Consider the following 57,671-nt stretch of genomic DNA (forward strand, 5'->3'; position numbering starts at 1 on the left):
GAGATGTCCCTACCTCCTTTCGACCAACGTTGAACTCGCCATCGCCGCCCATCAAAATGCTCACGTCGGCACCCGACAACTTCCACCAAATGACAAATCCACACAGAATCAGAATGATATATTTCATGAGGGGCGAACAAGGACAAACACCTGGACGCAATAAGCAAAAAGTGAGCGCGGATCAATGCAAAAGTTTTCTTCTTTCGGCCATACACCCTCGGCGTTGTTCAAAAAATCACCGATGATGATAGGGCGGAAACCCACCTCCGATATGACTCAACCCAACCCGTATGGCATGGAGGCCCCCTTCCTCAGGATTCCGAACCGCCGCGTTTACGGACTTTTCGAGAAGGACTTTTTTCCACCTTAGCGTTGACGGTCTTTGCTTTGGCCCCCGGCTTTTTCACCGTCGGCCTCTTCTTTTTCGGCTGCAAAAAATTCTGCACCTGCTCCGCCGCGTCCCATCCCTCGGGTGCCTTGCGCGATTTGCTTTTCCACGGCATTCCCTTGGCAACCCAGGCCTCGCGGGCCTGCTCATCGGTCAGACCTCGGTCATCGTCGTCCACCCCAAACTGAAACCCGCAGCACGGACATATCTCATAAGATCCCCCGCCCGAAGCAGCCCGCGGTGGCTCCTTCAAATTCGCAAATCCACAGACAGGGCATTGAGGCATAATTGTTGGAAAAATTGGATTGAAAAAAGAGTGGGCGATCTATCGGGATGCTCGCCGGGTTAGACGAACTGGCTTGCCGGGTTGCCTTTCAAAATAGTCGCGACTGCCAGGTTTGAAATAAGTGCGGGCTTTGCCATCCCGTCGATACGCTGCAAAGGCCCGGGTCTTCGGATCGAACACCCGCACCGTGCCATCGGCATCGTCCAGCTTCGCAGGAAAACCTTCATCAATCGCCCGCTGCAAAAACAGCCACGCCTGCTGCGCATACTCCTCCGCACTGCGCGACTGGAAATCGGGACCATGCCTTTCATAGTGGTCTTCCAAAGAATCCAGACTCCCCCAAATCGCCCGCAACGGTGGCACCTTGAGCGCAGGCGATTGAGTCGGCTTCGGCTTTGACTCTTCGATTGCCGGACCAGGAGGACCGCGAGGCGGTGCATCGTTTTCAATCATTGGCTGCGACGGCGCTCCGGCCCCCAAAGTCGCAAACTGACCCTCCTTCAACACCCGCCGGGCCGTTCCCACATTAAAATAATAGACCGTCGCCGGCTTCAATCCCTCCAGCTTCACTTCGTGATGGGTGGTCACACCGCCACCCGCCGCTGTCTGAGTCTGCAACTGATCCTTAGACACCCCAAACCTCACGCGGGAACCGCTCTCCCCGCTGGTCTTCCAACGGACCACCGCACCTTTTTCCGAAACTTCGACATGCGGACCATCCACCACCTCAACCGCCAAGGCCACCCCCATCAGCGGAAGCATCCAAATCCAAATCATGGCAAGCAGATGGAAAAACAGTCGCTGCATCGAACGACCATACCCAAGCCATTTGCGGTGACAAGCAATGATCTTTCAATTTCCTCTTGCACGAATCCCAACACCGCGCATACTCACCTTCCCGTTTTCGGGAATGGCTCAGTAGCTCAGTCGGTAGAGCAGAGGATTGAAAATCCTCGTGTCGGCGGTTCGATTCCGTCCTGAGCCACATCAATTTTAGAATGTGGCTTCCCTGTCAGGCATCGTGCCGACAGGTTTTTTTGTGCCCCCATGCACAACGCTGAGAAAAATTCGGACTGGTCATTGCCACACCATCGTAACTCAGTTAGATGTTTACCATTCCAGCCTGATCGCTCACCATGGCCCGCACGTTAAATCTCACTCTCAAAATCTGGCGTCAATCCAGCACCAACGCCAAAGGCACTTTCCAAGACATCAACGCCAGTGCCATTCCTGAAACGGCGTCGTTCCTTGAGATGCTCGACATCGTCAATGAGCGCATCATCAGCAACGGTGGTGATCCGATCGCCTTCGACCACGACTGTCGCGAAGGCATCTGCGGGACGTGCTCACTCGTCATTAACGGCAATCCGCACGGACCCGAGCGCTCCACCACCACCTGCCAGTTGCACATGCGCAAGTTCAACGATGGCGACACCATCTGGATCGAACCCTTCCGCGCCAAAGCTTTTCCTGTCATCAAAGACCTCGCCGTCGACCGCAGTGCTTTTGATCGCATCGTGCAAGCCGGTGGCTTCATCAGCGTGCGCACCGGCACTGCCCAGGACGCCAACTCCCTCCCTATTTCTAAAGAAGCCGCCGACTCCGCCATGGACGCCGCTGAGTGCATCGCCTGCGGAGCGTGCGTCGCCGCCTGTCCGAACTCCAGCGCCATGCTGTTCACCTCAGCGAAGGTCGGCCAGCTAAACACGCTTCCTCAAGGCCAGCCCGAAAAACATCGTCGCACCGCCGCCATGGTGCAGACCATGGACGAATCCGGCTTCGGCAATTGCAGCAATCATTACGAATGCGAAGGTGCCTGCCCAAAAGACATCAGCGTGAAGTGGATCGCCAAAATGAACCGCGACTACACCCTCGCCACCGCCCATCACTCCATCACCGCCCCGATTGCCAAAGCTGGTGGCGAAGGTTAATCAGAAGTGATGCCGATGATACATCGGCCTTCATGGAGAACCGGAGAGCCGATGGGTCATCGGCATAAAATCAGCTTCATCGTGAAAGCGGCATTCCCGATCACCCCTCCCGAATCCCCGGAAACACCGGATGCTCGATCTGCACCCCCTTCAAATCCGCAGGCACCAATCGGCCCTCGTCAAAATTGCATGGCGATAACAATACCGTATAAACATCGCCAGGCTTAAACTCCGGAGTGCCATCGAGTGGTTGCGTAAACGCCAGCACCCGCCTCCCATTCGGCAACTCCGCATGGTAGGTGCGTTCGCTCAATACCTCGGTAATCACCACTGGCGCTTGAATTCGGATATCACTCATGGTTTGTCTCGTTGGTCAGGTTGCGCTTCATTGTCAGTTTTCACCGAAGTTGTATCCGTCCGCTCCTCCGCTTCATTCCATTTGATCTTGGCGCTGGCAACAATGGTTTCGACCGTCAACAAATCCAGTGCCCTCTGCAACACCTCATCCCGCAATGGCGGTTCGTCACTGGGGAGCTTCTTGCCGCTGCTCTTCTGCACATAATCGTCCAGTTCCGGATTCCCGCCATGCACCAAAGCCGCTTCATTGTATCGCGGTCTCACCTGATCCATCACAAATGGTTTCATGCTCTTGCCACGGCTTTTTTCGATGATCCGCTCCACCTCCCCGCGATGCATCTTCAACTCAAAATTCGGCACCAACCCTTTCTTGAAGATTGACCCATCGCTCGGCAGCAACATCTCGGCACTCGCATAACGCAAATTCATCTTCTCATCCAATGGCAGTTCCGTATACCTCACGGTCGATCCCTGCGTCTTCTCACCGATCAATAACACCCGTCCGTGCTCATGCAGCGCCGCCGCCAACGTCTCTGCCGCATTGCCCGTAGCACGGTCCATCAAGATCACCACCTCCCCCTCCCAGAGAGGGGCTCCTCTCGACACAAAAAGCTCTGCCTCTCCTTCCCCCAACTGACGCAGCTTAAACATCACCTCCCCCTCCGGCACAAAGCACTGCAACATCAGCGCCGCCTCTTCAAACAATCCCACGCCACCAGCCCGCAAATCCACAATCAACCGCGTGGCGGATTTGCCCACCACGTCCTTCAAAGCCGCCGCAAACATCTCCCCTTCCCCCTCACCAAAACTTTCCGGCCTTAAATAAGCCACCCCCGGCGCGAGAAATTCCGCATGCACCCCACTCTTCACCTTTTCCTCGACCTCATCCACCGACACCAGATCCGCTCCAAAATCCAAACGTTCCAACAACCCCTGCAACGCCGCACGATTCAGCTCTTCAAAGGTGAGATCCTCGCGACGAATGTAATCGCGGCGCAATAACTGAAAAGCCGACTGCACCGCATTTTGCGAAAGCCCATCCACCGGATTCCCCTCCTCCGCCTGCAACCGATTTGCAGACGTCAAACCCATCATCAACAACCAAATCCGGCAGCAAATCCCATTCAGCCTCGTCATGATCGCCATCATACCCCTCCCCAAGACTCGCGCCACGAGAACTTGCCAATTGCACAACATCGCTTATTTCTCCCCCATGCGTCGAATTCTGTCACTTTCACTTCTGTTCGCCACCGTCTCCCTTTTCAACTCCTGCGCCACCACCGAATACGGCTCCTCCCGGGAACCTGATGCCCCTGCCGTTTACATCCCACGCGATCTTGACGAAACCGAACGCCGCCTGGTGTATGACGTCGAACGCGTCCTCACCCGCGCCGGCTATCGCATCTCCAGTGGCCGCTCGGCCGAATACGAACTCGACTTCCGCATCGAATCCGGTCCGATCAACACCGACACCAACCTCCGACTCCTTCACGAAGGCCGCGAGATCGTCAGCGCCTACGCCCGCAGTTCCGGCATTCTTGCCCGCGAGCAAACCGTTCGCGACTCCTTCGACAAATGCCTCTACGAATTCGAGGCCCAGGTGCCCCGTCCCACCATCAGCCGATACGATTCCGGCCCAGGTCCCGGCCCCTTGCTAGACGACCGCTCCAGCTACTTCCGCGAGTCCGATCGTGGCCTTCACCGCCAGTCTTACGATCGTGGTCCAAGCGGCGGTTACGGCTACTAAATGACTCCCATCAATGATCGCCTACCAAGTCACCCTCAACGGCGAGGTTGTATCGACAGCCGGGCTGACTGAGGGGGTGGTTTCTGGCATCGCGAACTGGGTGTTTTTACCGAGCGGGAAAGCATCCGATCCGACTGACAACTGGCACGCTTCATTTTCCCTGGGCGGACTGGATCACAGAACGGACGAACATCTTCAATTGTTTCGAACCAACCTGAAGCTGGGGGACGAAATTACATTAAAACTTGTTGAGGTTGAACAAGTTGACAGCCCATCTGAGCCACTGTTCACCAAATCAAAAGAAAAAATAAAGCGAATCCTGGACGAAGAATTTAAAGTTGAGCAAGCAGCTCAACCCCAGTTCCCCGGCACAACGAAATAGGGGAGCACACGCATCTTGCGTGTCGTTCTCGGCATCTTGCCGGGAACCCGGACGCGAAGCGCCTTACGGCAATCCCAACAGTCGCTTCAATTCTGCCAGCAGGAACGTCGTATTGTCGAACGGTTGATAGCCCACATCCTGCCAGCGCACCTTTCCGTGGCCATCGAGCAAGAACGTTCCATGCAGCGGCGACTGCTCAAAATCATCATGGCATCCCCATGCCTTGAACGCCTCCAGCTTGGCATCAGCCAGCAACTTCACACGCGGCTCATTCTCCGACCCAATCAGCTTCGCGGTCCGGCCCAAATCCGCCGGTGATTCGTTGCCAATGGCCACCATCTCCACCCCTGCTTCCTTGAACTTCGCCGCCGTTTCATGGAATGCCTTCAATTGCGACACGCAATGTGAACACTCCCCGCTCAAATAGAAAAACACCAGCACCGGCTTGCCGGCAAAATCCTCCGCCACCTCACGCACCACCCCGTCCGCATCCGCCGCCTTCAGTTCTTTGGCAGCCACCGGACTCCAGTGCAGCGGACCCAATGAATCCAATGCCGGACGATCCGCTCCCTCCTTGCTGACCTCCACCGACTTGCGCCATCCTCCTTCGATCCCTAACTCCACCGATGCTTCATCCAGCTTCTTGCTGAACGGCAAATCCGTATCCATCGCCGCACCAAGCTCACCCACCTTATCAAAAACCTTCAAAGCCTCCTCACGCTTTCCATACCCAAGCAAAATCTCCACCCTCAGCGCCTGACCGGCCGCATCCGTGGGCAGCTTGTTCGCCATTTCGATCGCCTTCTCCTGATTGCCTAAACGCTGATGATATCGCGCCAAGCGGTCATTCGGCACCCCCTTCAACGCTTCCAACAACTTGACGATCTGCTCCTTGGGCTTTTTCGCCATCATCATCTCCAACACCCGCAACTCCGCCATCGCCTGATCCTCCAACGATGGCTCAGCCTCCTTTTTCTCGGTCGCTGGCTTGTCCTTTTTCTCCTTCTCCGTTTCTTTTTTCTCCGCCACTTTTTTCGGTGCCGATTTTTTCAGCGATCCCGCCTTCGCCACCGTCTTGGCCAATCTCGCCTGATCTCCACTAAAAAATGCCGCAACACCCATCGCCCTCAATCTCGCAAACTCATGACTCCGATTCGCCGTGACATCCAGCAACGATGACCCGTCCAGCTCCAGCACCTTTTCCCAAAGCTCAAACTTCAACAACGTCTCCAGCAACCGCGTCCGACCATACGACGCCGCCGAGTTTTTCTTCTCCAAAGTATTCCCATTCGGGTGCTGCGGCATGCTCAACAGATTCTTCGCCAGCTCCACACTTTCCTCCGCGCGACCAAGATCATTCCAAACCCGGATCAGCCACTCCGCATTGTGCGCATAGTTGTGAATCTGATCCGTCAACACCCTCGACCGCGCCACATAAGCATGATCCACCCTCAGCGCCGCCTCCTGCGCCCATGCCGAATCCCGAGCACGACTCGTCTTGCTGTAGGTATGCGCCGGCATGTGCCACATGTGCGCAATTCCCGGAGCACTCTGACCACACAACGCCGCCGAATTCAGCGCCCGCTTCGCTTTGCCCGTGTCCCACAAATGAATCCGGTAATGATGCGCCGGATGCATCGGCTCCTTTTCCAAGATCCCTTTCAAAATCCCATCCACCGCTTCCCGACTCACCATCGGCACTCCACCATCCTTTGCTTTCCAGATCGCCCAAGCCAAAAACGCCCGAGCCTCCAGATCCTCCGGATGCTCCTGCACCACCGACTCCAAATCCTCAATGAAGCCCAGATGCCGATCCTTCGCCTCCCGCTTGGCACTGTCATAAAACCGGTTCAGCGCATCGATCCACATCACCTCCCGCGCCGAGGCCTTCCTTTTGAGTTTCATCGCCTCCGCAATGAACCCCTTAGCCCGCTTTTCATTGTTCACATTCGCCATCGCACATCCCCAAAAAGCCATCGCACACTCCGGGTCCAGCATGGCCACCTGCCGGAACGAACGCTCTGCCTCATAATACCAAAACCCATGCAACTGCCCCACGCCCTGATTGAAAAACCGTTGGGCCTCCGCGTTCTTCGTGCTGATCGGGAAATTCACCTTGCCCATCCCTTCCATCAACACCGCCCGCTGTCGTGGCCCCTCGTTGAACACCTCCCCATGCGAAGAATGCCCCGGCAACACCTCCTCACCGTGAAGAGGAAACGAAAAGCCCAAACACAACATCATCCATCCAACGCGCATTCGATGATAACGCTCACACTCATTCAAACATGTCAAGATTCATCCTTTAGCCCTTCGCCTTTATCCTTTCTCCCTTGCTCCCCCCCGACCCCCTGTGCTAAACGTAACGGTTCGCGTCGTCACGGCGCGTGTTTTGATCCGCTTATTATCTCATGCCTGGTGCCGCCGAAGTAGAATCTTTCCTCAGTCTGTTTGATGCCCCCACCATCACCGCCGCAAGGCAGTTGGTTGAAACTCGCAGGACCCGTATCCTGAAGCACGGAGCCGAAAACTTCCTCGCCGAAATCTCCTTCGAGGACGAAATCATCCAGGCCACCTTCAAAAAACACAAACAAATCTGGTCCGGCAACACCGACGCCACCGGTGCCCAACACAAAATCGCCCTCTGTGCCGCCATGCTCGAGGCCGAAATGACCCACGGCCAGTTTGGCGGCACCGAACCCCAGCTCAGCCTCACCGAGATCGTCGAAGACAAACTCTCCCGCAAACTTGCCGCCACCGAAGAGCAATACCTCGCCAAGGTCGAAAAACGACACGAACGCTACCAGGCTCTCGGCGAAATCCACGATCACGACCTCGTCCGACTCAACTCCCGCTGGCCCATCCAAAGTTACGAACCCCTCAAACTTTGGCCAAAACCCCCCAAAGACGTTCTCGAATTCTGGAACTACCTTGCCGCCGCCCTCGTCGACCGCAAACTCACCTACCCCGCCTTCCTCGAAAGCGTCACCGACCTCGCCGGCACCAACGCCAAACTCGACGCCTGGAAACAAGCCGAAGACCTTCCCCGCTGGGCCGAACTCATCCGCGAATTCAGCCAGCGCGAAAACCCCACCCTCACCGAGGCCGAACTACGCCTCATCATCACCCCCGCCGAAGCGCGCTTCCAGCTCCACGACCTCGAACAGGACAAATGGCGCACCCTGGTTGAAGACGAGCTCGACCAGTTCCTCGCCCAAGACCGCCTCAACGCCCTCCGCCTGCCCCTTCCTTCGCGCATCCTCATCGAATCCGCCGCCCGCTGGATTCCGCGTCAACTTCAGCCCATCATCCGACTCGAAGAACACGACGCCGCCCACTGGCTCGCCTCGCTCCTCACCCAACCCGAACTCAGCCACCACCTCGTCAGCCTCAACGAAACCCCCTTCCGCCAGTCACCCAGCCCGCTGAACTGGACCGCCGAAGAGGTCCCTGCCGAAGGCCCACGCGCCGCCACCATCATCCTCCATCTGCGCGATGGTGAAGGCAACGAACCCCAAAAGCCCCTTCGTTACCTCCCCGCCGCCCAGCCTCTTTACCTCGCCTCCGACACCCTCTATCGCGGTCCCGCCAACTTTGAAGAAGGCACCCAGGCGCAAACCTCCATCGAAATCCCCCTCCAGGCCCTCGCCAGCGAAGAAGGCATCCAGTTCCTTAATAAACTCGGCATCGACCTCCCGCCCAACCTCGCCCAAAAAGTCACCCGCGAGACTTTCAACGTCCGACTCATCGCCAAATGCCTCCCCAAGGCTGAACAGGGCTCCACCGAACACGCCAGCATCAGCGTCGAGGCCACCAGCTCCAACGGCCTCCTCACCCAGCGCCTGCGCGGCCGCCGCTGGGAAATGCAGGAACAACTCCGCGCTCCCGACGACACCATTCCCTGCTACGACCGCAATACCCTCGACATTGCCATTCCGCTCGTCGAAGGCATCAAGGGCACTTACGACCTCGAACTCGACGCCTTCCGCGTCCGCGTCACCAAAACCTTCCCCCAACAATTCGAAACCTGGGCCCGCTCCCTCCCTGAAACCGTCACCCTGCAAACTGACGACCGGCTTCAGTCGATCCTCGAAGACCCGCTCACTGCCAAAGTCCGCCTCGAAGTCAACGAAACCGGCATGGACTGGTTCGACCTCCGCCTCGTTTTTGACATCGAAGGCCTCGAACTCAAACCCGCCGAAATCCGCCGCCTTATCGCCGCCCGCGGTGGTTACGTCCGTCTCGCCGACGGCACCTGGCGCTCCGTCAAACTCGAACTCAGCGAAGAACAACAAGACGCCTTTGCCGCCCTTGGCATCGACCTCAACGACCTCTCCGACGAAGCCCACCCCATTCACGCCCGTCAACTCGCCCTGCAGCAACGCAGGGAACTCCTCCCGCCCGAACTCTGGGACACCGTCCGCGAACGCCTCAACTCCCTCGACCTTCAGACCAAACCCGACGTTCCCGCCGAACTCAACGCCACCCTCCGTCCCTATCAGGTCGAAGGTTTCCAGTTTCTCGTCTACCTCGCCATCAACCGCTTCGGCGGGGTTCTTGCCGACGACATGGGTCTCGGCAAAACCATGCAGTCCATCACCTGGATGCTCTGGTTGCGCAATCACGCCATTGCCGAAGGCCGTCCCCTCAGTCCGATTCTCGTCGTCTGCCCCAAATCGGTCCTCGACGTCTGGGCCATCGAAATTGCCAAAGCTGCCCCCAGCCTACGCGTCCAGGTCTTGCGCGAAAAAGACACCCTCAACATTGAGGAAACCAAGGCCAACATCGACGTCCTCGTCCTCAATTACGCGCAACTCCGCGCCTGCATTGAAGACCTCTCCAAGGTCCCCTGGCTCGCCGCCATCCTGGACGAAGGCCAGCAAATCAAGAATCCCGACTCCAAAGTCGCCAAAGCCGCCCGCCTCCTCCAAGCCCAGAACCGCCTCGTCCTCACCGGCACGCCCCTTGAGAACCGCCTCCTCGATCTCTGGTCGCTCATGACCTTCGCCACCCCTGGTGCCCTCGGTGACCGCGCCTACTTCCAGAAGCACTTCGACCGACGCAAAGACGACCGCGCCGCCGAGCGACTCAGCGCCCGACTCCGCCCCTTCATCCTGCGCCGCACCAAGTCCCAGGTTGCCCGCGACCTCCCCCCACGCTCCGAAGAATCCATGCTCTGCGAACTCAGCGGCATCCAGGAACAACTTTATCGCGAGCAGTTGGCCAACGCGCAGCACATGATCCTCACCGCCACCGGTGCCGATGCCCTCAGCAAACGCCGCTTCGCGATTCTCCAGGCGATCACCCGACTCCGTCAAATCTGCTGTCACCCCGCCCTTGTTCAGCCCGACGCCATCAACGAAGAAAGCGCCAAGCTCAACGCCCTCATGGAACTCCTCGACCAGCTGCACGACGAAGGCCACAAGGTCCTCGTCTTCTCGCAGTTCGTCACCATGCTCAAAATCATCCGAGACAAACTCATCGAACTCGACCGCCCCCACCACTGGCTCACCGGAGCCACCCAAAACCGCGCCGAGGTCGTCGAAAGCTTCCAGAACACCCCCGACCCCAGCGTCTTCCTCCTCTCCCTCAAAGCCGGTGGCAGCGGCCTCAACCTCACCGCCGCCAGCTACGTCGTTCTCTACGACCCCTGGTGGAACCCCGCCGTCGAAAACCAAGCCATCGACCGCGCCCACCGCATCGGCCAGACCCAACCCGTCATGGCCTACCGTCTCCTGGCGAAAAACACCATCGAAGAAAAAATCCAGCGCCTCCAGCAGCAGAAACAATTCATGTCCCAAGACGTCCTCGGCAGCGAAAGCTTCTCCCGCTCCCTTGATCGCGCCGACCTCGAATACCTCTTCGGCATCGGCGATCCACCCGACGACGCTCACACTGCGGATTGATTCCTCTAAAAGTAGAAGGTTCGTTCCGAGCCATGCATAAGTAATTGACTATTTTAATGGTCAATTTATCATGCACTATGACCGTGCTCGAATCTACCGAGCGGCAAATCGCCGTTTCACAATTCAAAGCCCACTGCACCGAAGAACTCCGGTCGGTTGAAGAGGATGGCATCACACTCATCATCACCCGTCACGGCAAAGCCATCGCCCAGATCTCCCCGCCATCGTCAAAGAATATCCCCACCATCGCTGAATGGATTGGTTCAGGCAAAAAATTCACCCTGGCCTCGGACGAGATGGTGAACTCATTCGATTCCCCCACTTGGAAACCTCACGACTGGGAGCAAAAACCCGCCCAAACTCTTGATCCGATGGACAACTGATCCCATGCAGGCCATCAACTATCTTCTCGATACCAACGCATGGTTCCGGCTATTTGACCGCCCCGAACAAATTGCTCCCAGCACCATTTCCCTCTTAAGAACCGAAAACGTTCTCGCCCTCTCCAGCATCAGCCTCATAGAGGTTGCCCAAAAAAACGCCTCCAAACGAGGTCCTCTGTTCACGCTGCCAATTGACCGATGGTTCCTTGCGGCGCTGCCATCTCAACGAATCAAAATTTTCGACATCACCCCCGAAATCGCAGCCAAGACCTACGACCTCGGCCCAGATTTCCACGGCGACCCAGCCGACCGCATCATCGCCGCTACCGCCATCATCCACAATCTCGTTCTTGTCACCTCAGACGAGTTGCTGCTATCCAACCCCCTTATTCAAACCCTGGCCACGAATTCTTCAGGTTGAACAATAATCTCGCCACCCCCAATGGGTGGCTCGGTGAACTGCGCAATCAACCCATCCACTCAAGGCACCCTAGGAAACTTGGAAAAATCCGGTTTCCTTTTTTCTACAAACGCGTTCTTCCCTTCCTTTGCTTCTTCGCTCATGTAATAAAGCAAGGTCGCATTGCCTGCCAGATCCAGCAGTCCCATCTGACCATCGCAGTCCGCGTTCAAAGCCGACTTCAAACAACGCAGGGCCAGCGGGCTGTGTTGCAGAATCTCCCTCGCCCACTTCAAGGTCTCCTCTTCCAGCTGCGCCAGCGGCACCACCGTGTTCACCAAACCCATGTCGAGCGCCTGCTGCGCATCATATTGACGACACAAATACCAAATCTCCCGCGCTTTCTTCTGTCCCACGATCCGCGCCAGATAGCTGCTGCCCAATCCGCCGTCAAACGAACCCACCTTCGGACCCGTTTGACCAAAGCGCGCGTTGTCTGCCGCAATGGTCAGATCACACACCACATGCAAGACATGACCGCCACCAATGGCATAACCCGCCACCATTGCGATGACCGGCTTCGGAATTCCACGAATCTTCTTCTGCAAATCCAACACGTTCAATCGCGGCACTCCATCGCCACCCACATAACCCGCATGTCCCCTTACCTTCTGGTCGCCACCAGAACAAAACGCATCCGGACCTTCGCCCGTCAGGATCACCACTCCGACCTCTGGATCTTCATGGGCAATGTCAAAAGCCTGCAACATCTCCTGCACCGTCAGCGGCCGGAATGCATTGCGCACCTCAGGCCGGTTGATGGTGATCTTGGCCACACCATCGCTGGTCTTTTCCAGCTTGATGTCAGTGAAGTCTTTGACGGTGGTCCACATAGGAGAAAGGGATAAGTGAAAAGAGAAAAGTAATAAGTGCCTGATCAAACTTGCCGCCTTGATCACGCAACCGCCTGCTCCATGATCCGGTTCACGCGATTGATCATGGCCTGCGTGTCATCCAGCAAACCGGCTGACATCAATGCATTGTCGAGCAACTGCTCGGCCACCAACTCGGCCAGCTCCACATTGCTGTCCTTCAAACCAAACAGTTTCAGCGCGATGGCATGCGACGGATTGATTTCGAGGATCACCGAAGGACCACCAAAATCCTCGTTCTTCAGCGCCTTCATCATCTGGCGCATCTGCGGCGTCATCTCGCCATCCGGCACCACTGCCATCGAAGGACTGCTCACCAGGCGTTTGCCCGCACGCACTTCCTGCACACGCGTGCCGAGCTTCTCCTTCACCCATGCGCAAAGGGTCTCGGTGTCTTCTTTGCTCAAGGTCTGGCCATCCGGGTTGTTGTCGCCCAGATCCACTTCGCTCGAATTGACGGCTTGCAATGGTTTGTCGCTGAACTTGCCCAGGGCACTCACGACATAGTCATCGATGCTCTCGAATAGATACAGAACCTCAAATCCTTTGCTCTTGAAAGCCTCAAGATAGGGACCGCTTTCAATCGCTGCACGACTCGGAGCAATCTGATAATAGATCGCCTTCTGCTCTTCCTTCATGCGCGACACGTAAGTGCCCAGGCTCACCACCTCGCCCGGCTCGGTCAACGATGACTCGAAACGCAGCAGCTTGGCGATGGTCTCCTTGTTCTCGAAATCCGTCGCCACGCCTTCCTTGATGAAACGTGAAAAATCCTTGTAAAACTCCGCATACTTCTTCGCATCGCCATCCGCCTCGCGCTCGAGAAACTTGATCACGCGGCCCTGCACCACACTGGCCAGTTTGCGAAACAATGAGCTGTCCTGCATTGATTCACGCGAGATGTTCAATGGCAGATCTTCGCTGTCGACCACACCGCGAATGAAGCGCATCCACTCCGGCAGGAATTTCTTTGGTTTCGCATCGATCAACACCCGACGGCAATACAAGGAAATTGCCGGTTCCATCTGACCCATGCCGAACTGCTCCGGATTGTGGGATGGCGCAAACAACAACGCATTGATGCTCAACGGCGCATCCGCATTGAAGTGGAACGTGTATTTCGGATCATCAAACGCGTGGGCGGCAAACTTGTAGAACTCCTTGTATTGCTCCTCGGTCACCTCGCTCTTGTTCTTCAGCCACAACGCTTCAATCGTGTTGATGCGCTCCCCGTTCAGCAAAATCGGGAAGGTCACAAAGTTCGAATACTTCGCGAGGATCTGCTTGATGCGCTCAGGTTTGGCAAACTCCACCGCATCGTCCTTCAACTGCAAAACCATTTTGCAGCCTCGGTTCTGGCCTTCCACTTCCTCAATGGTGTATCCGGTCGCGCCATCGCTGGTCCACACCAAGTGTTCGCCATCCTTGCGCCATGAGTGCGTGTAAACCTTCACCTCACTCGCCACCATGAAGGCGGAATAAAATCCCACACCAAACTGGCCGATCAGATTGTGCGCCCCGTCCTTGCCGGACTCCTTGAGCGCGTTCACAAATGCCTTTGAACCGGAATGGGCGATGGTGCCAAGATTCTCCACCAACTCCGCGCGCGTCATGCCGATGCCATGATCGGCAATGGTCAGCGTCTTCGCGGTTTCATCCGTGGTGATGCGGATCTCCAAAGGCAGAGCCTCATCGAAAATGTCCTTCTCGGTCAGTTGCAGAAGGCGCATTTTTTCCAGCGCATCAGAGGCGTTGCTCACCAGCTCACGCGCGAAAATTTCGCTGTCTGTGTAAAGCGAATGAATGACGATGTCGAGAAGTTGCCGGACTTCGGCCTGGAACTCATGGGTGGGAACTGCGGTGCTCATAGATGGTCAATAGAGAAAATGGTAAGAAGAATCCGAAAAGTCGGGCCATGACCATAATCAAGAACCGGCCACGATCAACCCCCTGTTGAATCAACGTGGGTCGAACCCGCCTTTCCAATTTACGGAATGGCGTGTCGATCAAGACGCTCTGTCTGACTCGAAAAGTGATTGCGGAATTTTTATGCCGACATATTCAGTGAAAATGATTTTTCGACGTCTGCGAGAGGAACTTCGTGCTCACGCGAGCAAAAAAATGGCAAAACTCCGATCCATTGAATCGAGGTTGGAAAAAATCGAGGCCAGACAAAAGCAGATCGTTGAGCAGCAAAAACGCCTAGGCGACATCCCTTTGTCGGTTTATCTGGGCGATGGCGTCGTCCTCACACGACTGCACTCAGGCCATCGAATCTATCTTTCCGCCAACGATGCGACCATCGCTGCCTCATTGATCACCCATGGTCGATGGGAACACTGGATTGAAACCGAGATCCGATCGAGGGTGAAGCCGGGCATGAAGGTTCTCGATGTCGGGGCCAATCACGGATACTACACGCTCATCATGGGTTCCATGGTGGGTCCTGAAGGGCACGTGTTCGCCTTTGAGGCAAACCGCGATCTTTCGCGGTTGTTGTCGAAATCCCTCTGTGCCAACGGATTGCAACAATCGGTCACCCTCTGTGAACAAGCTGCGTTCTCTCACGCCACCGAGCTTTACCTACATTTCGATGCCGAGTATTCCGGCGCGGGCTCGGTCTCGGAGGCTGGAACCTCCACCTCAGTCGCTGTTCCAGCCGTGCCGGTGGACGACGTGATTCCCGATGATGTCGAGCTCTCGTTCGTGAAAATTGATGCGGAAGGAAGCGAATACCATGTGCTTCAAGGCATGCGCAAAGTGCTTGCCCGCTCAACGCAATTGACCATGATCATCGAATTTTATGCCCCATGGGTCGCCCCCCACATGGATCCCTTGGCTTACCTGCAAAAATTCACCGCCGATGGCTTTACGATCCGATGCCTGTGGGAATCGGGACCAACCGGAACTTTGAGCGCCGAGCAAGTCCTCCAACAAACCGGAAAAGACGGCGTCAGCTATCTGTTGTTGGAACGATGATAGGTTCCTCACCCCGCACCCTTGACCGCGCACGGTTCCGAGATCTTCGAAATCCACCCAAAAATGGACATAAAAAAACCCGCGTCATGCGGGTGGAAAACCACGGTGGTGGAGCATAGCGGATTCGAACCGCTGACCTCTTCAATGCCATTGAAGCGCTCTACCAACTGAGCTAATACCCCGTTTCCCCGTAGAAAAGTGGAAGAACAGATTAGCGAGAGCACGCTGTCTGACAAGTGAATTCTTCAATTTTACTTCAAATGTGCGAAACATGGCGCGCACTGCTCGGAAGCATCGGGGCACAAAAAAACGATGCCGGGCTCCGGCATCGTTTTTAGTGAAACGGGATCAAGTGATCCCATCAAGGAGCAGGGCTCGCGGCAGCTTCAGCCTTCGCGCGGCGGGCTTCACGATCCTTCTTCATGCTTTCAATGCTGGCATTGGCTTTTTTGATCTGATCCTGGGTAAGCTTGCCGGCAACTTCCGCAAGAGCACCTTTGGCGACTTCGTTTTTCGGATCAACGTCAGCAGCCTGACTGAAGAAGATATAAGCGCGCTCGTAGTCGGGCTTGGGCTCTTCTCCTTTGGCGACCATCACACCGCGGAAATAAAGATTACCAAGGCGAAGAAGGGCTTCCTGACGCACACCATCAGCAGCGTTCGGCGCGTCCGCAGCTTGCATATAAGAATCAGCGGCGGTGTAAAACGGCGTGGCTTTGTCTCCTGCCATGTTGACGCCTGCTTCAGTGAGCTTGGCGTAATTCAGATGACCTTCAGGCAGGCCGGCTTGTGCGGCACGTGAAAACCATCCGGCGGCGGCGATGGGATCTTTGAGGGTGCCTGCGCCGTTGAGGTAATAAAGTCCGACTTTCTGCATGGCGAGCGGAACTCCGGCCTGGGCGGCTTGCTGGAAGCTGGTGAAGGCCTTGGTCATGTCGCGGTCAACGGTGCGGCCCTGCTCGTAGAACATGCCCACATTAAAGCTGGCGATGGGAAGATTGTTCTGGGCGGCGGCGCGGTAGAGATTGAGGGCGGTGGCCGCGTTGGCGGGGAGGTCGATTTTTTCGTCTTTGGGATCGAGATCGACACCATTGTTGAACATGTTGGCCAAAACAAATTGGGCGAGAGAGTCATTGCCCTGGGCGGCCTTGGTGTAGTTTTCGACAGCCTTCTGGAAGTCTTTGGTAACACCACCGAGTCCGTCCTGATACACACCAGCCATCTTGCGCAGACCCACAGGATTGTTCTTCTCGGCCAAGGATTGAAACTTGGCGACAGCGGCTTTGGCGTCAGCAGGAATCTCTTTGGCTCCAATTTTTCCACCTTGGAACAGCAGGGTGCCCAGGGTGTCGAGTCCACTGGCACTGCCGAGTTCGGCCGATTTGTTGAGCCACTCCCAGGCTTTCTCGCCATCAAGGCTTTCTTTGCCACCCTGACCACCATAGAACTGGCTCAGGTCGAATGCGGCGTCAGCGTCTTTTTCAGCGGCGGCAGTCTCAAGAAGTTTTTTGGCAGCTGCGGGATCGATTTTCTCACCGCCCATGCCGCGGAGGAGGACCTGGGCCATGTTGCGGCGGGCGCTGTTTTCGCCAGCTTCTGCAGCTTTCTTGATCATGTCCACCCCCTCGGTCTGGGTCGCTTGATCGCGACTGGAGGTTGCGAGCAGGGTGCCGTAGTTGTTCATGGCCTGAAGCTGGCCTTGTTTGGCGGCAAGCTCGAAATATCTGACGGATTGCTCGACGGCACCTTCCTGGTTGCTCTGGCGGCTGAGTAGGCCCATGGCGTATTGAGCGTCCTTGTCGCCCTTCTCCGCCAACTCGCGGATGGCGGTGTAGGCGGCGTTCAGTTCCGTCTGAACCGCTTCGGCTTTTTGGGTGTCAGCGATGTCGGCCAGGGCTTTTTCCAATTTCTCCACTTGGGCAACCATGTCGGGGCTGGGGTTTTTCCATTCGGAGGTATTCAGGCCGAGTGCGGCGGCCATGGCGACTAATTTTACGGAGATGAGGCTGTGAAGCATGGTTGGTTTTGGCTAGTTGAAATCGAACGTATAGACCACGACTTGCGTGGAAATGCTCATTATTGTCAAAAGCAATGTAAGGAATCAAGATGTTCCGTGATTTTGTCGGAAAAAATGCCGCCAGTCTTGTTTGGCATTGCTTTGGGTGGCGATTTATGGGGAACTGGACGGGTATGTTGACGAATGTGGACGCAACTTTGATGCAGGGCCGGGTGCATGGTCTGGCGTTGCGGCATCGTTTGATGCACAACTGGCGGGAGGGTCGTTTGATGCTGACCACAATCGTGTTGTTCATGCTGCTCTACATGGTAGTAGCCTTCGCGCTGGTGAACAAAGGCATGATCTTTGTGCATCGGTTGCCATTGATTGGTCCGGTGTTGACGGAGCGGATTCTGTTTCTGCTGTTCTTCTTTTTCTTTGTGATGCTGATTCTGTCGAATGCGGCGATTACCGGCATCGGATTGTTCCGGCGGCAGGAGACCGGATGGATGCTCAGCCTGCCGGTTCCGCATGCGAGTGTGGTGATGTGGAAAACGGTGGAGGGAATGCTGTTGTCGAGCTGGGGGTTGCTCCTGCTGAGTGCGCCAATCCTGGCAGGGTTCGGGGAGGCATTTGATGCTGGTCCGGCGTTCTATGTGGTGAGCGTGCCTGCGATTTTGTGTTTGATTGCAGTGGCTTCCAACGTGAGCACCTGGCTGCTGCTTCTGGTGATCCGGTTTTACCGACCCTGGTGGTTGAAGGTGGCGGTGGTGGTATTGGTGGTTTTGGTGGGGATGATCGTTTTCCAAATGCGCGATGCCCGCTCCACACGTCTCGTTTCCGGAGACGTGGCAGCCAATGCGAATCAGATCCTTCGCCACACCCAAATCTGTGCTCACCCCCTGCTACCGAGTTCATGGGTAGCGGAGACGGTGATCGCCGCAGGAAGATCGCTGACGGGAAAGGTCGTTTTCTACAACCTGATCCTCCTGAGCTATGCCTCCGCTGCATGGGTGCTCACTTCGTGGCTGGCAGGGAAATTGTTTTATCCAACGTGGAACCGTTCATTGCGGCGGGCGGAGCAAAAGCGTAAACGCAATGATGATCATGCCGGCCATCGATCATCCGGATGGCTGGATTGGGTGGGCGATCGTCTGGGCTGGGACAGGGCAACGCGGGCGCTGTTGGCCAAAGACGGCTACACGTTCATCCGCGAGCCGATGCAGTGGGGACAGTGTGCGCTGATTTTCGGTCTGCTGCTTCTCTACACCTCGAATCTCCGGCATCTGGGATACAACTACCGCGATTCGCTGTGGAGCGCGGTGATCAGCTATTTGAATCTCACGGTGTGCTGTCTGGCGATGTCGACGCTTACCACGCGGTTTGTATTCCCGCAATTCAGCCTGGAGGGACAACGCTTGTGGATTTTGGGACTGGCACCGTTCTCACTGAAAAAGGTGCTCAATCAAAAACTGGTGACGAATCTGGTCGCCTCCACTCCATTGACGGTGCTGCTGGTGGCGGTGTCGAGCTACAGTCTGGATCTCCCGATGCATCGGGCGCTGTTTTTCATCGCGCTGATCATGATGCTGACGGTCGGTCTGAATGTGTTGTCACTGTCCTTGGGGGTTCTGCTGCCCAATTTCAAGGAAACCAATTCCGCAAAGATCGTGTCCGGATTCGGCGGGACGCTGTGTCTGGTGCTGAGCTTCTTTTACATTGTGCTGGGAGTGACCATGGCGATCTACCCAACGTATCGGGAGCGAACTGGCGAGTCGCGCAAGACTCCAACCATGGAGCAGTTCTACGAATGGGAGTTCACCGCGATCGGAATGGTGGCAGCTCTCACCGTTGTAGTGGCTGGGATTCCCTACTTTTTTGCGCTACAGCGAACAAAAAGACTGGCAAAGTTAGGTAATCTGTAATATCTAGAAGGGTCAACAAAGATCCCTAGTATGGCACGAACCTCTCGAGAATTGTTTGCTGAAGATAATGTTCCGGTTCTCAGGTTTGAGGATTCTGACGATTTTCAGGCCGTGCGCGGATCATCGAATGGTCATGGAAGGGTCGATCCAATGCACGCGATGACTTCTGAAGATGACCCCTTTACCGAACTGAAGCACAAGCAGGAATCGCTGTTGCGTATCCGTCAAGAGTTGGAGAAAACTCAACGCGAAACGGAAGAGCTGGAACTGCGCAAGAACAAGGAGGAGCGTTTCTCCAATGGTCGGCGAGAAGTTTGTGAGCGACTGGCGCGTTCGTTGGCCAAGCTTGACCGTGAACTTTACAATTCTCAGAAGGCAATTGAAGAAATCTCAACGGCACGCGATTCGTTCCAGAGACATCTCGATGCGCTGCGCGACATTCATCCCGAGTCCTGGCATCGCGGTGCTTTGGAGGAGGAACTGGATCGCTCCATTGGAGCGGTGGAGGACGCGGAAGATGACTACTCAAAAGCCATTCGACGTCTGGCCACGGTGATGCCGATGCGTGAAGAAGGCGGTGCTTTTGCGGCGCTCGCCAGCGGCATGCTGCCTGCGGATTTCAAGGGCTGGATGCTGTTGGGATTCGCCTTCACTCTGCCGGTGATGCTCGCCGCGATTGGCGTGGTGATGTGGATCAAATATTTGCCTTAAGGAACACAAACCTGCCTACCCTGCTGCCATGTCTGCCAACAAACGCATTCGCAAACCATCCACAGCAAAAACCGCCAAGGATTTGCTGGCATTGGACATGCCTTCGACCGTGAGGAAACCCAAGGTTTTGAAGGACAAGGCAGAGCTGTTGAAAGATGAGGTGCACCGGCTGGAAGTGGCCATCGCCGCAACTTCGAAGGTTTTTTCGGAGCAGCGTCGGCGCCGCAATGATGATGAGCTGCCACCACCCGAGCGATCCGCCCCAAAACGTCGCGGTGAACAGCGTCTGACGCTCGCCCAAGCCAGTGAAAAACGCCGGGTGTTTTACATGCAAGTGCTGGAGTTCACCGTCACCGCACTGTTGTTTGTCGGCGCGTGCGCGTGGCTTTACCAGTGGTGGTTGAGCCGCTCGGCGAACTAGGGCTCGCTAGGTGCTGACGGACAACCGGGTTGTGTAACCAAGCAATTGTCCATGTCCCAACGGGACGACTCCTCTAAGTCCGGCACAAGGTGCCGGGATGTGATGAATCGTCCCAACGGATCGGAGAATTTGCCACGCACCATCAATCCCCGCATCAGCGGGTGACGGGTCGTTGATGAAGTCGTGAAACGGCACCTTCATGACTGGTGGTGAGACTGGAGCTGTCGTCCACACTGATCTGCAGATCGCGCACCAAGCCATTGTTGAGACGGTAGGTCCAGCCATTCACGGTGAGTTGTTGACCGCTCGCCCAGGCGTTTTCAACGACCGTCGTTTTACAGACATTGACGACCTGTTCAATGACATTCAACTCGCAAAGTCGGTCGACGCGATCCTTGTCATCTTCGATTTCGTTGAGGTGCTCCTGGTGCTTATCCGCAACAGACTGCACATGGCGCAACCAGTTGTCGATGAGTCCGAGTTTTCTTCTTTCCAGTGCCGCCTGAACGCCACCGCAACCATAGTGACCAACAACAAGAATATGCTTTACCTTGAGGACTTCGACGGCGTATTGAAGCACGCTAAGGCAGTTAAGATCGGTCTGGACCACTACGTTGGCAACGTTGCGATGCACAAACAATTCGCCGGGCATGAGACCCACGATCTCGTTTGCGGGCACGCGACTATCGGCACACCCAATCCAAAGGTATTCAGGTTCCTGCTGCGAGACCAGACGGCTAAAAAATTCGGGATCTTCCTGGCGGCGAGCCTCAGACCAGGCACGGTTTTGATCAATGAGAGGTTGGAGAGGACGATTGGTCATGGATGAGATCCATAGCACAGCCGCTGTCGGAGGAAAGTGGATAGATTCTGGCACCATCCCACTTGCGCCATGGCCCAATGCAGGCAGGTTTTGTCATGCCGCCTGACACCTCGCTCACTTTGCTGGCAGAAGATTTGTGGATCATCCACCACCCGCTGCACATTCTCGGGGCCAACTTTGGTCGCAACACCACCATCATCCGACTCAGCGATGCCCTGCTCATCCATTCAAGCGCACCGTTTTCAGAAGAAAACGTTCATGCCATCAATGCGCTTGGCACCGCGACATGGGCCATCGAAGCGACCCTGTTGCATGACACTTTCACCGACCGATTCTCCGCGAACTGGCCGACAATTCCCCTCTTTGCTCCTCAACAATTTAAGGTGGCCAATGCCATCAAGAACTACCCACTTTCCCCGCCCCCTGCTGACTGGAAGGATCACATTGATGTCTTAAAAATCGATGGGGTCCCTCAGTCCGAGGAGTATGCCATTTTTCATCGGGCTTCACGCACCTTGATCATGGCTGACATCGTCTTCAACCTCAGCCCTGGTTCGAATTTCTGGACGAAGCTTATCTTGCGCAGTCTCTCCGGCTTGAGACCAGAGCCAGATGTCAGCCGTCTGTTCCGAATGATCATCAAAGACCGCGCGGCGTTTTCGCGATCCATTGAACGTTTGATGGCGTGGGACTTCGACCGTGTCATCGTCGGTCACGGCAGAGTCATCGAAACCAATGGCAAACAAATCCTCGCAGGCATCTGGCGGAAACACGGCTTCATGCCCTGACCTAAAAAAACAGCCGACTCTCGTTCGACACGAGAGCCGGCTGTTTGAATTTTCAGATCTCGAAGATCAGAGTTTGGTGTATCCCACGCTCTCGCAAGGCATGTCCCAAAGACGCTTCAATTCATCGTCGAGTTTCATGATGCTGATCGACACGCCAGCCATCTCCTGACAGGTCACGATGCTGTCGACAATCGTGTGATGAATTTTCAGTCCGCGCGCCTCAAGAATCGGCTTGGCGGACTTCAACAGGATGAGCAATTCCATCATGTGGGTGCTGCCAAGGCTGTTCACGAACAACACAATTTCATCTCCGGCATTCAACTCCATGTCATCGCCGAAGATCAGGTCGAGCATCTTCGGAGCGAGTTCGTTCGCGGTGCACATCGGGATCAGCGCGATCCCCTTTTCGCCGTGGATGCCCATGCCAAGACCGATGACGTCATCAGCAAGATCGAAGGTGGGTTGTCCAGTCGCTGGAATGCTGCCTGGTTTGGTAGAAACTCCCACAGAACGGGTGTGATCGACCGCCTTTTGCGTGATGCGCACCAGCTCATCCAGCGTGTCTACCGTGGCCGCTGCCGCACCGGCAATCTTCACGATGGGCACCAGACCAGCAACGCCACGGCGTTTGTCTTTTTCAGAAGTCGGAGCAGAGGCCACATCGTCATTGATGATCACCGTGCGAACTTCAATGCCTTCTTCCTCGGCAAGCTCAGCGCCGATGTCGAAATTCATCACGTCACCCGCGTAGTTGCCATAAAGATAAAGCACGCCTTTGCCACGATTCACCGCCTGGGTGGCTTCGAGCACGATGTCTGGAGGAGGAGCCGCAAAGATGTCACCAACCGCCGCGCCATCGCCCATGTTTTTGCCCACCAAGCCGTGATAAATGGGCTCATGACCGGCACCGCCACCAATCAACAACGCGGGAGCATCCGGCCTCAGATCATTCATCACGATGCTGCGTTTGCCGACTTTACGGGCTTTGCCATCATAGGCGAGCACCAAACCTTCAAAGAGTTCATCGGCACAAGTGAGAGGATCGTTGATGATTTTTTTGGCGCTGTTGCTCATGAGGAAGTGGTTGGATTGGCAGAGGTTACGTTTTGGACGACCCCCTTTCTAGCGAGCACAACCCCGCTTGTCAAAGCGACAAACGCGCAGAAAGCGCCTGAATGGCCGAATCCAGTGGTTTAAACCCGGAACAATGCGCCCAATTTTTTGCCCAAAATGAGGCCCGCTCCCAGCAACGTTACCCCCAGGAAGAGCATGGCCCAAACCCCCAACGCGGCAGCAAGAAATGGTCCCGTTCCCAGCGCGCCCACCAGAGAATAGATCGCTTTCGTGATCGGATAATGCGTGGCCTGTTGCGCCAGGATCATCGAATCCGAGACCTCAAGCATGGCAAATGAAAACGCCAAAAGGCCACCGGCGATCAGGTTGGGCAAAATCAATGGCAAAGTCACTTTCCACAGCGCTTTCAAAGGTGGACAACCCAAATTTTGCGCCGCTTCCTCCAGCGTTGGACTCACCTGCTGGAATCCCGCACTCGCCGATCGCACCACATACGGCAGGCGCCGAACCGCGTAGGCCACGATCAACAACAACACCGGATCTTCGCCGATCATCAACCAGTGAAAAGGCTGCCCTTCCCGAGCCATGGCCAAATACCCAAACGCCAGCACCAGACCCGGCACCGCCAGCGGCAGCATTGCCATCGCATCCAGCAACTGCCTCCCCCAGATCTTCGTCCGCACATTCACATAAGCCACCCCGATGCCCAGAACCAAATCCAGCAAGGTCGCAAATGACGCATACTTCAGGCTGTTGGAAATCGCCGTGAGGGTCAGCTCATGACTCAACGCGCCGGAGTAATGAGCCAGCGTCAGCCCTTCAGGGAAAACGGTTTGATACCAATCGGTCGAAACCGACAACATCAACACCCCGATATGCGGAATCACCGCCGCTCCGATGCACAACACAAAACTCATCGTGCAAAGCCAGGCCCCCAGCGGCTTCGGCCGGATCATCTCGCGACCCATCGTTGCCCGTCCACCGCCACTCGCATTGCCCCGCTCAAACATCAGTTTGCTGGTGGCATACATCAGCGTCGTCAAGGTCAGCAACACCACCACCAGCGCATACGGAAACGGGTTTCCGCTCAGGTCCTTGATCGCATTAAAAATCTGCACACTGGTCACCATCTGGTAATCAAACACCAGCGGCACGCCCAATTCCGTGAAACCCCAGATGAACACAATCGTGCCCCCTGCAAAAACTCCGGGCATGATCAGCGGCAACGTCACCTTCCAAAACCGTCGCCAAGGGGGACACCCCAGATTCGCTGCCGCATCTTCCAGCGCCGGATCAAGATTCGACAACGCCGCCGTCACATTCAAATACAGGATCGGATACAAATGCAGCACGTTCATGATGATGATGCCCACCATCTGCCCCTGCCCCAGCCAGTCCACCGGATGCTCCGGGTCCATCAACCCAATCTGCATCAAAAAACTGTTGATCGAACCCGCCTGACCCAGCATCGCCCGCACCCCGATTGCGCCCACAAACGGCGGAAGGATCATCGGCACCAGGATCAGCGAATTCAGCAACGGCTTGCCCGGAAACTCATAACGCGTGAACACCAGCGCCAATGGCACCGCCACAATAAGGCATCCGAGGGTCGTGAACGATCCCATGATCAGCGAATTCCACAACCCTTCGCGATAAACCGGATTGCGAAAAACCTCCCACACATACTCCAGCGTAAAGCCACCCTTCGTCGACACAAAAGCGACCTCCAGCGTGCTCCAGATCGGCATCAGAAAGAAGCACGCAAAAAACAGCGTCATCGCTCCGAAAACCGACCATGTGAAAGAACGAGACATCGATTATTTCCCCTCCTTCGCCAGTTGATAAGCCAGCTCATAATGCCGCCGAAAACGCTGAGTCATCTCCCGAGTCAAACGCATCTCCAGCTCCTTGTCCTTCTTGCCAAGATCCGCCGCCAGTCGCTTGGTCGCCTCATAGTTCACCAGACTCACATCCTCAAAAGCCGCCACCGCACGAGGAGGAAAATCCGCCGCGATGATGGCCTTCCACGCCCGCTGTTGATCCGCATGAACGTGAATGCACATCACCTTCACCAGAAATCTCACCGCCCCAAACAATGACCCCGTCCACTCTGGCCGGTAAGTGAAAAGCTTCGCCTGCTCAAACGGCAACAAACCGGCATCGGTCATCAAAGCCTGATTCTCCGCCGTGTAAAAATCGCGTCGCACCGGCAGACGTCGCAACGCTGCCTCCTGCGGTCCGCCCGCCGTCCCTGGCTGGTAGTTCCATAACTTCTGCCCTTCCGGCGTCAGCACAAACTCCATGAACGCCATCGCCAGTTCAGGATCGGGAGCGCCACGCAACATCGCCACCGGGTCCACCCCGATGCTCGATCCACCCACCGGGGCCACAAAATGAATCCGTGTGCTGCCATCCGCCTTCCTCACCTGTTCCTCAAAACTGCGACCATAAAAATCGATGCACATGCCCGCCGCTGAATCACCCTGACAAACCTCCAACGGAATCTTGGTGGCCGAATCCGTAAAATACCGCGCATTGGCACTCACCCTTTGAATCAATCGCAATCCCCTCTCCCACCCCTGTTCCAAAGCCGCCTTCAATCGTGTCTCTTCCGTGCTGAACGTCGCCGGATCTTTCGTCAACTCCTCCAGCCGCAACTGCATTTGCTGCTGAATCAATTGCTCCAATGACTTCGTCACCGTGCCGCTTTTGTTCGGATCCGACAGCGCCACCTGCCCGATCAATCGCGGATCCGCCAGATCCGCCCATTGCGTTGGAGCCTTCTCGACCCCCAACCGCTTCAATACATCCGAGTTGTAACAAATCCCCAAACTCGAAAGACAGGTTCCCACCCACCTCATTTCCTGGTCGTAAAATGGCTCACCACTCACACTTGGAGGGATCACTTCATCCGTGAACCAGTCCGGATGCTTTTCTCTCAACGGCTTCAACCCAAATTTTCCCGACGGATCAGCCGCCACCAAAATTCCCGCCGAAGCTTGCTGCTCGAAATCAAAAGAACCGCCCCCGAAAAACAGATCAATGCCAATCCCCACGTTCGATTCCATAAATGCCCGCCGCGCCACGCCTGCCGCCGACTCATCCGTCGATTTCAGTTTTGAATTCGCATAGGCCAGCCCCACTTCATGCGACCAATCCTTCTTCAGCGTCCGCGTCCAATAATGCTGAAACGCCCCGCCATATTCCGACCTCAACAGCATCGCCAATTCCGCCGTTCCACCCGTCCGCCAGTCGATATAAACCACCTGACCCGTTTTTTCACGCCAGTAGCGCGTGAATGCCAAGGCAAATTCCTGGCGGATTTTTTCGTGATGCGGCGTCAATATCACCAAACGCCGGTCATACGAAGCAGGTGCCGTGCTTTCTTTCGGCTTGAGCAACCACGGTGCCGCCAGCACCACCAGCATCGCCACCAACACCCACACCTCCCGCCGCCAGCCCTTGCGGACAGGCACCAACTCAGCAGGCGGGGCATCGGGAGCAGCAGCATCCATACACAATTGAACAAGCGACGTCTCCAGAGAAGCGGATTCCATTCCAAACGCAACCAAACACTCGTGACAAGCGTCTCCATTCTTCCCCGGCGAACGCATTTTTCATCTCCCACCTTGCCATGGCCCCACACCCGTTCCATAATGCCGACCCTCGATTTTCCGAATGAGCGATCCAATCAGGCATGAATGCGGCATAGCGGTCGTGCGGCTTCTAAAGCCGCTGGGCTACTACCATCACAAATACGGCAGCGCCCTTTGGGGACTGGACAAGCTTCACGCGCTCATGATCAAGCAGCGCAACCGCGGTCAGGACGGCATGGGCGTCGGCTGTGTGAAGCTCAACATGCAGCCCGGCCAGCCCTACATGTTCCGGCTGCGCTCCAGCAAAAGCAATTCCATGGAAGAAGTCTTCGGCGAAATCGAAGACGACTACAAAACCACCGCGAAACAGATCAATCGCGAGCGCAAAATCACCGCCCGCGAGCGCGGCACCGACTACGTCAAATTCGAGAACGATTCAGAAGCCATCAAAAACCACTTCGACTACGGCGGTGAAGTGCTGGTTGGCCACCTTCGCTATGGCACCTCCGGCAGCTTCGGCAAAGCCTCCTGCCACCCCTACCTGCGCCGCAGCAACTGGCCGACGCGCAGCCTCATCGTCCTCGGCAACTTCAACATGACCAACACCCGCGAACTCAACGACATCATGCGTCGTCGCGGCCAGCATCCGGTTGTCGATACCGACACCCAGACCGTTCTCGAAGAAATCGGCTTCCATCTCGACGAAGCCCACACCAGTCTCTACCACGACCTCCGCGGCAAGATGGACGGCATCGAAATTCCCGCCGAAATCAGCCGCCAGCTTGATGTCACCCAGGTCATCAGTGAATCCGCCGCCCACTGGGACGGTGGTTACGCCATCGCCGGCACCATCGGCAACGGCGACGCCTTCGTGATGCGCGATCCCAATGCGATTCGCCCCTGCTTCTACGTTCAGACCGACGAATACATCGCCTTTGCCAGCGAACGTGCCGCCCTTCGCTCCGTGTTCGAACTCGAAGAAACCGACACCCACGAACTCCCCGCCGCCCACGTCGCGGTGATCAAAAGTGACGGACGATTCTCCATCAATTCGTTCGCTGAACCTCGTCTCCCCACCCCCTGCTCCTTCGAGCGCATCTACTTCTCACGCGGCAACGACGCCTCCATTTATCACGATCGCAAAGCCCTCGGTGAAGCCCTCGTTCCCCAGCTTCTCGAAGCCGTTGGCAACGACCTCGCCAACACCGTCCTCAGCTTCGTCCCCAACACCGCCGAAACCGCCTACTACGGCCTTATGGACGGCCTGCGCAAACAGCGTCGCGCAGAAGTCAAAGCGGCCCTGCTTGAAATGATCCAACGCGGCGAGTTCGACGAATCCAAGATTGACGATCTCATTCTGCAAAACTGGCCGCGCTCCGAAAAAATTGCCCACAAGGACATCAAGAGTCGCACTTTCATCTCCCAGGAAAGCGGTCGCGACCAGCTCGTCTCCAGCGTTTACGACATCACCTACGGCGTCGTCAAACCCGACGACCATTTGGTGATCGTTGACGACTCCATCGTGCGTGGCACCACTCTTAAACAAAGCATCCTGCGCATCCTCGCCCGCACCAACCCACGCAGCATCGTGGTCGTTTCCACCGCCCCGCAGATCCGCTACCCGGACTGCTACGGCATCGACATGAGCGAACTCGGCAAATTTATTGCCTTCCAGGCTGCCATCGCCCTGCTCAAGGAAACCGGACACCGCGACGTTATCGAACACACCTACCAAAACTGCATTGAGGAGCTCAAAAAGCCCGCTCACGAACAAAGAAACGTCGTTCAAGACATCTACGCTCCGTTCACCGACGAAGAAATCTCCGCCAAAATCGCCGAACTCGTCCGCCCGCAAAGCTCCGCCTGGAAAGGCGATCTGCGCGTCATCTATCAAACCGTTGAAAACCTCCACACCGCCTTGAACAGCAACGCAGGCGACTGGTATTTCAGCGGCAACTTCCCCACCCCCGGCGGCTATCCCGTCGTCAACGGAGCGTTCATCCGCTACCACGAAAAACGCCCCGGCCGCGCCTACGACACCTTGTTTTAAACTAACCCCGAGTGTTCAGGTTCAGGTTTCAGTGTTCAGGAATGAATCAGTGACCCCAGAGCCTCCGACCTGAAAAACTGAAACCTGAAAACCGAAAACTTTAGAATGAAAATCCTCGTTACCGGCAAAGGCGGACGCGAACACGCCATCCTCACCGCGCTGCGCGAAAGCGCTCCTGATGCCCACCTTTACGTTTGGCCCGGCAGCGACGCCATGCAAAGTCTCGCCACCCGCGTTGAAGCCACCGGACTCGTCGATCTCGTCGCCTTCATGCAACGCGAACAAATCGATCTCTGCGTCGCCGGAGAAGAATCCTGGCTCGTCAAGGATCGCGGCCTCGCCAACATCTGCGCCGAAGTCGGCATCCCCTGCTGGGGCCCGCTTAAAGAGTCCGCGCAGCTCGAAGCCAGCAAAACCTTCGCCAAAAACTTTCTCCAGCGTCACCACATCCCCACCGCGAACTGCACCGTCGCCCAGACTCATCGCGACGCCGTCCGTGCCCTTGGCACCTATCCCATCGTCCTCAAATTCGACGGACTCGCCGCCGGCAAGGGCGTCGCCGTCTGTCAGGACGAAGCCAGCGCCCTTGAGTTCATCGACGAAGTTTTCACCAAACAAACCTTCGGCACCGGCGACTTGATCATCGAACAATGCCTCACCGGCCCTGAGATCTCCATTTTCGCCTCCGTCTGCGGCGACAAATACCACATCCTCATGCCCGCGCGTGACTACAAGCGCATCGGTGACAACGATGAAGGCCCCAACACCGGCGGCATGGGAGCGGTAGCCTCGCGTGACATCATCAGCGACGAACTCCTCGCTCAAATCGAGCAGACCATTGTCCAACCCACCGTCGCCGGTCTCCAGCAAGACGGCCTCGTTTACCACGGCTTCCTCTATTTCGGCCTCATGCTCACTCCCAGCGGACCACAGGTCATCGAATACAATTGCCGATTTGGCGATCCCGAAGCCGAAGCCGTTCTGCCAATGATCCAGGGCGACTTTGCCCACTATCTCCTCTGCGCGGCCAAGGGAGACCTCAAGCGCAACCTCATTCATTTCCGCGACGGCTGGAGCACCTGCCTCATCCTCGCCAGCGACGGTTATCCGGCAACCTCACGCAACGGCGACCTCATCAGCGGACTCGATCAGATCACTCAATCACGCGTCTATCATTGCGGCACCCGTAAAAACGCCGATGGCCAATACCAAACCAATGGGGGACGCGTCCTCGCCATCGTCGCGCAGGGTGATACCCGCGAAGCCGCCCGCGAAGCCGCCTACGCTGACCTCAAAAAAGTCAGTTTCCCCGGCCAGCAAAGCCGCACCGACATCGCCAAACTTCATTTTGAGTAACACCGATTTTCGGCCTGTGCGCAAGCCGGACATCCCAAGCACGGGCAACCCCCGTGCTTTTTCGTGCCTCAACCCCACTCAACACTTGCAACCAAATCACTCTCCCGCCAAACTCCCTGCGTAATGCCGGACCCCGCGCCGCTCTTCGATCACCAGGCCATCACCCAGCGCATCGAGCGCCTTGCCAACCTCATTCGCGAGAATCATCCCGACGGAAATCTCGCCCTCGTCGGCATTCACAGTCGCGGCGTGCCGCTCGCCGAACGCCTCTACGCACTCCTCAAACCGCACTTCCCCGACCTTGAACTCGGCCGTGTCGACATCTCCCTCTATCGCGACGACCTCGGCAATCTCGCTACCATCCCGAAACTCATCGGCTCCGACATCCCCTTCGACCTCGACGACAAAAACGTCATCCTCTGCGACGAAGTGACCTACACCGGTCGAACCACCCGGGCCGCCATTGAAGAACTGCTAGACTACGGACGTCCCGCCAAGGTCGAGATCGCCGCCTTCATCGATCGCGATGGCCGCGAGTTCCCCATCCACGCCGCCTACATTGGCGAGCATCTCGACATCCTTCCGCATCAACGCGTCCAGGTTCGCTTCACCGAAGTCGACGGCGAAGACGCCGTTTACATTCAGGATCACGACATCCGCCGCCCATCATGACACCCCGCAAAGACCTGCTCGACATCCAGAGCCTTACCGATGAGGAGATTGAATTCGTCCTCAGCAATGCCGTCCCTTTTAAAAATCTCTTCAAACGCTCCGTCAAAAAAGTCCCCACCCTGCGTGGTCGCACCGTATTGACCCTCTTCTACGAGCCAAGCACCCGCACGCTGTCCTCATTCGAAGTTGCCGCCAGCCGCCTCTCCGCCGACGTGATTAACTTCTCCGTCAGCACCTCTTCGGTGGTCAAAGGCGAATCCGTCCTCGACACGATCTCGACCTTGGAAGCCATGCGCACCGACTACGTAGTGGTCCGCCACAGCACCTCGGGCATCCCCAATCTCATCGCTAAAAACACCACCGCTTCCGTCATCAACGCGGGCGATGGCTTCCACGCCCACCCCACCCAGGCGCTGCTCGACGCCTTCACCCTTCGCGAGGTCTTCGGCGACAATCTCAGCAACAAACGCATCGCGTTCGTCGGCGACATCCAGCACTCGCGTGTTGCCCGCTCCACCAACCTTCTCTGCCGTCGGCTTGGCATGAAGACGGCCATGCTCGCCCCCAGTTCGCTCATCCCGCGCAATCATCCTCCCGAGGTCGACATCTTCAATGACTGGACCAGTCTCCACGCCTGGAACCCCGATGTTATCTACCTCCTGCGCGTCCAATCCGAACGTCAAAACGTCCCCTTCTTTCCCAGCCTTGGCGAATACCACAAAATCTACGGCCTCACCGACGAGCGACTCAAACCCATCCGCGACCGCGGCCTCTACGTCATGCATCCCGGCCCGGTCAACCGTGGCGTCGAACTCACCGACAACGTCATGAGCTACGAACGCAGCCTCATCAACCAGCAGGTCGAAAACGGCATCGCCGTGCGCATGAGCGTGCTTCACTGGCTTCGTCCAGGCTCACTGGAGTAGCTTTTCCTCCCGTTTCTACCCCGTCGAAACCATTTGCGCCCCGCCCACCCCGGTGGTAGCGAACTCACCCGCATTTCTCCTCTCACGCACCGCATGAAATCCCATCAGCTCGTTTCCTCCATCAGCCCTGAACTCAAACAGGACATCATTCTTTACGTTCAAACGGAAACCAAAGAGGCCTTCCGCACCGCCCTCTTCCAAATTGGAGCCCAGCGCAAATTGCGTCCCCAATATTTTCAAAACAAAAGCCGCGCCGAACAGGGAGCCTGGCTCACCAAACAGCTCGAACTGAAAACCTTCGACAGCGTGGCCGAGCAGATTCTGCAACTCTGGCTCCTCAAAGCAAAGGTGCCCATGCTCACCGCCTTCCTCGACGCCGCCGACATCAAGCATGATGGACAAGGCCAGGTCGACGACCTCCCCGATGAACTCACCACGGAGCAGATCAGCAAAGGTGTCGATGCCATGCTTGTGGATAACAAAGGCGAAGAAGTCGCCCTTTACCTGCACCTCTTCCAAAGCCAGCGCCCTGACGGATGGCCCACCATCACCGAAGCGCTCGAGTCCCGTCCAGAACTCAAACTGGGCGCGGCATAATTGTCCTCAAGAGATCTCTGGATTTTAAAGGACCGGTGGCATCAACCACCGGTTTTTTTGTGGGTTGAATCCGATCAATTGGCGGTCGATTTGCCGAAAAATTTACCGAACAACCAGACCACGAACATCAGCACCGCTGCCATCCAAAGCAAATTGAGAAAGAAACCGGTCACGGCAAACACCACCTTGGCAACCAACCAGATGACCAGCAATATGACGGCGATTCCAGGCAAAGAATTTTTCATATACAGATAGAAACGGCCCGATATCCCTTATCGCGCCTCTTCAAATCCACCAATCCGAAGTGCATTGATGGCTTGACGCCTTTTCCATCGGTCTGTTAAAACTTGAGGACGCCATCGAAAAGGAAACGGCATTCCTCTCACCGGCCCTAATTCTCCCGACGCCACCAATACGCCTTCCCACCTTAACACGCCATGTTTGCAAACACCCCAGCAGCCAGATCGTCCATCCGTCAACTCGCAGCGCTGCTGATGGCCGGCGTTCTCTCCCTTTCATCGACGTCTTTTTCTGCCGAATTTTTTTGGGACGCTAACACAGGTGCCGCTGGCAACCAGAATGGCAGTGGCCTTTGGAACAACGATCCCGCCAGCCTGAATTGGACCCCGTCAGTGGCAGGAACCAACGGAGCCTGGATCAACGCCTCCGACAGCATCGCCAACCTCTCTGCTTCAGCCGGCTACACCAATCCCGCCATCGGCGGCACCATCACCCTCGGCGAAAACATTTTTCTCAACCAACTCATCTTCGGCAGCCAGGCCGGAGCCTACCAGATCACCCCCGCCTCCGGAACCCAACAACTCCAGTTCGATGGCATCGCACCCGCCATCCATAGCGACTCCACCCAGCCCCTCACCATCTCCACCGGCATCACCAGCACCGGCCCCTTAAAAAAAACCGGCAGCGGTCGCATCATCCTCAACTCCCCCACCTCCCTCGCCGACCTCAATATTCAAAACGGTGCCGTCCAACTCAACACCTCCGGCACCCTTCCTTCCACCACCAACCTCACCCTCGGCACCCCCACCACCGCAGGCACCCTCGATGTCCGTGCCGACCAATCCCTCGCCAGCCTCACCTTCCAAAGCCGCTCCAACGCCACCACCAACCTCGTCAACATCGCCGCCGACACCACCCTCACCGTCAACGGCGCCCTCACCAACGGCATCCTCGACGGCACCAGCGCCAGCAACACCACGAACACCACCGTCAGCGGCGCCGGACACCTCATCGTCAACACCCCCACCGCCAACCTCACCGTATCCAGCGGCAACGATACCGGCACCAGCACCCAATTGCTCAATCTCGCCAACCTCGAACAATTCACCAGCACCACCAACAACATCTACGTGGGTCGCGCCACCACCAACACCTCCGCCTTTGCCTCCACCGGCCGCCCCCAGTCTACCCTCGTCCTTGCACGCAACAACGAACTCACCGCCAACAACCTCCTCCTCGGCATCAACACCCAGGTCACCTCCAGCAGCTTTCTCGACCTCGGCACCACCAACACCCTCAACATCAACACCATCGTCGCCGGTGGTGGACGCTCCATCGGCACCATGCGTTTCACCGCAGGCACCATCAACCCCACCCTCACCCTTCGCGGCCAAACCGGTGGCACCTCCCGCACCAACATCTTCGTCGCCGACTCACGCAACGCCTCAAGCCTCTCCACCACCGGCGGCTCCAGCACCTCCGAAGGCCACCTCAACTTCACCGGCGGCACCGTCGATCTCCTCATTGACAACCTCAACCTCGCCCTCGGCGGCACCGACAACGGCGGCTTCAACGGCGGGGCCTACGGCAAAGCCATCGGCACTTTCACCTTCGGCGGCACCGACAGCAGCGTCGACATCAATCACCTCAACCTCGGCATCGCCGTTTCCACCAACCTCGTCGCCGCCAACAGCCCCGACCCCGTCACCACCACCGAAGCCACCTTCACCATGAATGGCGGCTTTCTCGTCGTCAACAACAGCATGACCCTCGGCATCAGCCAGGACCCCGACTCCGGCAACCAGCAAGCCATCACCTCCACCTTCAACCTCAATGCCGGCGTCGCCTCCATCAACTCCGACATCATCCTCGGCTCCCACCAAAGCAGCGGCACCGGTCCCATCACCGCCACCCTCAACCTCAACGGTGGCCAACTCTCAATCAACGGCGACATCGTCCGTGGCGACACCAACACCATCGGCACCGTCAACCTCAACGGCACCCACCTCAACCTCAACAACCACGCCATCGGCGACGCCATCAACCCTGTCACCCTCAACCTCCAAAGCGGCCTCCTCTCCAACCTCAGCGAACTCAATGGCGGAGCAGACCTCGTCAAAACCGGCCCGGGCACCCTCATCCTCAGTGGCACCAACACCCACACCGGCAATACCGTCATCGAAAATGGACGCCTCCTCGTCGACACCACCACCGCCCTGCAAAACACCGCCGGCATCGACGTCCGCAGCGGCGGCACCTTCGACTTCAACGACCGCCTCGGCGGCACCCTCACCCTCTCCGCCCTCACCCTTGCCGACGGCTCCGCCATCGGTGCCCAACTCGGCAGCGCCACCGGCTCCATCCAAACCGCAGCCGTCGTGCAAACCGCCACCAACGCCCAGATCGCCGTCAACATCCACCACAACGGACCCACCCCACCCCCCGCCAGCTCCGTCATCCTCGACGCTGCCGGCGGCCTCACCGCCAATGGTGCCACTTACTCCCTCGGCATTGTCTACAACAACACCGACTTCACCGTCGCCATCGTCGCCTCCCCCACCCAGATCACCGCCAACACCACCGCCGCAGGCCCCCTCACCGCCGCCTACTGGAAAGGTGGATTCACCCCCGCCAACAACGTCTGGTCAGCCTCCAACGGCTCCACCCTCAGCAACTGGTCCGCCACCATCGACGGGGCCACCGACACCGGCCTCGTCCCCGGAGCGATGACCGACGTCTACTTCTCCGCCACCACCTCCACCCTTCCCGCCACCACCGTCCTCGGTGCCGACATGACCTTCAAAACTCTCAACATCAGCACCGCCACTCCCCTCACCCTCGACGACGCTGAAAACTCCCTCACCCTCACCGGCGACCCCGCCATCACCGTCGCCAACACCTCCGGTGCCGTCACCCTCAACACCAACCTCTTCCTCACCTCTGCCGTCCCCACCCTCCACGTCGATAACACTGCAGGACTCACCCTCACCGGCCTCTTCTTCGCCGACAGCGCCACCACCATCACCAAAACCGGCACCGGCACCCTCTTCCTCACCCCTACTTTCACCGACCACAGCGCCAAATTTAACATTACCGGCGGCACCCTCGCCATCAACTCCGCCACTGCCCTTGGAGTTGCACCCGTCGCCTTCACCGCCGACCAGCTGCGCCTCGACAACGGCACCCTCCGCGCCCTCGCCTCCTTCCGTATCGACGACCCCACCCGCGGCATCACCCTCGGCTCCCAAGGCGGCACCTTCCAGGTCGACGCCGGCTCCACCCTCGGGATCGACACCACCATCACCAGCACCGGCACCCTCATCAAAACCGGCCTCGGCACCCTGGAAATCACCGAAACCGTCACCAGCACCGGCGGCACCACCCTCCGCGCAGGCACCCTTTCCCTCATCGGCGCGAACAACACCCTCCCCAGCAACCGCGCCATCACCTTTGATGCGGCCACCGCCACCCTCAATCTCAACAACACCAGTCAAACCGTTTCTTCCCTCACCTTCAACACCCACACCGGTATCGGAGCCATGAATCTCGCGATCACCGGCAACGGCGGAACCCTTATCAACAACAACAACAGCACCGCGACCCAATTCTTCACTGCCGATCAAGCCAAACCGCTCAACGTCGACATGAACGGCCTTTCCACTTACACCCACAACGGCTCCAGCCAGATCTTCAGCATCGGCCTCAATGCCGGCCCGGCAGCCCATTTCGCCAACGGCACCACTGCTGTCAGCACCGTCCGCCTCGCCCAGACCAACACCATCACCGCCTCCTCCATCCGTTTGGGGGACAACGTCGGCAGTTCTGGCGGCGGCCTCTCCACCCTCCTGCTCGGCCAGACGAACACCCTCAACGCCAACTCCTTCATGATCTCCAACTCACGCTCCAGCGGCGTCATCCGTTTTGCCGACAACCTCATCGACCCCACCGTCACCATCCGCGCCACCAACGGCACCAGCGCCGTTAGCAGTTGGACCATGGGCACGCTCAACAACTTTGAAAACTCCACCTGGACCTCCACCGCCAACTTCACTGGCGGCACCCTCAATGCGCTCATCACCACCCTTGCCCTCGGAAGCGTCAATGACCGGCAAGGAACCCTCAATGCCACCTTCACCATGGACCGGGGTCTCATGACCGTGACCAGCCTCAACATGGGATTCACCTCCGGCACTGACACCCGGAACCCCGGCATTCGCGCCGTCAATTCGGTCTTCAACCTCATCGGCGACGGCACACTAAACATCGCCACCCTCACCATGGCGCGCAACACTGCAAACGTCGCCAACGCCAGCTCAAACCCTGACGCCACCGCCACCTTCAATGTCTCCGCCGGCACCGCCAACATTGGCAGCGGCGGCATCCTGATCGGCCGCGCCGACACCACCGGCTACGACTCCATTGCCACGCTCAACCTCACCGGAGGCACCGTCAACGTCAGCGGCAACATCGTCAAAGAAAACACCGGCGTTGGCAACGTCAACTCGACCATCCGCCTGCAAGGTGCCACCCTCAACCTCAATGGCAACAACATCGGCGACGCCAGCCGCCCCATCGACAACCTTATTTTCATCAACGGCACCCTGCAAAACATCGCCCAGATCAACGGCGGCGGGGCGATCAGCAAAACCGGTGGCACCGACGACACCCTCATCCTCGCAGGCACCAACACCTTCACCGGAGCCACCAACGTCAACGGTGGTCGTTACCTCGTTCACGGCACCCACAGCGGAGGCGGAAGCTACACCATCGCCTCTGGAGCCACTCTTGGCGGTGATGGCTCCGTCAGCCTGGCCACCGGTCAATCCATCCAGTTCCTCGCCAACGCCACCCTCATTGCGGGCGATGGCAGCGGCCCCGCCAGTCACCTCAGTCTCACCACCAGCCTCAGCGGCTCGAGTTTATTTGACGATGCCAGCCTCGTGCAACTGCGAATCCTTGCCGATCCCGGCAGCGGCGGGACCGACCACAGCCTCGACCTCACCACCGCCGACACCCTCAACTTCAACGGCAACGTCAATCTCAACCTGGCCGACCTTCAGGTCCTTGATCCCCTCGGCCTCGCGCTTGGTTTCGTCGAAGGAGACACCTGGCGACTCTTCGACTGGGATGATGTCGCCACTGCAGGTTTCGGCACCGCAAATAACGTCTTTGGCGACTTCTTCCTGCCCACCCTCAACTCCGGATTCATCTGGGACACCAGCCAGCTCTACACCGATGGAACCATCACCGTTGCCGTCCCCGAACCCGGTCGCGCCTTGCTGTTGTTCATTGGCCTGACACTTCCGCTCCTCATCCGCCGCCGCCATCGTGCGCAAGACTGAGCCGGTCAAAAACTCGAAGGCGACATCCCTTTTAATTTGGGATGCGTCACTTCCACCAGCCGCCAGTCTCCCGGCTTCCAGCCCTCCTTTTGCCAGGTGAAGGTCCACGGCTCCTGCAAGTTGTTCACTTTGCTCATCACCATCTGGCTCAGTCCCGCCCCATTGCCCTCGATTCGTGCATCTCCCGTCACCGTGGCCGACAACCCATTTTCATCCTCAGTCACCACCACCTCCGTCGTTGTCCACTGCAAATCCAGCACCAAAAACCCCCGCAACAACTCTCTGGCAATCTCAATCGCATCCTCCGCATTGTTGCCCCACTCATCTTCATACTCGTTCGAAAGCATTCCTCCCACCTCGGCCCAATAACGCCCTCCCGCCAGATCAAAAAGTTCGTCATGACTCCGCCTCACCTGAGTCTCCGCCGACTGAAAAAACGGCATCGCCAGCCACCCGGCGATGGCCAGCACCAACACCGGCAATAATCTCAAAATGATGCGCATACAGCCTCTTCTCTACCTGACCTGACGCCCCATTGTCAAACCTCAACCTCAATGCGACCCTCTTCACGGCACCTCACGGACCAGCGCTCCACCTGAAGGCACATACCGCCGTGGTTGACTCCCCTTCAATTTGGCATCCATGAATTCCATCATCTCAACAAAGGCGCGATGGGTTTCGGTCACCTTCTTGCCTCCACGAGGAGCAACGTAACAATCCGTCAAAATTGCATGCGCATTCAACGGCAATTTGTCCCTGCCATAATAATTTTCCGCCTTCAATGTTCCATCCAAGACCCGACCGGGGAAACACTGGATCAAGGTATTCAGCCGCTCCGCTGGTGAAACGTTGTCATGCTCAAACCGAAACGCCAAAATCTGAAAATCCGGCTCCCTCTCCATCCGTGACCTCACCAGCTTTACCTCGGCCTTCGACATGCCGATGTCCGCCTTCACCTCATCCCCCAACGGCAGGCGCAACAACGAAGGCTGGCACACCACCGGAGCTGCAATCTCAGGAACCAATCCTGCCAGCATCACCGGAAACACACCCGTCACACAAAGCCCGACACATCCAATCCTCTCGCCCGGGTGTTGTTTGACAATGACCTCCCGGCAGAGGCCGGACAACCAGTCAACAATACGCCGGCTTGGCACGGAAGATAGATCCAGCCTGAACCCCTTCGACAGGGGCAGCACGATCGCATTTTTGACAAACACTGCACGGGACCCACTGCTCTGCTGTGAATCCCACAAATCCGGCACATACACATCATAACCTTTTGCCGCCATTCGCCTCGCCAGTTCCAACACGCTCACTGAAAGCGACGGCATTTCGTGCAACAACAACACCGCCCCTTTCCCCGGTTGTTTTGCACGTGTCACCAGGCAATCATGGCGAATACCGGCGTATTCGAAACTGAACGACTCGAACCGACGGATTTCTTCGGCTTTCTCCTCCTTCGTTTCGATCGGATTGCAACACTTCAAATCCGTGTGGGCACAAGAAACGATCCCCATCAGAGACACGCCCAACCAAACGATGCTCAACCATTTCATCATCGCTTTTGGAAGTAAAGTTGTGGCAGCGAAGTCCGCGAGCTCATTTCCTCAACGTCCACCCCCATGGTTTCCGCGCCCATCGCTCTCTCCCCTGCCCGGGGGGCTCTCCGCTGCGTCGGCGGTGCAAGGGCAAGATGCAACATCGCCGTCGCAAAACCGGCGAACTCTTCGGTCCAGATTCCTCCATGACTTTTCACCATGCTCGCCGGCATTTGGGTGATCCAAAAAGGAGTCCGGTTGTAAGTGTCCTTTTCATCCCCGGCCCTCATCAAATAATCCTTGTTGATCCCCCTGATCAAAATGCTGCCGTCCGACCTGACGTTGCTGCGATAATGCTGGTTGCTGGAAATCGCCATGACCCTGTCGTCCACGCTTGGGTAACCTGGATACCGGCGCACATACTCCGCTCTCGCCGTCCCTCCCGACGTTTCATTACTCTCCACCACCGAATGACTGAACAATCCCTCATTGTGCCCTGCGGTATGCCGGTGCGTGTAGTTCTGCGACTTGGTATAACCATCGCGTTTGTAATCGCTGCGGTAGTGTCCCGCGACGCCCGTGTTGCTGAATCGCATGATGTATCGTCCCACCACAATTCCTGTCGGAAACCAGAAACTGGTCGCCGAGTCCTTCTCCGAAGTGGCAGAAACGATCAACGGAAACCGATGATTCGATTCTCGACCATCCGCCTTCAACGCGAAACCCTTGTCCTTTTCGAGCGTTCTCAGCATGTCCACAAACTGCTTTGAAATGATCGACGTTTGCGCACTGTTCACCAACAGAATCAGATCCGCAGGGGGCACCACTTTTTCGCTTGATCCCGCACTCGCCACCCTCACCAGATTGCTGGCCATCGCCTTGTTGATCGCATTCTCCATCACAATGGCACCAAAGGAATGGCCGACAAAAATCACCCGGGAACTCGCAGGCCGGTGCTTCCTGGCTGAACCCGATAGATCATACAACGCATGAGTAATCCCCACCCCTTTGCCCACCCGCTCTGCCCGCGCCATGCCATGGTAAAAGTCCACCTTCATAGGTAATCCTGCCCAGGCCGGCAACTCCAATCCCACGGTCTTGCCGCGCCACCCCACATAGACTCCCATCACCTCCACCCCGGCCTTGCGATGCGCCGGATCTTCCCGCATCGCTTTGATGGTTTTCGTGAAATTCTTCAAATTGCCATTCTCCTCATTGTAGGGGCTGGCGTTGTTCTCCCATCCATGGGCAAAAACAATGAGATGGAAAATCTTGGCTCGCTTTGCCGCCTGCTCCACCGTTGCAGACACCATCCGCAGCTGTTCCAAACTGCACAATTCGCCATGATCATCCACTTCGACGAATCCCATGTAAGGACGACCATCCTCAGGATCTTTCCAGACGGCGGCATCCGTCTTTGACGTCTCTCCCATCTTCAAAGCCTCCGCCTCCAGCGTGGTTCTGAACGGCTTCGTGGACGTATAAACTGGCGAAGGCCCGGCACAGCTGCCAAAAACCATCACCGACATGACCGACCCAACCCATGGCCACAGTTTTAAAAAGTTTTTCGTTTTCATACAAGTCATCCAATCATCAAAACTTCAAACCCACTCCCACCTTCACCAGATCGCGCTTCACATAGTCCGGCGCATTTTCTCCATACTCATAACTCGCACTCACCGACATCGGCAGATACTTCCCCTTGTAAACCACCGACGCCTCGTGAAACACATGGTTGTCTCCCCCGTCGAAAAACGTCCGACCAATCAACTTGTAGACAAAATCCACTTTGCCAGGCAGCTTCAGTGGCTCACGAAACGACAGGGCCACTTCGATCCCATACCGCACCGCCCCTTCCGTGAAGTTGCTCAACACGTCCGAGAACTCCTCTGATTCACCCAACTCCAGCCCCACATCGGGTTTGACCGAAAGATAAGTAGACGGCAGCTCTTGTTCGACCGCCTCCTGAAACCCTGGAGCCGTCAGCTCGCCTGCCGCATATCTTCTGCGCGCCTCACGAATGTTCGCGTTGGTCTTCATCACCTCCTCGTTGTAGATGAACTTGCCATCCTCAATGTAAGTTCTGCCACCGATCCACAAGGTCCGGATTTTTTGGTCACTGCCGCCGCTGAACCACACCGGCAGTCCGATGGCCGGATTCCAATGCAGATCCAGCGTATAACGATCCAGGTCCCGCACCGCGTCCTCTTCATAAGTCACCCCCACCTTCACCAACTGGCTCGAATTCATCACCCTTCCAATGGTCGCAGGAAACGCCACAAACTCCCCGAGCAATTTGAATTTCCGACTGTCAATCTGATCCTCGTCCCCATCGAACCGATCCCAAGATGCCCCTGCCACCACGTGGAATCCAATGCCATCATTCGTGTTGGCCCTGAACAGCGGACCACCAATCCCCGGAAAATAAAACTCCGTGATCACCGCCGATTTGGTCATCCATGATTCTGATCCCGAATCATTCTGCCATTCGAACGTCGCAGGTCTCGCATTTCCCGGTTCACTTTCCAGATCGCTCTGAAGTCGCAAAATCATCACGAACTTTTCCTCCGTATTCGGGGTGCTGCTGAGTGCGGGGCCGTCGCTACCTCCAAGTGCCGGAAACACCAATCCGAATGGTGAATAGAGCGTTTCAGGAAAGGGCGCAGACAGCTCCCTCGCCTTCACTTCATTTTTCTGGCTCAACGGGAGTTCCTTGTCTCCAAACAACACCAATCCACGGCCCTCAAGATAAGCCCCATCCCACCAAGTCCCCATGTCACGAGTGGAAACTGCCGCCTCCTGTGACGTTCCAACATTCGCCACTGATAATATTAAACTCGCAATCAATAAGCTCCAATTACCGCAAACTTTAATCGCAAACATTAATTAGAAATAAGAAATACCCTTAAAATAATCAATAGAAAAGTTACAGCCCCGTCACAAAAAAACTGAAAACCCATGAACAAAACTTTACATCACACTGGCAGCAACATTTTCATCGCCACCTCCAACCATGGTGTTGGTGCATGTCGATCTGCACAAATCACCCGTGCATGCGCCGCCTTTTCCCTCAACGCCAGCTCAATCCGGCTGCGTGCGATATCAGGATGATTGCAGTCCTCGCTCAAATGCCCCAACACCACCTGATACAGTCCCGAATGCGCAATGTGCTCCACCAGTTCCGCCGCCTGATCATTGGACAAATGACCATGCTTGCCACTGATGCGCTGCTTGGTCGGCCAGGGGCGACGCGTGTCCTCATCCAGCAAAATCGCGTCATAATTCGCTTCCATGAACAGGGTATGCACACCGCCCAATCGATCACGGATCAGATTGGGCACATATCCCACGTCACTCAGCACTCCCAGGCGAGACTCATGATCACAAATCAAAAATCCCACCGGGTCCACCGCATCGTGCGGCACCGGAAAACACTCAATGCGCAGGTCTTTGAATTCAAACACCGAGCCCGTCTGCATCAGCCGCCAAGTAGGACTGCTTTTCACAAAATGATCCCGTAACGCCGCCTGCGTGTAGCTGGTGCTGAAAAGCGGTGCCTTGCTCACCCGGCAGAACACCTCCAGCCCCTGGGTATGATCCCCATGCTCATGCGTCAGCAAGATGCCATCCAGATCATTCACCGTCAGCCCCACCATCTCCAGACGCTGGCAAATCCGCCGAGAACTCAGGCCCGCATCGATCAAAAGACACGCATTCTCGCTGCGCAGCACGGCACAATTGCCCGAACTGCCACTGCCAAGAACCGTCAATGAAATCATCCCCGACCATAGGTGAAATGAGGTGGGAGAAAAGCAAAAAGCGAAATTCCCCCGCCTCTCAACCTTTCAGCACTTCCACCTTTCACCTCTCCCTCATTCATGCTAGTCTCCCTCCATGGCAGGCCTGCTGCGGCGACTCATGGTGATGGCACTGATCGCGGGAATTCTGGGCATCGGTTTCTACGTGCGCAGTGAATCATTCTCGCGCAAGTGGTGCGCCTTGGTGGTGGAACAGTGCGAAAAACGCAACCTCTTCCTCGCCCTCGACAACCTCACCCTCGACCCCATTGAAGGCGTTGTCGCCCATGGCCTCCGCGTCTACCACGATCAACAACGGCGTGTTCTGCTCGGTGAAGTCGACCGGCTCAATCTCGATCTCGATTATGGCAAAATGATCCGCCATGAGCTCTTCCTCGAAGGCATCGATCTCCACAACGCTGATGTCCGCTTTCCCGTCGACTCCGAAGATCCCCAGTCCGAAATCATCAGCATCAGCGACATGAACGCCGGCATGGTGCTCGTCGGCGACCGCATCGAAATGCGCACCGCAGAAGGCACCCTCTTTGGCCTGCGCATCCACATCACCGGCTCCATTCTCAAACCCCGCCCCCCCAAAGTCGAGGAAACCGAGGAACAAAAAGAAGACCGCCGCCGCAAACGTCTCGAGGCCATCCGTTCCAGGCGCGACCTCATCGTCAAAATCGCCAAAGGCCTGCGCCACTTCGAATCCGCCCAAGCTCCGCGCTTGGAAATCGAAATCAACGGCGACCTCGAAGCCTTGGAAGAAATGACGGCCACCATGCGGCTCAGCGCCAACGGCATGCGCCATCGCGACTACGTTTGCGAAGAACTCTCCGCCACCGCCACCTACGCCAGCGAAACGCTCGACATCTCCCGCCTCCACGTTCGCGATCATCTCGGCGAAATGGAAGCCTCCGCCACCTGGCGGCTCGGAACCGAACACGTCGATCTGCACCTGCAATCCAGCGCCGACCTCCCCGGTTTTGCATCCGCCCTCTTGCAAAACGACATGTTGCGCGAAGTGGTGTTTTACGAAACCCCTGATGTCGTCGCCGAAGGCCGGTTGCTGCTTGGCAGCGCCATCCCCCAGAACGCCTTCCTCCCTTTCGAAGGGGTCGCCTCCGTCCGCGCCGGCCGCCTCGCCACCCGGGGTGAACTCCTCGAAGGCCTCAGCATGAACGTCGGCCTGTCGACCGAAGGATGCTACATCCGCGACGGCATCCTCTCTCACAAAAGCGGCAGCACCACCTTCCAGGCCATGTGGCGTCACGGCGAAGGCGTCCGCTATCGTGCCGTGGTGCAGATGGACCCACGCGTGCTCATCCCGTTCGCACGAGATCACCAGTCGCGGGAAACGCTCCAGCGCTTTGAGCTCAATGAACAATCGCGCTTCTACCTCGAAATTGAAGGCGAAGGCGACGAGCTCAATCTGCAAACCTGCCGCAGCACCGGCCACTACGACCTGCGAAATTTTGTCTACCGCGGCGTCGAAGTCGAACACCTCACCGGCGAACTCGAAGCCGCCGGACGCGTTCACACCTTCCGCAACCTGAAGCTTCAACGCGAAGAAGGTGAAGCCAGCGCTGACCTCGTTCGCCACGACATGGATCAGAAGAAGGTCAGCTTCGAAGGCATCAAAGGCAGCGTTCACGTCGCCGAGGTCGTCAGTTGTTTCGCACCAAAAATCGCCACCATCATCGACCGCTACCGCATCGCCAAACCACCGCAAGTGACCATGGAAGGCGACATCTTCTATCGCAGCCCCGGCACCGACCTGACGGTGGAGTTTCGCTCTCCCGGCGGCTCCGGCGTCTATCCTTTTCAAGACAAGGGTTATGTCATCAACGACCCCGTCGGCGTCCTGAAATTCAACGACGGTTTGCTCAACTTCAACGTCACCGGCAATTACAACAACGGCCCCATGAGCTGCATCGGCAAGACCACCCTCAGAGTTGACGACAAAGCCTTCAACTTTGATTTCAAAGCCGCCTCCTTTCCCTACGAGGTGTTCGGCAAACCAGCACCCTTCAAAAACGTCAAAGCCACCGTCGCCAGTAAAGATGGTCGTCTCGATTACAACGTCAACTCCTCCTTATTTGGCGGTATTTTCACCGCCAAAGGAGAGGCCAGCGACCGTAAAAAACCCATGACCTACAACGGTGAAGTTGCCATCAGCGCCATCCTGTTCAAAGAGTTCGCGCGTGTCTATTCCCCCACCAATGACACCGCTGGAGATTTCACCGGACACATGAAATTCTCCGGCACACTCGGCGACTGGAAATCGCTTCGAGGAGAAGGAGCCCTCACCATTCTTAACAGCAACCTCTACGCGGTTCCCATCCTTGGCCCCCTCACCCCCCTCATCGCCGCCGTTCTTCCAAAACAGATGAAGAACTACAACGAAGCCAAGGAAGCCGACTGCACCTTCACCGTCGCCAACGGCTTCGCCACCACCGACAACATCGAAGCCGTGACCGGCGTCTTCAAACTCGTCTCCAAAGGCTCCGTCGACTTTCTTGAAAATCGCATCCAGTTCGAAGCCCAGGCCCGCCTTCGCGGACTTCCCGGCATTGTCTTTTTCCCGGTCAGCGAAATCCTCGAGTATGTCGGCGAAGGCTCCGTCGGAGATCCGATGTGGCGTCCGCGCTACTTCAGCAACACCCAGGAAAAAGAAGAGTTCCGTCAGCCCAACGAGGCCCCCATGACCCTCGCCGATCAAACCGAGACGACCGCCAAAGAGGAAGAGCCGCAAATCAAGTCCGCCCAGCCCGCCAGCCGTCAACCCGCCACCACCATGCGGCGAACTTCCAAGCCCAAAGTCACCGAGAAAAAAGCACCTCAACCCGCCAGCTCGCGCCCCGGTTCGGGAAGCTCCCGATTTAATAAACCCGGCAGCCCCTTCCGCATAGGAAAATAAACAGGCACGCTCAGTTCCCAAAAGCCTCCACCGCCGACTTTTGGAACGTTGTCCGCATCTCGCTCCCGTCAGAATTCGGCAAACCCGCCCTCTGAATCAACAATACCATCGCCAGCCCGCGCACCGGATCGATCCACGACTGGGTGCCATACGCCCCGCCGTGTCCAAAGCTGCCCTTGCTCAGCATCGCAGTCACTCCCTGCGGCTCATTGACGATATGAAACCCCAACCCCATGTGCATCCCCGGGGTAAAACTCACCTTCATGTCGCCCAGTTGATTCGTTGTCATCAACTCCAACGTCTCCGTCTTCACATACATTTTCCCATCCAAAGCACCACCGTTGAGCAACATCTGATAAAGCTTTGCCAGGTCACCCGCCGTTGAAAACAATCCTCCCGCCGGTGCCGGCATGCGATCCCGATCCGTCGGTTTGCGATCATTCAAAAAGCGGATCGTCGTCGGCTTCAACTCCCCACTCTTCTCATCCCTCAAATAAGAAACCGCCAGCCGCGCCGCCTGTGCCTCATCCAACCAAAATGTCGTGTCCTTCATCTCCAGCGGCCCAAACAAGCGCTCCTGCATAAAGTCCTCAAACGCCATGCCGCTCGTGACCTCCACCAATCGACCCAGCGTATTGATGCCCGGATTGTTGTAGCTCCACTTGCTGCCCGGCTCAAACTGCAACGGCTTCGCTGCATACACCTTTACCGCCTCGGCAAGCGTTGGCTTCGGATCGATGTTGCCCACCAACCCGCTCGTGTGTGTCAACAAATCCTTCACCGTGATCGCCCGTCCACCAGCCTGACCTTTGAACTCCGGCAGGTATTTTTCCACCCGATCATCCAACGACAGCTTGCCTTCCTCCACCATCATCATCACCGCCAGCGCCGTCATGGGTTTCGTCATCGAAGCAATCCAAAACAACGCGTCCGGTTCCATCACTCTCCCCGTCGACAGATCCGCCTTGCCCATCGCGTCCATCGCCAACGCTCCATCTTTGCCCACCACCAGCGTCACCGCGCCCGAAATCGTGCCATCGTTCACATAAGGCTGCATCGCTTGGCGAATGACGTCATTCCCTTTCACAGGCACCTCACCAAACATCAAAACCGGCATCACAGCCGAGACCAGCAAAGGCAAAAAAACAAAGCGCGAAATCATGCGCCATCTTGTCCGTCCCAACCGTTGGCTGTCAATCTTCCGTTCAAGAAACCAGTGGCAAATTTGGACTCACATCCGTCTCCAATGCCGACCGCAATCCCGCCCTCCAGCGATGCACCGCCGCGAATCCAATCATCGCCGCATTGTCCGTGCTGTAACGTGGTTGCGTCAGCTTGATCTCCACACTTTGCTGCCCACCGCGCTCCACCAATCGCTCGCGCAACCTCCGATTGCAACTCACCCCGCCACTCACGCTGATCAACAAAACCCCACACAACTTCGCCGCCCGCAGCGCCTTCTCCACCAACACCTCGATCACCGCCTCCTGGAACGAGGCACACACATCCTTCAAGGTCTGCGCATCCTTTAAATCAATCTTCGGCAAATGATAAAGCACCGCTGTTTTTAAACCGCTAAAACTAAACTCCAGGTTCCCCGCCTCCATCATGCTGCGCGGAAATTCAAATGCCTTCTTATCCCCCCCAACCGCCAGCTTGTCGATCTCTGGTCCCCCAGGATACGGCAAACCCAGCATCTTGCCCACCTTGTCAAAAGCCTCCCCGGCCGCATCATCTCGCGTGCGCCCCAACAGCTGATAATCGCCCACCGCTTTTACGTGCAGCAACATCGTGTGCCCCCCGCTCACGATCAACGCCACATGAGGCGGAATCGCCATGCCCAAGTCTTCATCACTCCCGCCATAGCCCATGAACGGCGACAACAGATGCCCCTCAAGATGATTGATCGCCAAGTAGGGCTTGTCCTCTGCCAACGCCAGCGCCTTCGCCATCGTGCTGCCGATCAACAACGAACTCACCAAGCCTGGACCACTCGTCGCCGCAAACGCCGACACCTCCCCCAGCTTGACCCCTGCCGATTCCAGCGCCTGTTCGCACAATTCACGCATGTGCATGATGTGATTCCGCGATGCCAGCTCCGGCACCACTCCGCCATAAACCCGGTGCGCCTCAATTTGCGTCACCACCTCACTGCTCAACACCCGCCCGTTCAGATCCACGACCGAAGCCGCCGTTTCATCACAAGACGTCTCCAACGCCAATAAACATTCCTTCATCATTTCTATCTCGCCCCACCTCAAGGTTGTTTTTTCGACTCTTCAACCGGCGCTTTGACCTCTTCTTTTGGCGGATTTTTGAACTGATCGTAAATCATCAACCCCTTCAACACATCGGCTGCACGCTCCAGTTGTTGATCCCCCAACTTCGCCAAGTCCAATGCCCGCGCCTCCCCCTCCGAACTGTCCGTCCTCCAACGCATCACCTTCACCTCCTCATCATGCGTCAGCGAACACACGATGTTCGGAACCACGCCGTTCTCATGAATCGTGCGATGACTCGGCGTGTAATACTTCGCCGTGGTCACCCGCATCGCCGCCCCATTCGGCATCGGCAACACCGTCTGCACCGAACCTTTTCCAAAACTCGTCGTGCCCACAATGATCGCCCGTTTCAAATCTTGCAAAGCCCCGGCCACCAGTTCCGAGCCACTCGCGCTGCCATGATTGATCAACACCGACACCGGATATTGACGCGCCTTTTTCCCTTCCCGTGATGGTGTCCGATACGGCGGCGGATTCTGCGAAGCCACCCGACCCTCCGTCGTCACCACCACCGTGTTGTCCGGCAAAAACTCTCCGCAAACCGCCACCGCCGAATCGATCAACCCGCCCGGATTGTTGCGCAGATCCAGCACAAAAGCCTGCATCCCCTGTTTCTCCAACTCATCCAGCGCCTTCGACAAATCAATCGCCGTGTTTTGTGTAAACTCGGTGATCCGCGCATACCCAATCTTCCACGTCCCGGCCATCCGCTCATGCAACAACATCGCATCCTGCACCGTGCTGTGCTGCATCGCCACCCGCACCAGATTGAAGTCCAAAAACTGCTTCGTGCCGGGACGCCTAACCGTCAGCCGCACCGCCTCGCCCGACTTCCCCTTCAAATGCTGCACCGCCTCCATCGTGCTCATGCTTTCCACCAACACATCACCAATACGGATAATCTCATCATTGGGCATCACCCCCGCCTTCGCCGCCGGACCATCCTCCTGCACTGTCACCACCGTCAGCGACCGGTCCCTCAACGCAATCGTGATCCCCACCCCCTCGCTCGTGTCCCGCTGCTCGCGCTGCATGTCCTCAAACAAACTCCGCCCCATGTATTGGCAATGCGGATCAAGCTTGCTCAACATCCCCTCCAAAGCCCCCTCCACCAATTGCTCATACGTCACCTTGCCCGGGTCCACATAATTTTGACGCACAATCTCCATCGCCTGCGTCAACAACTCCAATTGCTTGAACGCCGAATCCTCCTGCGGTTTCGCCCCCTCCGTCTGATCCTGATCCTGACCATCAACCATCGCCGTCAGCGACATGACAACAAGGGCAACGACAACACGTGAATGAAGGGTATAAAAGCGCATGCGAACAATCCGGTCCGCCTGATGCTATCACAAAGGCGACGCGCAGAAAGCAGAAAGGCAAAACTCCTCGTTCCCAGTAGAGGATTGGATTTGGCATTGCCATCGCCCAATTTTTCATTTGTATTGCCCTATGGCCGACATTCCTCCACCGCTTACCGCGATCGGACCCTCTGAATCCGAGAAGAACACCAAAAAAATTCTTCTTGGCTGTGGTGGTTGTGCGTCCCTCGCCCTCCTAGGCATCGGAATCTTCGTTTTCGGCATCATCATGATCGTGTCCACGGCCATGAAATCCACCGATGCCTACAAACAAGCCTACCAGATCGCTGTCTCCTCCCCGGATATCCAAAGGGCCCTCGGCACCCCCATCAAAGACGGATTTCTACCCACCGGTTCCATCAAAACCAACAACGGCGTCGGAAATGCCGACTTCAACATCAAAATCTCAGGTCCCAACGGCGAGGGAACCGTCCAGGTCAGCGCCCACAAACCCGCCGGAGGCCAATGGACCTACCAGGTGCTCGAATGTTCCCTTCCTGAAAGCGGTCGCATCATCAACCTGATCCCCGCGCAGGCACCGAGCGAGTGATCTAAGCAACTAAACGGGTCGCAACCCCTCCCTCATCGCCTCCATCGGCACCGGATCACCGAACCAGTGACCAAACGAAATCGCCCCCTGGTGCAACAGCAGCGCCAGTCCGTCACACGTTTGCGCCGAAGCCTCCTTGGCCGCCGCGATCAACGGCGTGTCGCCCTCCGCCCGATACACCATGTCATAAACAAAATGACGAGTGCGCAACCTGCCAAAATCAAACAGCCCGTCGCCCCCCTCCTTCATGCCCATCGGCGTCGCATTCACCACCAAGTCCACATCCCCCAACGCTGCATCCACTTCTTCCAGACTCAATGTCTCCACTGGCACCGATCCATTCAACTCACGGCAGCGATCACGCAATCCACTCAACTTCTCTACACTCCGGTTTGCCAGGCACAATCCACGGCAACCTTTTAGCGCCAACTGCAACGCCACCGCCTGTCCCGCTCCCCCTCCTGCACCCACCACCAGCACCCGCAGTTCCCTCAACACACAACCAAATGCCTCCTGCATCGAATTCACGAATCCCGGCCCATCACTGTTGTAGCCAAACAACCGATTTTCTCGAATCGCCACCGTGTTGACCGCTCCGAGCTTCTCGGCCAGATCGTCCACCACATCCATCGCCTCCAACGCCTCAAACTTGTGAGGAATCGTGCAATTGACCCCCACAAACCCGTTCTTCGCCAGCAGCCCCAACGCCACTTTCACCTCCCCCACCGGCACATGCACCCGCACATATTGCATGTCCAAACCCCGCGCCGCCAGCGCAGGATTGTGCATCTGCGGCGAACGCGAATGCGCAATCGGATCCCCAATCACCGCCACCCTTGCCGGAGGTTGTAATGAAGCCCCCACCTCCGACCAGCGTCGCAGATCATCCAAAGTATAAAAATCAGCCGCACTCATATTCAAAGCGCAGCGATGGCCTTCACTTCGTCCAGCAAACGACCCAAGCGCGCCAGCACCCGAGGTTTGCCCAAAAGGATCATCATCACCTTCACATCCGGACCACGTGTCTGACCACTCAACGCGAACCGCAGCAACGGCATCAACGCCCCCGCCTTCACCTTCTGCTCCGTCGCCACCACCGGCAATGCGGCTGCGATGGCTTCCTCGTCCCATTCCGACTGCGTCAGTCCATCCAGCAAAGCCTGCGCCAGGGTCGCTGCCTGCGCATTCGCCGCCAGTTTCTGCTTCACCTCGTCCTCATACGGAAAATCTTCACGGAAAAAGAAATGCACCCACTCCGGAAACTCGCTCGCCAGACTCACCTTCTCCTTTACACAATTCAAGACCTTCGCCGCAAACGACAACTCGCCCACCACCAGCCCTGCCTTCTCCAAATACGGCAGCGCATAAGCCAGCAACGCTTCATCACTCAACAGGCGCAAATGCTGCTGGTTCACCCACACACACTTCTTCATGTCGAACCGCGCATTGCTATGATGCACCGCTCCGATATCAAACCACTCGCGTGCTTCGTTCACCGTAAAAATTTCTGCCTGATCTTCCTTCGGCGTCCATCCCAACAGACACAGATAATTGAACACCGCCTGCGGCAAAAAGCCCGCCTCGCGATATCCATCCACACTCGCCCCTTCATCCCGCTTGCTCATCTTCGAGCCATCCGGATTCAATAACAACGGAATGTGCCCATACCTCGGTGGCTCCTTCCCAAACGCATGGAACAGATCAATGTGCTTCCACGTGTTTGAAATGTGGTCCTCCCCGCGCACCACATGCGTGATCCCCATCTCCAGATCATCGACCACGTTGCAAAAGTGGAAAATATAACCCCCATCCGGCCTGCGCACCGTCATGTCCGGCTCCTCCGTTGCTGCAAAGTTGATGTCCCCGCAAACCAGATCCGGAATCGTGATCGGCTGCCGACTGAATTTGAACCTCACTGCTCCATTGTCTTCCGTGTAAACCCGACCCGCCGCCTCCAGCAACGCCAGATACCGATCATAAATCTCCTTCCGCTCACTCTGGTAATACGGACCAAAATCCCCCCCCACTTCCGGCCCTTCATCCCAGTCCAAACCCAGCCAGCGCATCCCGTCAGTGATTGCCTGCATCGCCTGATCGGTATTGCGCGCCGCATCCGTGTCCTCGATCCTCAACACCATCTTGCCACCCTCACGACGCACCAGCAGCCAGTTGAACAAAGCCGTCCGGGCACCGCCGACATGCAGGTAACCCGTGGGAGAAGGAGCGAAGCGAACACGAATGGAAGAACTCATTCCCCCTATTTCGACCCGCCCCCGGCCAAATTCAACCGCCAACCACACAACAAGCCTTTATGTTACCCACCCACCTGCGCAGGTCGACCTCGCGACCCGCTCGAAAAGACTATTGGATAGACCGATGCAAGCGCTTCAGTTCTTCTTGAGTCGCAGCATCGAATCGATCCACTGGCACTTGAAAAACTTGCCCATCCGATCGTTTAAACTCGCCGACAGAACCCTCGGCATTTACAAAGCCCGTTAAAATCGCGTTCAAAACCCTTCCATCGGCCCCTTTCCAATCTCGTGCTGGGGTTGGCAATTCTGCCAAAGCGACCGCTGGTGGTGAATTGGAATTTCCGCTTGAAATTTCGACTGGCGCAACAGGAACAGAAACATCTTCTTCCGCCGTCTCAATCTGCAATCCCCCTTCCTCTGCCTTTTCAAAAAATCCAGCCAGCAAATCGCGTCCGTCCATGCCCTCCACTTCTTCAACGAGGCCCGCGCGGGCATCGCCCCCGAGTTCCGCCAACTTTCCAGACATCGCCCGCTCATAAAGCAACGCCCCCCGAACTCCCACTCCCAAAGTGACAGGCTTCACTTCCAGATGATGCGCCAGTTCCTGTGCGCTACGCCAAGCAGCTTGGCAGATAAAATCTTTGGCGTCGTCGGAAAACTTTCGCAACTCCGGCACATGCACGAGGAAGACGCATTTCTCTTTGGTCAGCAAACAATAGGTCAAGAACTGCCCCTTCGACAAGGAAACCACCGGTTTCTTTTTGCCTTCTTCTACTCCCATCTCCCGATAGGCGCTGATCAAAGTTGAAAACTGTTCCGCCAACTCCTTGGCCTTCGCCGTATTGCCATGCGCCACTCCACCGCTGGCACCAACAATCAACCGGTCCGCCTCCTTAAAAGCCTTCATCGAAGGCTCATCAACCACCATCGAGCTGTCCGTATTCGCGCCCGCTTTGGGTCCAATAAATGCCAGAACAGTGCCCCCAATGGCCAAAAAACCGAGAAGCATCATCCAACCCGATCCCGTGATGAAGAAAAAGGTGTGCTTTTTCCGCAATAAGACTGGTTGTCGCGTCCTCGGATCAAGCAACGTCTGTTCTGTTGTTTTCCCTAGAGATTTGGCATAAATCCAGACCATCATGGTGGCTCCCCAAACCGCCGCAGCCAAGCTCCATTGAGACCCCCACTCCAAGTTCAATGAATCCTTGGTTACGCCACTCAATACGAAGCCCGCAATGAAGCCGAAGATGGCCGCGATTGGAATTAGAATACCGTGTCCCGTCCAGATGATCATAAAATTTTAGAGTCCGATTTGCGCAATCAGACAATCAAAATCTCCCATGCTTGTCCACCAATTTTGCATGAACTCATTCACTGATTCCTTAACCCATCGCCATATTTTGAGCCCAATGTGTTGAACTTGTCACTTCTGCCTCAAGCCATTCCGCCTTGCGCCAGCCGCCGTCTTGGGCTAAGGAACTGCCGCCAGAGTAGTGTCAGTGCCAGATTAACGTTGCCCCTTTCAAGAATGATTTGTTTGTCCCTTCCCCGAGCCGCTGCCGTTTTCACTTTCGTTCTCGCCGGTTCCCTTCTCTGCCAGCCTCAAGCACAGGCCAGCCCCTCCAGAGTCATTGTTCGCAGTGCCTACTCTCCTTCCGCTGGCATTCAAAGCGGCGAACCCGCCAAACCTTCTCCCATCTCAGGCTCCGTCGCCAAACCACGCCCCAGCGTCGTCAGGCCCGGTCCGCTTTCCACTGTCCCCCACTCCTTCACCCCACGCACTGGCTGGAAACAAAACATCGTCGCCACGGTCTTCTGGGTCGGTGAACAACCCACCCAAAACAACCCCACCCCCAACTGCAAAAGCTCCTGGGACACCGCATGGATGGACAACTTCGGCGGATACGACGATCCCGACATCACCAACCGGACCCACGGCTACCGCCCCGTCAACTTCATCCCCAAACAAAACCCCTTCTACATCGCCCTGCCCTACAACGACGTCATCAACCACGCCACCACCAAACCCGAGGCTGCCAAAGTCATCCCCTGGTTCAAAGAAACCTTCAAACGCCACGGCAAATCCGTCTGCCACAACCGCTGGCTCGCCATCCGCCACGAAGGCCGCGTCGTCTACGCCCAATGGAGCGATTGCGGACCTTTCGTCACCGACGACGCCCCTTACGTCTTCGGCGACGCCCCACCCGTCAACACCAGCAACAACGGCGCAGGCATTGATCTCTCCCCCGCCGTCCGCGACTATCTCGGTTTCACCAGTGGAAAAAAGGTCGACTGGTGTTTCGTCGAAGCCCACGAAGTCCCCGATGGACCATGGAAAGCCCTTGGCACCAACAATCCTTTCTCCAAAACCTGGGTCAAAGACCCCGAGCCGATCTTTCAAGGTGCTTTCATCGCCAAGACCTGGGTCAAATCCAAATCCAGCACAAGCCCTTCCAAATCGCGCAGCAAAAAGCTCGCCGCCAACAACGGCCTTCCCGGTTTCACCCTGAAAAAAGCCCGTAAATCCGAAGGCTAGCAAAACGTAGAAGGCTCGTCCCGAGCCTTTCATTCGTTTCTTATCTGGGCTCCCATTGTCATCCCGGAAGATCCATGCCCAGATCTCAAGCCGAGTTCATCCTTCCGCCTTCATCCTTCATCCTTTCGCTTCTTGTCCCGCGTGATCATGCACATCGACATGGACGCCTTCTTCGCGTCCATCGAACAGCGTGATCACCCCGAATACCGGGGCAAACCCCTCATCGTCGGCTCACCCCCCGATCAACGCGGCGTCGTTTGCGCCGCCAGTTACGAAGCCCGACAATTTAAAGTCCGCTCCGCCCTGCCCTCGCGCACCGCCGCCAAACTCTGCCCTCAAGGCATCTTCGTCCGCCCGCGCATGGACGTCTACCGTGCCGAGTCCGCCCTCATCATGGACATCCTCCACACCTTCGACCTCGACGTCGAACGCGTGTCTGTCGACGAAGCCTACCTCGAACCCCGAAATCTCGTAACACAAGACGACCCCCTCACCACCGCCGCCCAGCTCGCCACCAACATCAAACAACGCATTCTCGACGAACGTCACCTCACCGCCAGCATCGGCGTCTCCACCAACAAATTCCTCGCCAAACTCGGCAGCGATTTTCAAAAACCCAACGGACTCACCGTCATCCGCGACGAAGACAAAATCGCCCTTCTTCGCCCCCTCCCCATCCGCAGCATCCACGGCGTCGGACCCGTCACCGCCGCCACCCTCGAGAAACATCAGCTCCACACCATCGCCGACCTCCAGGACACCAAGCTGAACCTCGACCTGCTCATCGGCTCTTTCGCCACCACCCTCAAAGCCCGCGCCATGGGCGAAGACGACCGCCCCCTCGACCTCAGCGATGAGCGCAAAAGCATCAGCGCCGAAAACACCTTCCTCACCGACACCGACCATCGCCCCACCCTGCGCGCCGCCCTCAAGGAAATGGCCACTGATGTTGCCCAAACCCTCTCAAAACACGGCCTTGCCGCCCGCACCGTTCAAGTAAAGGTCCGCTACAGCGACTTCACCACCCTGACCAGGCAGATTCGCGTCGAAGACTCCATCACCGATCCCCAAGATATCTACCGCCTCGCCTGTCACCTGCTAGCCCGGCACCAATTGGTCACCCAACCTCTCCGCCTGATCGGAATCGGACTCTCCACATTGGTCAATCCCACCCGCAATCAGCTGGTTTTACCCTTGGATTTCTAAAATAAGTGACCTCGAGGCAATAATTTGTTAAATTTTTAAAAAAATCAGCTTGTCTTAAATAAGCGCTGATTATAATGTTCTCTCGAACACCGCGAGACGCAGTGTCCCATTCGACATCATCATTCATTCCGACTCCACCCCATCGCTATTGTCCTCTTATGAAACCACTCCGTCACTGGCTCCTCCGCCTCCGCCCCCTGTTCCTCGGCCCCCGCAAAGCCACCCGTCGTTTTGCCATCATCGAATGGGACCTTCCCGAGCCAGACGGCTCCCCCTCAAACCGCCGTCGTCATTGAACCAGTTTCAGCGCCATGATCATCAACACCGATGCTGTCAATCAAGCTGGAACCAGCGGTTCGATGGCCGCATAAATATCCTGATTGGCCCTCTTTGCCTCCATCATGTCATAGTCGAGTTGAAATCCCAGCCAGAATTCTGGTGTGGTTCCAAAGCTACGCGCCATGCGTAGCGCCGTATCTGCCGTCACCGAGCGACGGCCCTTCACCAGTTTCGTCACGCGGCTATGGGGTAACCCAGTGGCAACCGCGAAACGATATTGACTGATCCCCAGCGGCTTCATGAACTCCTCCAAGAGCACTTCTCCGGGATGAATGTTGTCCAGTGTTTTGTCCATTTGTTTGCCCTTTTTCGAGACGCACAAGCCGTGAATTTATTTCATCTAGCCCGACAAAAATTGACTACTTCCTAAAACACAGCATCGCACCCAACCCACCGCAGGCAAGCGACGCCCAGAATCCGATCTGAAAAGTCACCACCAGCAACGCCACCTGCTCCACCTGCAACTGCTGCTGAATGTCCGACTGTGCCATCAACAGCAAAGCCACCGCTGACACGCCCGCCAACACTCCGGCAAATCTCCAAAAAAACAGTGCCACCACACCGCCACCGACGGCCACAAGAAACGCCGCCAGCACCCAGCGATTGCCTCCCGTTCGACCATCTTCCTGGATCTGCAATCGCAATCCACCACTACCTTCACCCTGGCGCTTCAAAAAAT

At 56.8% G+C, this 57,671-nt stretch carries 49 protein-coding genes and 2 tRNA genes (2 of these 51 running past the window's edge); 23 read left to right on the forward strand and 28 right to left on the reverse strand.

The features are described 5' to 3' along the window. The 3 genes from FEM03_RS16000 to FEM03_RS16010 all read right to left on the reverse strand — a co-directional run. Positions 1 to 127 carry the start of a hypothetical protein gene (locus tag FEM03_RS16000; RefSeq protein ID WP_138087285.1) on the reverse strand. 200 nt of this gene lie to the left of the window's left edge, so the window shows 127 of its 327 coding nt (coding positions 1-127); it begins with the start codon at positions 125 to 127; its stop codon lies off the left edge, out of view. Between the two features lie 184 nt (positions 128 to 311). Then, positions 312 to 674, reverse strand: a complete 363-nt coding sequence (locus tag FEM03_RS16005; protein WP_206171040.1) for a hypothetical protein — start codon at positions 672 to 674, stop codon at positions 312 to 314. 39 nt (positions 675 to 713) lie between these two features. After that, positions 714 to 1,451: a fibronectin type III domain-containing protein gene (locus tag FEM03_RS16010; RefSeq protein WP_166442905.1), complete on the reverse strand. Its 738-nt coding sequence runs from the start codon at positions 1,449 to 1,451 to the stop codon at positions 714 to 716. A gap of 135 nt (positions 1,452 to 1,586) precedes the next feature. On the opposite strand from FEM03_RS16010, the gene FEM03_RS16015 reads away from it, so the two are divergent. Together FEM03_RS16015 and FEM03_RS16020 are read left to right on the forward strand one after the other, a co-directional pair. Beyond that, a tRNA-Phe gene (locus FEM03_RS16015) sits at positions 1,587 to 1,659 on the forward strand. Positions 1,660 to 1,810: 151 nt separating this feature from the next. Then, the gene (locus tag FEM03_RS16020; protein ID WP_138087287.1) at positions 1,811 to 2,605 is read left to right on the forward strand and encodes a succinate dehydrogenase/fumarate reductase iron-sulfur subunit; all 795 of its coding nucleotides are present in this window, start codon (positions 1,811 to 1,813) and stop codon (positions 2,603 to 2,605) included. A 100-nt stretch (positions 2,606 to 2,705) separates the two neighbouring features. Here the strand turns inward: FEM03_RS16020 and FEM03_RS16025 are convergent, their stop codons facing one another. Beyond that, positions 2,706 to 2,963 carry a hypothetical protein gene (locus FEM03_RS16025; protein WP_138087288.1) on the reverse strand — a complete coding sequence of 86 codons (258 nt, stop codon included), beginning with the start codon at positions 2,961 to 2,963 and terminating at the stop codon, positions 2,706 to 2,708. Next, a complete protein-coding gene (locus tag FEM03_RS16030; RefSeq protein ID WP_166442906.1) occupies positions 2,960 to 4,099 on the reverse strand; it encodes a S41 family peptidase in 1,140 nt (379 codons plus the stop codon). Before FEM03_RS16030 ends, FEM03_RS16025 begins: the two co-directional genes overlap by 4 nt. A 76-nt stretch (positions 4,100 to 4,175) precedes the next feature. Here FEM03_RS16030 and FEM03_RS16035 point away from each other — a divergent pair, with 76 nt between their 5' ends. After that, complete coding sequence (locus FEM03_RS16035) at positions 4,176 to 4,709, forward strand: hypothetical protein (RefSeq protein ID WP_138087290.1); 534 nt, start codon at positions 4,176 to 4,178, stop codon at positions 4,707 to 4,709. Positions 4,710 to 4,722: 13 nt separating this feature from the next. Beyond that, positions 4,723 to 5,091, forward strand: a complete 369-nt coding sequence (locus FEM03_RS16040) for a hypothetical protein (protein WP_138087291.1) — start codon at positions 4,723 to 4,725, stop codon at positions 5,089 to 5,091. A gap of 63 nt (positions 5,092 to 5,154) precedes the next feature. On the opposite strand, the gene FEM03_RS16045 is transcribed toward FEM03_RS16040, so the two are convergent. Then, positions 5,155 to 7,350, reverse strand: a complete 2,196-nt coding sequence (locus tag FEM03_RS16045; protein ID WP_138087292.1) for a peroxiredoxin family protein — start codon at positions 7,348 to 7,350, stop codon at positions 5,155 to 5,157. A gap of 152 nt (positions 7,351 to 7,502) precedes the next feature. Here FEM03_RS16045 and FEM03_RS16050 point away from each other — a divergent pair, with 152 nt between their 5' ends. From FEM03_RS16050 to FEM03_RS16060, 3 genes are all read left to right on the forward strand, one after another. Next, the gene (locus tag FEM03_RS16050) at positions 7,503 to 10,997 is read left to right on the forward strand and encodes a DEAD/DEAH box helicase (RefSeq protein WP_138087293.1); all 3,495 of its coding nucleotides are present in this window, start codon (positions 7,503 to 7,505) and stop codon (positions 10,995 to 10,997) included. A gap of 77 nt (positions 10,998 to 11,074) precedes the next feature. Beyond that, a complete protein-coding gene (locus tag FEM03_RS16055; RefSeq protein ID WP_206171041.1) occupies positions 11,075 to 11,380 on the forward strand; it encodes a type II toxin-antitoxin system Phd/YefM family antitoxin in 306 nt (101 codons plus the stop codon). 4 nt (positions 11,381 to 11,384) lie between these two features. Then, positions 11,385 to 11,801, forward strand: coding sequence for a type II toxin-antitoxin system VapC family toxin (locus tag FEM03_RS16060; RefSeq protein ID WP_138087295.1), 417 nt, complete (start codon positions 11,385 to 11,387; stop codon positions 11,799 to 11,801). A 59-nt stretch (positions 11,802 to 11,860) separates the two neighbouring features. On the opposite strand, the gene menB is transcribed toward FEM03_RS16060, so the two are convergent. Further along, a complete protein-coding gene (gene menB / locus FEM03_RS16065; RefSeq protein ID WP_138087296.1) occupies positions 11,861 to 12,673 on the reverse strand; it encodes a 1,4-dihydroxy-2-naphthoyl-CoA synthase in 813 nt (270 codons plus the stop codon). A 62-nt stretch (positions 12,674 to 12,735) separates the two neighbouring features. Next, positions 12,736 to 14,580: a molecular chaperone HtpG gene (htpG, locus tag FEM03_RS16070; RefSeq protein WP_138087297.1), complete on the reverse strand. Its 1,845-nt coding sequence runs from the start codon at positions 14,578 to 14,580 to the stop codon at positions 12,736 to 12,738. 283 nt (positions 14,581 to 14,863) lie between these two features. Between htpG and FEM03_RS16075 the strand changes: the two genes are divergently transcribed. After that, on the forward strand, positions 14,864 to 15,691 hold the full coding sequence (locus FEM03_RS16075) for an FkbM family methyltransferase (protein ID WP_166442908.1): 828 nt from the start codon (positions 14,864 to 14,866) through the stop codon (positions 15,689 to 15,691). Between the two features lie 106 nt (positions 15,692 to 15,797). Here FEM03_RS16075 and FEM03_RS16080 read toward each other — a convergent pair. Together FEM03_RS16080 and FEM03_RS16085 are read right to left on the reverse strand one after the other, a co-directional pair. Beyond that, positions 15,798 to 15,873, reverse strand: a tRNA-Ala gene (locus FEM03_RS16080). Positions 15,874 to 16,052: 179 nt separating this feature from the next. Beyond that, positions 16,053 to 17,708, reverse strand: coding sequence for a tetratricopeptide repeat protein (locus FEM03_RS16085; protein WP_138087299.1), 1,656 nt, complete (start codon positions 17,706 to 17,708; stop codon positions 16,053 to 16,055). A 173-nt stretch (positions 17,709 to 17,881) separates the two neighbouring features. Here FEM03_RS16085 and FEM03_RS16090 point away from each other — a divergent pair, with 173 nt between their 5' ends. The 3 genes from FEM03_RS16090 (at position 17,882) to FEM03_RS16100 (ending at position 20,744) form a co-directional block, all read left to right on the forward strand. Beyond that, entirely contained in the window at positions 17,882 to 19,612 is a 1,731-nt protein-coding gene (locus FEM03_RS16090) for a putative ABC transporter permease subunit (protein WP_166442909.1), read from the forward strand. A 159-nt stretch (positions 19,613 to 19,771) separates the two neighbouring features. After that, entirely contained in the window at positions 19,772 to 20,323 is a 552-nt protein-coding gene (locus FEM03_RS16095) for a hypothetical protein (RefSeq protein WP_138087301.1), read from the forward strand. A gap of 28 nt (positions 20,324 to 20,351) precedes the next feature. Continuing rightward, a complete protein-coding gene (locus tag FEM03_RS16100; protein ID WP_138087302.1) occupies positions 20,352 to 20,744 on the forward strand; it encodes a hypothetical protein in 393 nt (130 codons plus the stop codon). Between the two features lie 154 nt (positions 20,745 to 20,898). Here FEM03_RS16100 and can read toward each other — a convergent pair whose 3' ends face one another. After that, positions 20,899 to 21,567 carry a carbonate dehydratase gene (gene can / locus FEM03_RS16105; protein ID WP_138087303.1) on the reverse strand — a complete coding sequence of 223 codons (669 nt, stop codon included), beginning with the start codon at positions 21,565 to 21,567 and terminating at the stop codon, positions 20,899 to 20,901. Between the two features lie 95 nt (positions 21,568 to 21,662). Here can and FEM03_RS16110 point away from each other — a divergent pair, with 95 nt between their 5' ends. After that, positions 21,663 to 22,355, forward strand: coding sequence for a DUF4336 domain-containing protein (locus tag FEM03_RS16110; RefSeq protein ID WP_138087304.1), 693 nt, complete (start codon positions 21,663 to 21,665; stop codon positions 22,353 to 22,355). A 66-nt stretch (positions 22,356 to 22,421) separates the two neighbouring features. On the opposite strand, the gene FEM03_RS16115 is transcribed toward FEM03_RS16110, so the two are convergent. The 3 genes from FEM03_RS16115 to FEM03_RS16125 form a co-directional block, all read right to left on the reverse strand. Next, on the reverse strand, positions 22,422 to 23,429 hold the full coding sequence (locus tag FEM03_RS16115; protein ID WP_138087305.1) for a dihydroxyacetone kinase subunit DhaK: 1,008 nt from the start codon (positions 23,427 to 23,429) through the stop codon (positions 22,422 to 22,424). Positions 23,430 to 23,548: 119 nt separating this feature from the next. Then, complete coding sequence (locus FEM03_RS16120) at positions 23,549 to 25,243, reverse strand: ABC transporter permease (RefSeq protein ID WP_206171042.1); 1,695 nt, start codon at positions 25,241 to 25,243, stop codon at positions 23,549 to 23,551. Between the two features lie 3 nt (positions 25,244 to 25,246). Further along, positions 25,247 to 26,944 (reverse strand): extracellular solute-binding protein, encoded by a 1,698-nt coding sequence (locus FEM03_RS16125; RefSeq protein ID WP_166442910.1) that lies wholly within the window; start codon positions 26,942 to 26,944, stop codon positions 25,247 to 25,249. Positions 26,945 to 27,107: 163 nt separating this feature from the next. Here FEM03_RS16125 and FEM03_RS16130 point away from each other — a divergent pair, with 163 nt between their 5' ends. From FEM03_RS16130 to FEM03_RS16150, 5 genes are all read left to right on the forward strand, one after another. Continuing rightward, positions 27,108 to 29,075, forward strand: coding sequence for an amidophosphoribosyltransferase (locus tag FEM03_RS16130; protein ID WP_138087307.1), 1,968 nt, complete (start codon positions 27,108 to 27,110; stop codon positions 29,073 to 29,075). Between the two features lie 105 nt (positions 29,076 to 29,180). After that, on the forward strand, positions 29,181 to 30,431 hold the full coding sequence (gene purD / locus FEM03_RS16135) for a phosphoribosylamine--glycine ligase (protein ID WP_138087308.1): 1,251 nt from the start codon (positions 29,181 to 29,183) through the stop codon (positions 30,429 to 30,431). Between the two features lie 123 nt (positions 30,432 to 30,554). Then, entirely contained in the window at positions 30,555 to 31,103 is a 549-nt protein-coding gene (gene pyrR / locus FEM03_RS16140) for a bifunctional pyr operon transcriptional regulator/uracil phosphoribosyltransferase PyrR (protein WP_138087309.1), read from the forward strand. Continuing rightward, positions 31,100 to 32,029 carry an aspartate carbamoyltransferase catalytic subunit gene (locus FEM03_RS16145; protein WP_138087310.1) on the forward strand — a complete coding sequence of 310 codons (930 nt, stop codon included), beginning with the start codon at positions 31,100 to 31,102 and terminating at the stop codon, positions 32,027 to 32,029. Before pyrR ends, FEM03_RS16145 begins: the two co-directional genes overlap by 4 nt. 93 nt (positions 32,030 to 32,122) lie before the next feature. After that, positions 32,123 to 32,626: a hypothetical protein gene (locus tag FEM03_RS16150; RefSeq protein WP_138087311.1), complete on the forward strand. Its 504-nt coding sequence runs from the start codon at positions 32,123 to 32,125 to the stop codon at positions 32,624 to 32,626. 74 nt (positions 32,627 to 32,700) lie between these two features. On the opposite strand, the gene FEM03_RS16155 is transcribed toward FEM03_RS16150, so the two are convergent. Beyond that, a complete protein-coding gene (locus FEM03_RS16155; RefSeq protein ID WP_138087312.1) occupies positions 32,701 to 32,871 on the reverse strand; it encodes a hydrophobic protein in 171 nt (56 codons plus the stop codon). A 192-nt stretch (positions 32,872 to 33,063) separates the two neighbouring features. Here FEM03_RS16155 and FEM03_RS25650 point away from each other — a divergent pair, with 192 nt between their 5' ends. After that, positions 33,064 to 38,208 (forward strand): beta strand repeat-containing protein, encoded by a 5,145-nt coding sequence (locus tag FEM03_RS25650; RefSeq protein ID WP_138087313.1) that lies wholly within the window; start codon positions 33,064 to 33,066, stop codon positions 38,206 to 38,208. Positions 38,209 to 38,213: 5 nt separating this feature from the next. On the opposite strand, the gene FEM03_RS16165 is transcribed toward FEM03_RS25650, so the two are convergent. The 5 genes from FEM03_RS16165 to FEM03_RS16185 all read right to left on the reverse strand — a co-directional run bounded on the left by FEM03_RS16165 (position 38,214) and on the right by FEM03_RS16185 (position 43,528). After that, the gene (locus tag FEM03_RS16165; protein ID WP_138087314.1) at positions 38,214 to 38,711 is read right to left on the reverse strand and encodes a hypothetical protein; all 498 of its coding nucleotides are present in this window, start codon (positions 38,709 to 38,711) and stop codon (positions 38,214 to 38,216) included. A gap of 63 nt (positions 38,712 to 38,774) precedes the next feature. Continuing rightward, on the reverse strand, positions 38,775 to 39,770 hold the full coding sequence (locus FEM03_RS16170; protein ID WP_138087315.1) for a dienelactone hydrolase family protein: 996 nt from the start codon (positions 39,768 to 39,770) through the stop codon (positions 38,775 to 38,777). Then, on the reverse strand, positions 39,767 to 41,326 hold the full coding sequence (locus tag FEM03_RS16175) for a hypothetical protein (RefSeq protein ID WP_138087316.1): 1,560 nt from the start codon (positions 41,324 to 41,326) through the stop codon (positions 39,767 to 39,769). The genes FEM03_RS16170 and FEM03_RS16175 overlap by 4 nt, the downstream gene beginning before the upstream one ends. 16 nt (positions 41,327 to 41,342) lie before the next feature. Beyond that, positions 41,343 to 42,524: a hypothetical protein gene (locus FEM03_RS16180; protein ID WP_166442911.1), complete on the reverse strand. Its 1,182-nt coding sequence runs from the start codon at positions 42,522 to 42,524 to the stop codon at positions 41,343 to 41,345. A gap of 200 nt (positions 42,525 to 42,724) precedes the next feature. Further along, positions 42,725 to 43,528 carry an MBL fold metallo-hydrolase gene (locus FEM03_RS16185; protein WP_138087318.1) on the reverse strand — a complete coding sequence of 268 codons (804 nt, stop codon included), beginning with the start codon at positions 43,526 to 43,528 and terminating at the stop codon, positions 42,725 to 42,727. Positions 43,529 to 43,643: 115 nt separating this feature from the next. Between FEM03_RS16185 and FEM03_RS16190 the strand changes: the two genes are divergently transcribed. Then, on the forward strand, positions 43,644 to 46,466 hold the full coding sequence (locus tag FEM03_RS16190; RefSeq protein ID WP_138087319.1) for a hypothetical protein: 2,823 nt from the start codon (positions 43,644 to 43,646) through the stop codon (positions 46,464 to 46,466). A 10-nt stretch (positions 46,467 to 46,476) separates the two neighbouring features. Here the strand turns inward: FEM03_RS16190 and FEM03_RS16195 are convergent, their stop codons facing one another. From FEM03_RS16195 to FEM03_RS16205, 3 genes are read right to left on the reverse strand one after another with little or no spacing between them, the layout of a single operon-like run. Then, positions 46,477 to 47,628, reverse strand: coding sequence for a serine hydrolase domain-containing protein (locus FEM03_RS16195; RefSeq protein ID WP_138087320.1), 1,152 nt, complete (start codon positions 47,626 to 47,628; stop codon positions 46,477 to 46,479). Between the two features lie 43 nt (positions 47,629 to 47,671). Next, positions 47,672 to 48,706 carry a tRNA (adenosine(37)-N6)-threonylcarbamoyltransferase complex transferase subunit TsaD gene (gene tsaD / locus FEM03_RS16200; RefSeq protein WP_240772809.1) on the reverse strand — a complete coding sequence of 345 codons (1,035 nt, stop codon included), beginning with the start codon at positions 48,704 to 48,706 and terminating at the stop codon, positions 47,672 to 47,674. 17 nt (positions 48,707 to 48,723) lie between these two features. Continuing rightward, positions 48,724 to 50,070 carry a S41 family peptidase gene (locus FEM03_RS16205; protein ID WP_138087321.1) on the reverse strand — a complete coding sequence of 449 codons (1,347 nt, stop codon included), beginning with the start codon at positions 50,068 to 50,070 and terminating at the stop codon, positions 48,724 to 48,726. Positions 50,071 to 50,200: 130 nt separating this feature from the next. Here FEM03_RS16205 and FEM03_RS16210 point away from each other — a divergent pair, with 130 nt between their 5' ends. Further along, positions 50,201 to 50,659, forward strand: coding sequence for a cytochrome c oxidase assembly factor Coa1 family protein (locus FEM03_RS16210; RefSeq protein ID WP_138087322.1), 459 nt, complete (start codon positions 50,201 to 50,203; stop codon positions 50,657 to 50,659). Between the two features lie 9 nt (positions 50,660 to 50,668). Here the strand turns inward: FEM03_RS16210 and aroE are convergent, their stop codons facing one another. The 3 genes from aroE to FEM03_RS16225 form a co-directional block, all read right to left on the reverse strand. Next, on the reverse strand, positions 50,669 to 51,574 hold the full coding sequence (gene aroE / locus FEM03_RS16215; protein ID WP_138087323.1) for a shikimate dehydrogenase: 906 nt from the start codon (positions 51,572 to 51,574) through the stop codon (positions 50,669 to 50,671). Positions 51,575 to 51,576: 2 nt separating this feature from the next. After that, complete coding sequence (locus tag FEM03_RS16220; RefSeq protein WP_138087324.1) at positions 51,577 to 52,911, reverse strand: glutamate--tRNA ligase; 1,335 nt, start codon at positions 52,909 to 52,911, stop codon at positions 51,577 to 51,579. Between the two features lie 109 nt (positions 52,912 to 53,020). Next, complete coding sequence (locus tag FEM03_RS16225) at positions 53,021 to 54,205, reverse strand: hypothetical protein (protein ID WP_138087325.1); 1,185 nt, start codon at positions 54,203 to 54,205, stop codon at positions 53,021 to 53,023. 243 nt (positions 54,206 to 54,448) lie between these two features. On the opposite strand from FEM03_RS16225, the gene FEM03_RS16230 reads away from it, so the two are divergent. From FEM03_RS16230 to FEM03_RS24490, 3 genes are all read left to right on the forward strand, one after another. Beyond that, positions 54,449 to 55,447 carry a hypothetical protein gene (locus tag FEM03_RS16230; RefSeq protein WP_138087326.1) on the forward strand — a complete coding sequence of 333 codons (999 nt, stop codon included), beginning with the start codon at positions 54,449 to 54,451 and terminating at the stop codon, positions 55,445 to 55,447. Positions 55,448 to 55,588: 141 nt separating this feature from the next. Then, complete coding sequence (gene dinB, locus FEM03_RS16235) at positions 55,589 to 56,653, forward strand: DNA polymerase IV (RefSeq protein WP_240772812.1); 1,065 nt, start codon at positions 55,589 to 55,591, stop codon at positions 56,651 to 56,653. A 158-nt stretch (positions 56,654 to 56,811) separates the two neighbouring features. After that, positions 56,812 to 56,949, forward strand: coding sequence for a hypothetical protein (locus FEM03_RS24490; protein WP_166442912.1), 138 nt, complete (start codon positions 56,812 to 56,814; stop codon positions 56,947 to 56,949). A gap of 41 nt (positions 56,950 to 56,990) precedes the next feature. On the opposite strand, the gene FEM03_RS16240 is transcribed toward FEM03_RS24490, so the two are convergent. Continuing rightward, the gene (locus FEM03_RS16240) at positions 56,991 to 57,287 is read right to left on the reverse strand and encodes a HigA family addiction module antitoxin (protein WP_138087327.1); all 297 of its coding nucleotides are present in this window, start codon (positions 57,285 to 57,287) and stop codon (positions 56,991 to 56,993) included. A 64-nt stretch (positions 57,288 to 57,351) separates the two neighbouring features. Continuing rightward, positions 57,352 to 57,671, reverse strand: partial view of a hypothetical protein gene (locus FEM03_RS16245; RefSeq protein ID WP_138087328.1) — the 3' portion only. It continues 157 nt past the right edge of the window; the window shows 320 of its 477 coding nt (coding positions 158-477); its start codon lies off the right edge, out of view; the stop codon is at positions 57,352 to 57,354.

Source organism: Phragmitibacter flavus (assembly GCF_005780165.1).
Lineage (GTDB): Bacteria > Verrucomicrobiota > Verrucomicrobiia > Verrucomicrobiales > Verrucomicrobiaceae > Phragmitibacter > Phragmitibacter flavus.

Bases quoted from the DNA above. Each gene is read 5' to 3' on its own strand.
- FEM03_RS16090 (WP_166442909.1), top strand. From the start codon at position 17,882: ATGTTGACGAATGTGGACGCAACTTTGATGCAGGGCCGGGTGCATGGT.
- menB (WP_138087296.1), bottom strand. From the start codon at position 12,673: ATGTGGACCACCGTCAAAGACTTCACTGACATCAAGCTGGAAAAGACC.
- FEM03_RS16190 (WP_138087319.1), top strand. From the start codon at position 43,644: ATGGCAGGCCTGCTGCGGCGACTCATGGTGATGGCACTGATCGCGGGA.
- FEM03_RS16145 (WP_138087310.1), top strand. From the start codon at position 31,100: ATGACACCCCGCAAAGACCTGCTCGACATCCAGAGCCTTACCGATGAG.
- FEM03_RS16155 (WP_138087312.1), bottom strand. From the start codon at position 32,871: ATGAAAAATTCTTTGCCTGGAATCGCCGTCATATTGCTGGTCATCTGG.
- FEM03_RS16195 (WP_138087320.1), bottom strand. From the start codon at position 47,628: ATGATTTCGCGCTTTGTTTTTTTGCCTTTGCTGGTCTCGGCTGTGATG.
- FEM03_RS16205 (WP_138087321.1), bottom strand. From the start codon at position 50,070: ATGCGCTTTTATACCCTTCATTCACGTGTTGTCGTTGCCCTTGTTGTC.
- FEM03_RS16225 (WP_138087325.1), bottom strand. From the start codon at position 54,205: ATGATCATCTGGACGGGACACGGTATTCTAATTCCAATCGCGGCCATC.
- FEM03_RS16185 (WP_138087318.1), bottom strand. From the start codon at position 43,528: ATGATTTCATTGACGGTTCTTGGCAGTGGCAGTTCGGGCAATTGTGCC.
- FEM03_RS16170 (WP_138087315.1), bottom strand. From the start codon at position 39,770: ATGATGAAATGGTTGAGCATCGTTTGGTTGGGCGTGTCTCTGATGGGG.
- FEM03_RS24490 (WP_166442912.1), top strand. From the start codon at position 56,812: ATGAAACCACTCCGTCACTGGCTCCTCCGCCTCCGCCCCCTGTTCCTC.
- FEM03_RS16220 (WP_138087324.1), bottom strand. From the start codon at position 52,911: ATGAGTTCTTCCATTCGTGTTCGCTTCGCTCCTTCTCCCACGGGTTAC.
- FEM03_RS16110 (WP_138087304.1), top strand. From the start codon at position 21,663: ATGCCGCCTGACACCTCGCTCACTTTGCTGGCAGAAGATTTGTGGATC.
- FEM03_RS16175 (WP_138087316.1), bottom strand. From the start codon at position 41,326: ATGAAAACGAAAAACTTTTTAAAACTGTGGCCATGGGTTGGGTCGGTC.
- FEM03_RS16050 (WP_138087293.1), top strand. From the start codon at position 7,503: ATGCCTGGTGCCGCCGAAGTAGAATCTTTCCTCAGTCTGTTTGATGCC.
- aroE (WP_138087323.1), bottom strand. From the start codon at position 51,574: ATGAGTGCGGCTGATTTTTATACTTTGGATGATCTGCGACGCTGGTCG.
- FEM03_RS16085 (WP_138087299.1), bottom strand. From the start codon at position 17,708: ATGCTTCACAGCCTCATCTCCGTAAAATTAGTCGCCATGGCCGCCGCA.
- FEM03_RS16210 (WP_138087322.1), top strand. From the start codon at position 50,201: ATGGCCGACATTCCTCCACCGCTTACCGCGATCGGACCCTCTGAATCC.
- FEM03_RS16100 (WP_138087302.1), top strand. From the start codon at position 20,352: ATGTCTGCCAACAAACGCATTCGCAAACCATCCACAGCAAAAACCGCC.
- FEM03_RS16010 (WP_166442905.1), bottom strand. From the start codon at position 1,451: ATGATTTGGATTTGGATGCTTCCGCTGATGGGGGTGGCCTTGGCGGTT.
- FEM03_RS16020 (WP_138087287.1), top strand. From the start codon at position 1,811: ATGGCCCGCACGTTAAATCTCACTCTCAAAATCTGGCGTCAATCCAGC.
- FEM03_RS16165 (WP_138087314.1), bottom strand. From the start codon at position 38,711: ATGCGCATCATTTTGAGATTATTGCCGGTGTTGGTGCTGGCCATCGCC.
- purD (WP_138087308.1), top strand. From the start codon at position 29,181: ATGAAAATCCTCGTTACCGGCAAAGGCGGACGCGAACACGCCATCCTC.
- pyrR (WP_138087309.1), top strand. From the start codon at position 30,555: ATGCCGGACCCCGCGCCGCTCTTCGATCACCAGGCCATCACCCAGCGC.
- FEM03_RS16025 (WP_138087288.1), bottom strand. From the start codon at position 2,963: ATGAGTGATATCCGAATTCAAGCGCCAGTGGTGATTACCGAGGTATTG.
- can (WP_138087303.1), bottom strand. From the start codon at position 21,567: ATGACCAATCGTCCTCTCCAACCTCTCATTGATCAAAACCGTGCCTGG.
- FEM03_RS16035 (WP_138087290.1), top strand. From the start codon at position 4,176: ATGCGTCGAATTCTGTCACTTTCACTTCTGTTCGCCACCGTCTCCCTT.
- FEM03_RS16045 (WP_138087292.1), bottom strand. From the start codon at position 7,350: ATGCGCGTTGGATGGATGATGTTGTGTTTGGGCTTTTCGTTTCCTCTT.
- tsaD (WP_240772809.1), bottom strand. From the start codon at position 48,706: ATGATGAAGGAATGTTTATTGGCGTTGGAGACGTCTTGTGATGAAACG.
- FEM03_RS16180 (WP_166442911.1), bottom strand. From the start codon at position 42,524: ATGGGGACTTGGTGGGATGGGGCTTATCTTGAGGGCCGTGGATTGGTG.
- FEM03_RS16060 (WP_138087295.1), top strand. From the start codon at position 11,385: ATGCAGGCCATCAACTATCTTCTCGATACCAACGCATGGTTCCGGCTA.
- FEM03_RS25650 (WP_138087313.1), top strand. From the start codon at position 33,064: ATGTTTGCAAACACCCCAGCAGCCAGATCGTCCATCCGTCAACTCGCA.
- FEM03_RS16125 (WP_166442910.1), bottom strand. From the start codon at position 26,944: ATGGATGCTGCTGCTCCCGATGCCCCGCCTGCTGAGTTGGTGCCTGTC.
- FEM03_RS16030 (WP_166442906.1), bottom strand. From the start codon at position 4,099: ATGACGAGGCTGAATGGGATTTGCTGCCGGATTTGGTTGTTGATGATG.
- FEM03_RS16150 (WP_138087311.1), top strand. From the start codon at position 32,123: ATGAAATCCCATCAGCTCGTTTCCTCCATCAGCCCTGAACTCAAACAG.
- FEM03_RS16130 (WP_138087307.1), top strand. From the start codon at position 27,108: ATGAGCGATCCAATCAGGCATGAATGCGGCATAGCGGTCGTGCGGCTT.
- htpG (WP_138087297.1), bottom strand. From the start codon at position 14,580: ATGAGCACCGCAGTTCCCACCCATGAGTTCCAGGCCGAAGTCCGGCAA.
- FEM03_RS16005 (WP_206171040.1), bottom strand. From the start codon at position 674: ATGCCTCAATGCCCTGTCTGTGGATTTGCGAATTTGAAGGAGCCACCG.
- FEM03_RS16115 (WP_138087305.1), bottom strand. From the start codon at position 23,429: ATGAGCAACAGCGCCAAAAAAATCATCAACGATCCTCTCACTTGTGCC.
- FEM03_RS16055 (WP_206171041.1), top strand. From the start codon at position 11,075: ATGACCGTGCTCGAATCTACCGAGCGGCAAATCGCCGTTTCACAATTC.
- FEM03_RS16240 (WP_138087327.1), bottom strand. From the start codon at position 57,287: ATGGACAAAACACTGGACAACATTCATCCCGGAGAAGTGCTCTTGGAG.
- FEM03_RS16040 (WP_138087291.1), top strand. From the start codon at position 4,723: ATGATCGCCTACCAAGTCACCCTCAACGGCGAGGTTGTATCGACAGCC.
- FEM03_RS16120 (WP_206171042.1), bottom strand. From the start codon at position 25,243: ATGTCTCGTTCTTTCACATGGTCGGTTTTCGGAGCGATGACGCTGTTT.
- FEM03_RS16095 (WP_138087301.1), top strand. From the start codon at position 19,772: ATGACTTCTGAAGATGACCCCTTTACCGAACTGAAGCACAAGCAGGAA.